The 41,624-nt window shown below is 59.7% G+C and carries 46 protein-coding genes (1 of these 46 running past the window's edge); 12 read left to right on the top strand and 34 right to left on the bottom strand.

Features of this window, described 5'->3' with window-relative positions:
• Positions 1-251: 251 nt before the first annotated feature.
• Complete coding sequence (tyrS, locus tag GE543_RS25650; protein WP_046269553.1) at positions 252-1,463, bottom strand: tyrosine--tRNA ligase; 1,212 nt, start codon at positions 1,461-1,463, stop codon at positions 252-254.
• 201 nt (positions 1,464-1,664) lie between these two features.
• Between tyrS and GE543_RS25640 the strand changes: the two genes are divergently transcribed.
• Together GE543_RS25640 and GE543_RS25635 are read left to right on the top strand one after the other, a co-directional pair.
• The gene (locus GE543_RS25640; protein WP_046237361.1) at positions 1,665-3,092 is read left to right on the top strand and encodes a peptidoglycan DD-metalloendopeptidase family protein; all 1,428 of its coding nucleotides are present in this window, start codon (positions 1,665-1,667) and stop codon (positions 3,090-3,092) included.
• A gap of 3 nt (positions 3,093-3,095) precedes the next feature.
• On the top strand, positions 3,096-4,190 hold the full coding sequence (locus tag GE543_RS25635) for an anhydro-N-acetylmuramic acid kinase (protein WP_103694709.1): 1,095 nt from the start codon (positions 3,096-3,098) through the stop codon (positions 4,188-4,190).
• Between the two features lie 61 nt (positions 4,191-4,251).
• Here GE543_RS25635 and erpA read toward each other — a convergent pair whose 3' ends face one another.
• A complete protein-coding gene (gene erpA / locus GE543_RS25630; protein WP_002551953.1) occupies positions 4,252-4,602 on the bottom strand; it encodes an iron-sulfur cluster insertion protein ErpA in 351 nt (116 codons plus the stop codon).
• Between the two features lie 99 nt (positions 4,603-4,701).
• Positions 4,702-5,736 carry an N-acetyl-gamma-glutamyl-phosphate reductase gene (gene argC, locus GE543_RS25625; protein WP_046237362.1) on the bottom strand — a complete coding sequence of 345 codons (1,035 nt, stop codon included), beginning with the start codon at positions 5,734-5,736 and terminating at the stop codon, positions 4,702-4,704.
• A gap of 133 nt (positions 5,737-5,869) precedes the next feature.
• Here argC and hemJ point away from each other — a divergent pair, with 133 nt between their 5' ends.
• The 5 genes from hemJ to coq7 all read left to right on the top strand — a co-directional run bounded on the left by hemJ (position 5,870) and on the right by coq7 (position 9,353).
• Positions 5,870-6,298: a protoporphyrinogen oxidase HemJ gene (gene hemJ / locus GE543_RS25620; protein ID WP_003316309.1), complete on the top strand. Its 429-nt coding sequence runs from the start codon at positions 5,870-5,872 to the stop codon at positions 6,296-6,298.
• Positions 6,299-6,394: 96 nt separating this feature from the next.
• Positions 6,395-7,309: a DUF805 domain-containing protein gene (locus GE543_RS25615; RefSeq protein WP_100073601.1), complete on the top strand. Its 915-nt coding sequence runs from the start codon at positions 6,395-6,397 to the stop codon at positions 7,307-7,309.
• A gap of 56 nt (positions 7,310-7,365) precedes the next feature.
• The gene (locus tag GE543_RS25610; RefSeq protein ID WP_003316307.1) at positions 7,366-8,142 is read left to right on the top strand and encodes an SDR family oxidoreductase; all 777 of its coding nucleotides are present in this window, start codon (positions 7,366-7,368) and stop codon (positions 8,140-8,142) included.
• 103 nt (positions 8,143-8,245) lie between these two features.
• Entirely contained in the window at positions 8,246-8,584 is a 339-nt protein-coding gene (locus GE543_RS25605; protein WP_003316306.1) for a histidine triad nucleotide-binding protein, read from the top strand.
• A 121-nt stretch (positions 8,585-8,705) separates the two neighbouring features.
• On the top strand, positions 8,706-9,353 hold the full coding sequence (coq7, locus tag GE543_RS25600) for a 2-polyprenyl-3-methyl-6-methoxy-1,4-benzoquinone monooxygenase (protein WP_046237365.1): 648 nt from the start codon (positions 8,706-8,708) through the stop codon (positions 9,351-9,353).
• 69 nt (positions 9,354-9,422) lie between these two features.
• Here coq7 and speD read toward each other — a convergent pair whose 3' ends face one another.
• Both speD and GE543_RS25590 read right to left on the bottom strand, forming a co-directional pair.
• Positions 9,423-10,217 (bottom strand): adenosylmethionine decarboxylase, encoded by a 795-nt coding sequence (gene speD, locus GE543_RS25595; RefSeq protein WP_003411703.1) that lies wholly within the window; start codon positions 10,215-10,217, stop codon positions 9,423-9,425.
• Between the two features lie 242 nt (positions 10,218-10,459).
• Entirely contained in the window at positions 10,460-10,882 is a 423-nt protein-coding gene (locus GE543_RS25590; protein WP_003372688.1) for an OsmC family protein, read from the bottom strand.
• Positions 10,883-11,083: 201 nt separating this feature from the next.
• On the opposite strand from GE543_RS25590, the gene crp reads away from it, so the two are divergent.
• The gene (gene crp, locus GE543_RS25585; RefSeq protein ID WP_153222653.1) at positions 11,084-11,728 is read left to right on the top strand and encodes a cAMP-activated global transcriptional regulator CRP; all 645 of its coding nucleotides are present in this window, start codon (positions 11,084-11,086) and stop codon (positions 11,726-11,728) included.
• A gap of 11 nt (positions 11,729-11,739) precedes the next feature.
• On the opposite strand, the gene GE543_RS25580 is transcribed toward crp, so the two are convergent.
• From GE543_RS25580 to GE543_RS25460, 23 genes are all read right to left on the bottom strand, one after another.
• Positions 11,740-12,435, bottom strand: coding sequence for a biotin/lipoate A/B protein ligase family protein (locus GE543_RS25580; protein WP_371927267.1), 696 nt, complete (start codon positions 12,433-12,435; stop codon positions 11,740-11,742).
• Between the two features lie 34 nt (positions 12,436-12,469).
• Positions 12,470-13,306, bottom strand: coding sequence for an indole-3-glycerol phosphate synthase TrpC (gene trpC / locus GE543_RS25575; protein WP_153222651.1), 837 nt, complete (start codon positions 13,304-13,306; stop codon positions 12,470-12,472).
• Complete coding sequence (gene trpD / locus GE543_RS25570; RefSeq protein ID WP_003316297.1) at positions 13,303-14,352, bottom strand: anthranilate phosphoribosyltransferase; 1,050 nt, start codon at positions 14,350-14,352, stop codon at positions 13,303-13,305. The genes trpC and trpD overlap by 4 nt, the downstream gene beginning before the upstream one ends.
• Before the next feature lie 21 nt (positions 14,353-14,373).
• A complete protein-coding gene (locus tag GE543_RS25565; RefSeq protein WP_004415847.1) occupies positions 14,374-14,973 on the bottom strand; it encodes an aminodeoxychorismate/anthranilate synthase component II in 600 nt (199 codons plus the stop codon).
• Positions 14,974-15,382: 409 nt separating this feature from the next.
• On the bottom strand, positions 15,383-15,895 hold the full coding sequence (locus GE543_RS25555) for a lysis system i-spanin subunit Rz (RefSeq protein ID WP_046269559.1): 513 nt from the start codon (positions 15,893-15,895) through the stop codon (positions 15,383-15,385).
• Entirely contained in the window at positions 15,892-16,437 is a 546-nt protein-coding gene (locus tag GE543_RS25550) for a glycoside hydrolase family 19 protein (RefSeq protein WP_153222650.1), read from the bottom strand. Before GE543_RS25550 ends, GE543_RS25555 begins: the two co-directional genes overlap by 4 nt.
• Positions 16,438-16,548: 111 nt before the next feature.
• Complete coding sequence (locus GE543_RS25545) at positions 16,549-17,094, bottom strand: phage tail protein (RefSeq protein WP_153222649.1); 546 nt, start codon at positions 17,092-17,094, stop codon at positions 16,549-16,551.
• A gap of 10 nt (positions 17,095-17,104) precedes the next feature.
• A complete protein-coding gene (locus GE543_RS25540) occupies positions 17,105-18,979 on the bottom strand; it encodes a phage tail protein (protein WP_371927266.1) in 1,875 nt (624 codons plus the stop codon).
• A 10-nt stretch (positions 18,980-18,989) separates the two neighbouring features.
• Positions 18,990-19,589, bottom strand: a complete 600-nt coding sequence (locus GE543_RS25535) for a YmfQ family protein (protein ID WP_003394883.1) — start codon at positions 19,587-19,589, stop codon at positions 18,990-18,992.
• Positions 19,577-20,617 (bottom strand): baseplate J/gp47 family protein, encoded by a 1,041-nt coding sequence (locus GE543_RS25530; RefSeq protein WP_153222648.1) that lies wholly within the window; start codon positions 20,615-20,617, stop codon positions 19,577-19,579. The genes GE543_RS25535 and GE543_RS25530 overlap by 13 nt, the downstream gene beginning before the upstream one ends.
• Positions 20,607-21,005 (bottom strand): phage GP46 family protein, encoded by a 399-nt coding sequence (locus GE543_RS25525; protein WP_003316288.1) that lies wholly within the window; start codon positions 21,003-21,005, stop codon positions 20,607-20,609. Before GE543_RS25525 ends, GE543_RS25530 begins: the two co-directional genes overlap by 11 nt.
• On the bottom strand, positions 21,002-21,514 hold the full coding sequence (locus tag GE543_RS25520; protein ID WP_003341098.1) for a phage baseplate assembly protein V: 513 nt from the start codon (positions 21,512-21,514) through the stop codon (positions 21,002-21,004). Before GE543_RS25520 ends, GE543_RS25525 begins: the two co-directional genes overlap by 4 nt.
• Positions 21,511-22,638, bottom strand: coding sequence for a phage baseplate assembly protein (locus tag GE543_RS25515; protein ID WP_046237373.1), 1,128 nt, complete (start codon positions 22,636-22,638; stop codon positions 21,511-21,513). Before GE543_RS25515 ends, GE543_RS25520 begins: the two co-directional genes overlap by 4 nt.
• A gap of 3 nt (positions 22,639-22,641) precedes the next feature.
• Positions 22,642-24,066 carry a DNA circularization protein gene (locus GE543_RS25510; RefSeq protein ID WP_153222647.1) on the bottom strand — a complete coding sequence of 475 codons (1,425 nt, stop codon included), beginning with the start codon at positions 24,064-24,066 and terminating at the stop codon, positions 22,642-22,644.
• Positions 24,063-26,222 carry a phage tail tape measure protein gene (locus GE543_RS25505; protein ID WP_153222646.1) on the bottom strand — a complete coding sequence of 720 codons (2,160 nt, stop codon included), beginning with the start codon at positions 26,220-26,222 and terminating at the stop codon, positions 24,063-24,065. Before GE543_RS25505 ends, GE543_RS25510 begins: the two co-directional genes overlap by 4 nt.
• A gap of 130 nt (positions 26,223-26,352) precedes the next feature.
• The gene (locus tag GE543_RS25500; RefSeq protein ID WP_003316280.1) at positions 26,353-26,649 is read right to left on the bottom strand and encodes a phage tail assembly protein; all 297 of its coding nucleotides are present in this window, start codon (positions 26,647-26,649) and stop codon (positions 26,353-26,355) included.
• Positions 26,646-26,993 carry a phage tail tube protein gene (locus GE543_RS25495; RefSeq protein ID WP_011269114.1) on the bottom strand — a complete coding sequence of 116 codons (348 nt, stop codon included), beginning with the start codon at positions 26,991-26,993 and terminating at the stop codon, positions 26,646-26,648. Before GE543_RS25495 ends, GE543_RS25500 begins: the two co-directional genes overlap by 4 nt.
• Before the next feature lie 60 nt (positions 26,994-27,053).
• On the bottom strand, positions 27,054-28,550 hold the full coding sequence (locus GE543_RS25490; protein ID WP_103697330.1) for a phage tail sheath subtilisin-like domain-containing protein: 1,497 nt from the start codon (positions 28,548-28,550) through the stop codon (positions 27,054-27,056).
• 18 nt (positions 28,551-28,568) lie between these two features.
• The gene (locus tag GE543_RS25485) at positions 28,569-28,757 is read right to left on the bottom strand and encodes a DUF2635 domain-containing protein (protein WP_002551914.1); all 189 of its coding nucleotides are present in this window, start codon (positions 28,755-28,757) and stop codon (positions 28,569-28,571) included.
• Positions 28,754-29,344 carry a hypothetical protein gene (locus GE543_RS25480; protein ID WP_044309483.1) on the bottom strand — a complete coding sequence of 197 codons (591 nt, stop codon included), beginning with the start codon at positions 29,342-29,344 and terminating at the stop codon, positions 28,754-28,756. Before GE543_RS25480 ends, GE543_RS25485 begins: the two co-directional genes overlap by 4 nt.
• Before the next feature lie 46 nt (positions 29,345-29,390).
• Positions 29,391-29,729, bottom strand: a complete 339-nt coding sequence (locus tag GE543_RS25475) for a hypothetical protein (protein WP_153222645.1) — start codon at positions 29,727-29,729, stop codon at positions 29,391-29,393.
• Entirely contained in the window at positions 29,710-30,099 is a 390-nt protein-coding gene (locus GE543_RS25470; protein WP_003411734.1) for a hypothetical protein, read from the bottom strand. The genes GE543_RS25475 and GE543_RS25470 overlap by 20 nt, the downstream gene beginning before the upstream one ends.
• 359 nt (positions 30,100-30,458) lie before the next feature.
• Positions 30,459-30,902, bottom strand: coding sequence for a hypothetical protein (locus tag GE543_RS25460; protein ID WP_153222658.1), 444 nt, complete (start codon positions 30,900-30,902; stop codon positions 30,459-30,461).
• 189 nt (positions 30,903-31,091) lie between these two features.
• Between GE543_RS25460 and GE543_RS25455 the strand changes: the two genes are divergently transcribed.
• The 4 genes from GE543_RS25455 (at position 31,092) to estP (ending at position 34,497) form a co-directional block, all read left to right on the top strand.
• Positions 31,092-31,703, top strand: a complete 612-nt coding sequence (locus GE543_RS25455) for a LexA family transcriptional regulator (RefSeq protein WP_010419550.1) — start codon at positions 31,092-31,094, stop codon at positions 31,701-31,703.
• 153 nt (positions 31,704-31,856) lie between these two features.
• Positions 31,857-32,105 carry a DUF1654 domain-containing protein gene (locus GE543_RS25450; RefSeq protein ID WP_002551908.1) on the top strand — a complete coding sequence of 83 codons (249 nt, stop codon included), beginning with the start codon at positions 31,857-31,859 and terminating at the stop codon, positions 32,103-32,105.
• A 121-nt stretch (positions 32,106-32,226) separates the two neighbouring features.
• Positions 32,227-32,469 carry a pyocin activator PrtN family protein gene (locus tag GE543_RS25445; protein WP_003316268.1) on the top strand — a complete coding sequence of 81 codons (243 nt, stop codon included), beginning with the start codon at positions 32,227-32,229 and terminating at the stop codon, positions 32,467-32,469.
• A gap of 105 nt (positions 32,470-32,574) precedes the next feature.
• Positions 32,575-34,497, top strand: coding sequence for an esterase EstP (gene estP, locus GE543_RS25440; RefSeq protein WP_153222644.1), 1,923 nt, complete (start codon positions 32,575-32,577; stop codon positions 34,495-34,497).
• A 728-nt stretch (positions 34,498-35,225) separates the two neighbouring features.
• Here the strand turns inward: estP and trpE are convergent.
• From trpE to GE543_RS25405, 6 genes are all read right to left on the bottom strand, one after another.
• Positions 35,226-36,707: an anthranilate synthase component I gene (gene trpE / locus GE543_RS25430; RefSeq protein ID WP_103689569.1), complete on the bottom strand. Its 1,482-nt coding sequence runs from the start codon at positions 36,705-36,707 to the stop codon at positions 35,226-35,228.
• A 70-nt stretch (positions 36,708-36,777) separates the two neighbouring features.
• Positions 36,778-37,596, bottom strand: coding sequence for a phosphoglycolate phosphatase (locus GE543_RS25425; protein WP_153222643.1), 819 nt, complete (start codon positions 37,594-37,596; stop codon positions 36,778-36,780).
• Positions 37,593-38,267 carry a ribulose-phosphate 3-epimerase gene (gene rpe / locus GE543_RS25420; protein WP_153222642.1) on the bottom strand — a complete coding sequence of 225 codons (675 nt, stop codon included), beginning with the start codon at positions 38,265-38,267 and terminating at the stop codon, positions 37,593-37,595. Before rpe ends, GE543_RS25425 begins: the two co-directional genes overlap by 4 nt.
• Before the next feature lie 210 nt (positions 38,268-38,477).
• Positions 38,478-39,299, bottom strand: coding sequence for an ABC transporter permease (locus GE543_RS25415; RefSeq protein ID WP_003394916.1), 822 nt, complete (start codon positions 39,297-39,299; stop codon positions 38,478-38,480).
• Positions 39,300-39,310: 11 nt separating this feature from the next.
• Positions 39,311-40,558, bottom strand: coding sequence for an ABC transporter permease (locus GE543_RS25410; protein ID WP_003419732.1), 1,248 nt, complete (start codon positions 40,556-40,558; stop codon positions 39,311-39,313).
• Between the two features lie 77 nt (positions 40,559-40,635).
• Positions 40,636-41,624 carry the 3' portion of a polyamine ABC transporter substrate-binding protein gene (locus GE543_RS25405; protein ID WP_003394920.1) on the bottom strand. Its footprint extends 46 nt past the window's final position, so the window shows 989 of its 1,035 coding nt (coding positions 47-1,035); the start codon falls outside the window, past its right edge; the stop codon is at positions 40,636-40,638.

Below are 41,624 nucleotides of genomic sequence, written 5' to 3'. Positions count from 1 at the left end.
CTTTGCAACTTCAACCACTTGCACTGCGATCAACTCTTGAGTTGCTCATCAGCGGGAGGCGAATTCTACAGCGTTACAACCGCGTGTCAAACTCTTTTTCCTCACCGTTGTCGATCAATCCAGACCCGACCTTCTTCCTCGCTGACTCTTCACTCCAGAACCTTGCAACCTATTGATCTACAAGGCTTTTTCGTTTCCGTCTGCGCCGGAAGTGGGGCGAATTATAGACACCTCACAGAGCGCGTCAACCGTTAATTTGAACTTTCTTCGGAAACCAGCGTAACGCGCCCAAAAGCCTTCTTGCCGGCCTGGCAAACATGGGTCGCACCCAGCTTGAATACAAAGCTGCGATCCACGACCTCACCATCTATACGCACACCGCCAGAAGCCAGCAGATCACGAGCGACTGCAGCGTTCTTTACCAGGCCTGCTTTATTAAGGACCGCAGAGATCGGCATGTCCTCGGCAGCAGCCACCGATATCTCCGGCAGATCATCCGGCAGCTCGCCTTCCTTCATACGGTTACCCGCAGAACGATGCGCATTGGCTGCAGCCTCCTCGCCATGGAAACGAGCGACCAGCTCTTCGGCCAGCTTGATCTTGATGTCGCGAGGGTTGGCACCCGCTTCGCAGTCAGCCTTCAGGCCGTTGATCTCTTCCATCGAGCGGAAGCTCAACAGCTCGAAGTAGCGCCACATCAGGGAATCAGGAATCGACACCAGCTTGCTATACATAATGCCTGGTGCTTCTTGAATGCCGACGTAGTTGCCCAGCGACTTGGACATCTTCTTCACGCCATCCAGGCCTTCCAGCAACGGCATGGTCAGAATGCACTGCGGCTCCTGCCCATAAGCGCGCTGAAGCTCGCGTCCCATCAGCAGATTGAATTTCTGATCGGTGCCACCCAGCTCGACGTCGGCCTTCAAGGCCACGGAGTCATAGCCCTGCACCAGCGGATAAAGGAATTCGTGAATGGCAATGGACTGATTGCTTTTATAGCGCTTGTCGAAATCGTCACGCTCGAGCATCCGCGCGACCGTGTACTGCGAAGACAGGCGAATGAAGTCAGCCGGACTCAGCTGGTCCATCCAGGTCGAGTTGAACGCGACTTCGGTCTTGGCCGGATCGAGAATCTTGAAGACCTGAGACTTGTAGGTTTCGGCGTAGTCGAGCACCTGCTCACGGGTGAGCGGCGGACGCGTGGCGCTTTTGCCGCTCGGGTCGCCGATCATGCCGGTGAAATCACCGATCAGGAAGATGATCTGATGCCCCAGATCCTGGAACTGCCGCAGCTTGTTAATAAGCACGGTGTGGCCAAGGTGCAGATCGGGTGCTGTCGGGTCGAAACCGGCCTTGATACGCAGTGGCTGGCCACGCTTCAGCTTCTCGACCAGCTCGGCCTCGACCAGGAGTTCATCTGCACCGCGCTTGATCAGCGCCAGCTGCTCTTCAACCGACTTCATTTCAGCCCCCAATTCAAAGGGAACCAACCTTACAAGATCAGAGCCCAATTACAAGTTTTGCCCAGCGTTTGCCTGCGAATCAGTGACTGATACGCGGGAAGGGTTGCTTCGAGCAGGTTTTGGTTATATTTTATACAGTTATTTCATCTTCATCATGTCATTCATCTTTTCCATTTCACCTTTTTCAAAGTCAAATTACCTATGAAAGACACACCGCCTAAAGCGCCCCCGCTTTATCCGAAGAGTCACCTGCTCGCTGCAAGCGGCATCGCCGCATTGTTGAGCCTGGCTCTCCTGGTTTTTCCATCCAGCGATGTCGAAGCCAAACGAACGAACATTCCGCTTGATCTGGAGGCACCGGATCAGGACGTACAAGATCAAGACGCTCAACAAGCCACTCAAGCCACACCTGAAACCACCGAATCGCCATTTGCCCAGATCGACAATGCCGACGATCAGGCTCAAGACACCGCCAGTGCACAGCCTCAGGCAGAAAAACCCGCGCCAGCCGCTGCGAAAGATCCTGCCCACAGGGAGGTCACCGTCAGCAAGGGCGACACGCTGTCGACCCTGTTTGAAAAGGTCGGGCTGCCAGCAGCTACCGTTCATGAAGTACTGGCCAGCGACAAGCAAGCCAAGCAGTTCAGCAAGCTGCAGAATGGACAGACGCTGCAGTTCGAGCTGACGCCGGATGGCCAGCTCAAGCAATTGCATACCAAGCTCAGCGAAGTCGAGTCCATCAGCCTGTCGAAGACAGCAACTGGCGGTTACGCATTCAATCGTGAGATCAGTAAGCCCAACGTGCGTAACGCCTACGTACACGGCGTGATCAACAGCTCCCTGTCGCAGTCCGCGCAGCGTGCCGGCCTGACTCATAGCATGACGATGGACATGGCCAATATCTTCGGCTACGACATCGACTTCGCGCAGGACATCCGCAAGGGTGACGAATTCGATGTGGTATACGAACAGAAAGTGGTCAACGGCAAGAGCGTAGGTACAGGGAATATCCTGTCCGCCCGCTTCACTAACCGGGGCAAGACCTACACCGCCGTTCGCTATACCAACAAGCAGGGCAATACCAATTACTACACGGCTGACGGCAATAGCATGCGCAAGGCGTTCATCCGTACCCCGGTAGACTTCGCCCGCATCAGCTCGATGTTCTCGATGGGCCGCAAGCACCCGATCCTCAACAAGATCCGCGCCCACAAAGGCGTCGACTACGCAGCGCCACGCGGTACGCCGATCAAGGCAACCGGCGATGGCAAGGTGCTGCTCGCCGGCCGCCGTGGCGGATACGGCAATACCGTCATCATTCAGCACGGTGACACCTACCGCACGCTCTATGGCCACATGCAGGGCTTCGCCAAAGGCATACAGACCGGCGGCACTGTCAAGCAAGGTCAGGTTATCGGCTATATTGGAACTACCGGCCTGTCCACAGGCCCGCACTTGCACTACGAATTTCAGGTCAATGGCGTTCACGTAGACCCACTGGGCCAGAAGCTTCCGATGGCGGACCCGATCGCCAAATCCGAAAAACAGCGGTTCATGCAGCAAAGCCAGCCGTTGATGGCACGCATGGATCAGGAAAAAGCCACCACGCTGGCCTCGAATAAAAGGTAATCCATGGACTTCTTCTATATAGGTGTGATGTCTGGCAGCAGTCTCGATGGGATTGATATCGCCCTTTTGAAGCAGGATGACCGATCAAGGCTTCTGGCCACTCACTACATCCCCATGCCGGAAGACCTGTATGCCGAGCTGCTGGGGCTCTGCTCCAGCGGTGTGGATGAGCTTGCACGTGCTGCAATTGCGGAGCAAAAGTGGTGCAGGCTGGTCGCACAGGGCGTGCAGACCTTGCTGGAAGATCAAAACATGGTGCCCGCTCAGATTCGCGCCATCGGCAGCCACGGCCAGACTATTCGTCATGAGCCTGCGCGCGGCTACAGCATTCAGATCGGCAACCCTGCGCTGCTGGCAGAGCTGACTGAAATTACCGTGGTCAGCGACTTCCGCCGCCGCGATATCGCAGCAGGCGGCCAGGGCGCACCTCTGGTGCCAGCTTTCCACGAAGCGCTGTTCGACGACAACAAGGATCATCGCGCCGTGTTGAACATCGGCGGGTTCAGCAACCTGAGCCTGATCGAGTCCGATCGCCCGGTGGAAGGCTTCGACTGCGGACCCGGTAACGTCCTGCTCGATGCATGGATACAGTCACAGCGCCACGAGAGCTACGACAAGGATGGCGCGTGGTCGGCAAGCGGCAAGGTTGATTCTGCGCTGCTCAAGAAACTGCTCAGCGATCAGTTTTTCCTGACCAAGGGCCCCAAGAGTACAGGCCGGGAAGTATTCAACCTGGGCTGGGTTCACCACCATCTGTTCCAGTTGCCAACGCTGGCTCCAGAAGATGTACAGGCCACTCTGCTGGAACTGACAGCGTTGACGATCACCGAATCCCTGCAATCGGCTCAAGCGATTACCCGGGAGCTTCTGGTCTGTGGTGGCGGTGCGCATAACAAGGCGCTGATGAAACGCCTTGCAGAGCTGTTGCCCGGCACAGAGGTCAGCAGCACCGAGAAGTTCGGCGTAGACCCTGACTGGGTTGAGGCGATGGCGTTTGCCTGGCTGGCTCATTGCTGCCTCGAAGGCGTTCCGGCCAACCGTCCGACGGTGACCGGCGCCAAGGGCAGACGCGTTCTGGGCGCGATCTACCCCGCCTGACACCTGCTGCAATGCAAAACGCCGCTCAATGAGCGGCGTTTTTGTTTACAGCAAGCTTCGATCAGATCGAGAACGAGGAGCCACAGCCACAGGTTGTGGAGGCATTCGGGTTCTTGATCACGAATCGCGACCCTTCAAGCCCTTCCTGATAATCGACTTCTGCGCCGGCCAGATACTGAAAGCTCATCGGATCGACAACCAGGCTTACGCCCTCGCGCTCGACGATGGTGTCATCGTCTGCCACATCTTCATCGAAAGTAAAACCGTACTGAAAACCTGAGCAACCGCCACCTGTAACGAATACACGCAGTTTGAGACGATCATTGCCCTCTTCGTCGACCAGGGTTTTCACCTTGTGCGCTGCATTTGGAGTGAACTCCAAAGCGGTAGGCGTGAAGGATTCGACACTCATGTCTGATATCTCCCGGCGTTAGCCGTCGTAATGCGTAATGACGGCATTATCCGCTTCTCCTAGAAAATCGGTCAACTATTTGCTGGACGGCGACACTGCCTACGGCATCATGCCCGCATGAGACAACCCGGAGCGCTCATCAAGGCCGAACAGGATGTTCATGTTCTGCACCGCCTGACCCGACGCACCTTTGACCAGATTGTCGATCACCGAAAGCACGACGACCAGATCGCCGCCCTGCGGACGATGCACTGCGATGCGACACACGTTGGCGCCACGCACACTGCGGGTTTCGGGATGGCTGCCCGCTGGCATCACATCCACGAATGGCTCGTCGGCGTAGCGCTTCTCGAACAGTGCCTGCAGATCCACCGAGCGATCAGTGACCGTTGCATAGAGCGTGGAGTGAATGCCGCGAATCATCGGCACCAGGTGTGGCACGAACGTCAGGCCGATGTCGCCACCGGCAGCGCGACGCAGCCCCTGGGTGATTTCAGGCAGGTGACGGTGACCCTTCACGGCGTAGGCCTTGAAGCTTTCATTGGCTTCCGAGTACAGCGAACCGATATTCAGACCACGGCCCGCACCGCTCACGCCAGATTTGCAGTCGGCAATCAGACGAGTGTTATCGGCAATACCGGCTTCAAGCAGCGGCAGGAAACCCAACTGGGTAGCGGTCGGATAGCAACCCGGTACGGCGATGAGTCGCGCGTTCTTGATCTGTTCGCGGTTGACTTCCGGCAGCCCGTACACCGCGTCTTCCAACAGTTGCGGAGCGCCATGAGGCTGGCCGTACCACTTGGCCCATTCGACCGGATCCTGCAGACGGAAGTCGGCAGACAGGTCGATCACTTTGGTGCCTGCCGCGAGCAATTCGCCAGCCAGGGCATGAGCGACACCGTGGGGCGTGGCGAAGAACACCACATCGCAGGCGCCCAGGGTTTTCACGTCAGGCACGCTGAACGCGAGGCCGTCGTAGTGCCCGCGCAGGTTCGGATACATGTCGGCGACTGGCATGCCGGCCTCCGAGCGCGAGGTAATGACCACTACTTCTGCCTGCGGATGCTGTGCCAACAGACGCAGCAACTCGACCCCGGTGTAACCCGTGCCGCCGACGATACCGACCTTGACCATAACCTGCCCTCAACGAAACAACTGGAAAGCGGTCGATAATAGGAGCCTATCGCCTCTGCGACAACCGACAACGTGACGTATGGGCGCACAAGACACTACTATTCGGCCACCGTGAACCTGGGAATAATCAAAAATGCTCTATCTATGGATAAAGGCGCTTCATGTCATCTCGATGGTCTGCTGGTTTGCAGCCCTGTTCTATCTGCCAAGACTGTTCGTCTATCACTCGATGAGTGAGGACACGGTCAGCCGCGAGCGTTTCATCGTCATGGAGCGCAAGCTGTACCGTGGCATCATGACCCCGGCAATGATCGCAACGCTGGTCTTCGGCGGCTGGCTGATCAGCTTCGACCCCAGCGGTTATTTCAGTCAGGGCTGGATGCACGCCAAGCTCGCACTGGTTGTCCTGCTGATCGGCTATCACCACGTCTGCGGCGCACAGATGAAACGCTTTGCCCGTGGTGAAAATGGCCGCAGCCATGTGTTTTATCGCTGGTTCAATGAAATCCCGGTACTGATCCTGATCGCCATCGTCATTCTGGTTATCGTCAAACCCTTCTGATTCCAGGAGTAACCCGGCCTCATCAGTAACGCGACAGGGCGCTCTGTCTCAGACAGGCGCCCGGCACTGTTCTTCACTAAGACAAGGAAGCCCCGTATGGCCGATTCACACTTCAAGATTGTATTTGAAGGGCAGGTGCGTGAAGGCGTCGAGCTCGACACCGCAAAGGCCAACCTGGCGGGGCTGTTCAAAAGCGAACCGTCTGCAGTGCAGAAGCTGTTCAGCGGCCAACCCGTCGCGCTCAAGCGCGGGATCACTTACCAGGATGCGGAACGCTACCTGAAGGCGCTGAACGATGCGGGCGTCGAAGCACGTATCGAACCGGACATTGAAATCAGCCTGAGTCTGGATGAGGTGGTCAGCCAGCCCTCCCCCAAACCCGCGCATCTGGAAATATCGCCCTACGCACCGCCCAAGGCACAGGTTGGCGCCGATCAGCCCGGTCATTCAACGCTGAAGGTGCTGAGTATCAACGGGCGTATCGGGCGCTTGCGCTATCTGGCGTGGAGCATGGTCCTGAGCGCCGCAACGCTGGTGCTGGTAGGTGTGTGCCTGCTGGTCATGAACGGTTCGCTGGTCGCCGGCGGCCTGCTGATGGCGGTGGTGCTCGTCGTGTTCGCGGTCATCGGCGCGCAGATCGGCGTTCAGCGGCTGCACGATCTCGGTTGGTCGGGCTGGCTTCTGCTGCTGACCATGGTGCCGTTCGTAGGCAGCGTCTTCCCGTTTCTGATGGTCCTGCTGCCCGGAACAAAAGGCCCCAACGCTTTCGGCCCGCCGTCGCCACCGAACTCCAGAGGTGTGAAGACCCTGGCCATTCTGTGGGTGTTACTCATCCCCATTGTCCTGATCGGGCTCACTGCTGGCGGCGGAGGCATGCTGCGCGATGAGCTGGAATTGCAGACCGATGAATACGAGCAATCCCTCCCCTATGACGACGAAGAAAGCCATGACAGTGCCTTGACCGCGCCAGCGGATGTCAACATAGAGCCCGAAGAACAAAGCGACAAGTAATAGACTGCTCACGGTTCGGCTGACTGCCGGTCGCAACACGCTCAATGGAGAAATGCATGACCCGTTACGCCCTGATCACCGGCGCGTCCAGCGGCATAGGCCTGGCGATGGCCGAAGCGCTGGCACGTCGCGGTCGCAACCTGATCCTGGTCGCCCGCCAGCGCGACCTGCTGGAAACAATTGCACTGGAGTTGACTCAGCGTTTTGGCGTGGAAGTGCTGTTTCGAGCCTGCGATCTGGGCGAGCCACTGAGGCTCTCGGGCTTTCTGCTGGAGCTGGAAGACGGTGCCCACCAGATTGATCTGCTGGTCAACGCTGCGGGCATCGGCACCTGCGGACCTTTTCTGGCTCAGGACTGGAGCGCCGAGCAGGACCTGATCGATCTGAACATTCTGGCCCTGACGCGCCTGTGCCACACGGTCGGCAATCTGATGGCCATTCAGGGCGGCGGCCAGATACTCAACATCGCCTCGGTGGCGGCGTTCCAGCCCGGGCCATGGATGAGCACCTACTACGCAAGCAAGGCGTATGTGCTGCATTTTTCCGAAGGGCTGCGCGAGGAAGTGAAGAAAGCCGGGGTGAAGGTCTCGGTGCTGTGCCCCGGCCCGACAAAGACGGCTTTTTTCCGCACCGCGCAATTGCAGGTCAATGTGGATAACCTGATGAGTCCCGAAGAAGTGGCGCTGTATACCGTTCGCGCACTGGCAAAAAACCGTGCGGTGATCACTCCAGGTTTCAGTAACCGGTTGTGGACGCTCAGCCCGCGCCTGGTTTCACGCTGGCTGGCTCGTCAGATCAGCGGCTACATCAACAAGAAATACTGCCCGCGCTGACCGACAAACGGCTGGGCGAGCCGCGTCTTGCTCAGTACACTCGGACGCGCTGAAGCACAGCGATACCCTGTGACGACCATCAACCGACAAGGAGCAAACGGCTGTGGACACTTTGTTTACCAAGATCATCAATCGGGAAATCCCGGCGAAGATCATCTATGAAGATGATCAGGTACTGGCCTTTCACGACATCGCCCCACAGGCACCCGTGCATTTTCTGGTTATCCCGAAAAAGCCTATCCGCACCCTGAACGATCTGACCGAGGAAGACAAAGGCCTGGCCGGACATATCCTGTTCACGGCGCAGCGTCTGGCCCTCGAGCTGGGCTGCGAAGAAGGCTTCCGCGTGGTGATGAACTGCAATGAGCTGGGCGGTCAGACCGTCTACCACATTCACATGCACGTACTCGGTCAGCGTCAGATGAACTGGCCACCGGGCTGAGCCAGCGTTTTCGGGCTTCCCGGCCGACCAGCGCGTATGAGCAGCGCTGGTCGGATGATACAAGCCCTGCCCGCTCCGGCCGATTGGGGTAAACTGCCCGCATGATCTTCCGGAGGTGCCCATGGCTACCGAACGTCAATATTCCCCCCTCGACCGTCTGTTACTGCAAGCCGACAGCGCGATGCGCACCTTGCTGCCGTCCAGCGCGCACTCGCAGCGCCCTTCCCCCGCCGTTGTTCAGCCTGAACACAAGATGAGCGAAGTCGACACGCGCCACGTCGCGGGTCTGATGCGCATCAACCATACCGGCGAAGTCTGCGCCCAGGCGCTTTATCAGGGCCAGGCGCTGACGGCAAAGCTGCCCAAGGTGCGCAAGGCGATGGAGCATGCGGCTGAAGAAGAAATCGATCATCTGGTCTGGTGCGAACAGCGCATTCATCAGCTTGGCAGCCATACCAGTGTGCTGAACCCGCTGTTCTACAGCCTGTCGTTCGGGATGGGCGCAATAGCCGGTGTTATCAGCGACCGGGTCAGCCTGGGTTTCGTCGCGGCGACCGAAGATCAGGTCTGCAAGCACCTGGCTGAACACCTGGAGCAACTGCCGACCGAAGACGGCAAGTCCCGGGCTATCCTGCAACAGATGCTCAGTGATGAAGAACACCACGCTGAGTCCGCACTGAAGGCAGGCGGTTTTCGCTTCCCGGCACCGGTCAAGTTCGGCATGAGTGTGCTGGCCAAGGTCATGACCAAGTCGACTTATCGCATCTGACAATGCGTATACAACGCCCATAAAAAAGGCGCCTGCATCAGGCGCCTTTTTAATGTCCGGAATCCGGGTTTATACGGCTACGTTGCGGCCGTAGAAGATTTCCAGCATTTCGTGTTTGACCTTGGCGGTCACTTGCTCGCGCTGCTCGGGGGACAAGTTGCTGGTGGCGTCGCCAAACAGGTAGTTGTCCAGTTCGAACTGCTTGAGCAGCATCTTGGTGTGGAACAGGTTTTCCTGATACACGTTCACGTCGGTCATCTGGTAACCGTTGCGCGTGTCTTCGGACAGGTAGTTCTGGATCGAGTTGATCTCGTGGTCGATGAAGTGCTTCTTGCCTTCCACGTCACGGGTAAAGCCGCGCACGCGATAATCGACGGTCACGATATCCGAATCGAATTTATGGATCAGGTAGTTCAACGCCTTGAGCGGTGAAATAACGCCACAGGTCGACACATCGATATCCACGCGGAACGTGGCAATACCGTCAACCGGATGAATTTCCGGGTAGGTGTGGACCGTGATATGGCTCTTGTCCAGGTGTGCCAGGATGGTTTCCGGCAGTGGACCTGGCGACTCTTCGATCTGGCTTTCGGTAGGCGTCACCGGCTGCTCAGAGATCAGAATGGTCACACTGGCACCTTGTGGATCGTAATCCTGACGCGCAATATTCAGGATGTTGGCCCCAATGATATCGACAACATCGGTCAGAATCCGCGTCAGGCGTTCTGCGTCGTACTCATTGTTGATGTACTCGACGTACGCCTGCTGGTCCTGCGGAGTTTCCGCATAGCAGATGTCATAAATGTTGAAGCTCAAGGTCTTTGTCAGGTTATTGAACCCGTGGAGCTTGAGTTTGCTTTTCACCGTTAAAAACTCTCTATATGGGTGCGGCGCCAGCCGCGTGATCAAGCATGCCCGTCAGGTGAGCCCGGCTCATCTGCGTAGGACGGTTAACACCTCTTCGCGTTGGCGATTTTGGTTGTCTGTTCGGACCGGCAGCAGAAAACCAATACATGCTGCGCCCGTAAAAAGTGGCGCATTATGCAGACGTCCGAAGCCGTCTGCCAGAGTGTGCGCCGTTTTTATGATCGTTGGATGTCTGGCGTTCAGCCCAGTTCGACAATTTCATAATCGTGAGTGATCTTCACACCCGCGTTGCCGAGCATGATCGAGGCCGAGCAATACTTCTCTGCGGACAGTTCGATCGCCCGCTTGACCTGTGCCTCTTTCAAACCTCGTCCCTTGACGACGAAGTGCAGATGGATTTTGGTGAACACTTTCGGGTCTTCATCGGCACGTTCGGCATCCAGAAACGCCTCGCAGCTTTCCACGGGTTGGCGCGACTTTTTCAAAATGCTCACAACGTCGAAGTTGCTGCAGCCACCCAGACCGATCAAGACCATTTCCATCGGGCGTACGCCCAGATTGCGACCACCGCTTTCCGGCGGACCATCCATTACCACCACATGACCACTACCGGATTCGCCGAGGAACATGGCTTCGCCAGCCCATTGGATGCGTGCCTTCATCGCCAAGACTCCACTGTAAAAAAGGGGTCGCCAGCTTATCACAGGGCCAAAAGCTGCCCGGAAGAAATGCCTTTTGTAGGAAATGCGTAGGAATATTCGCAAATAGCTTCCTACACGTCTGGAAAAGCTGGCGAGAATAAAGGCGCAGCCGATACCTATAGGTATGCCATTTGGCCATACACCTTATTTCGGAAGTCTCGCATGGTCGCAATAACCTTTACGCCCAAAGCAAACAGTCTGGACAAGCTGCTGTCCCATGCAGAACGCCGCCGCTGCCCCGCGAAAACCAACATCATCAATGCTGGTGAGCGCTCCGAGTCGTTGTTTCTGATCCTCAAAGGTTCAGTCACGGTTGTGATCGAGGATGACGAGCGCCGGGAGATGATCGTCGCCTACCTCAACAGCGGGGATTTCTTCGGCGAACTGGGGCTGTTCGAGCAACCGGGCAAGGAGTCCGTGCGCAGCGCCTGGGTGCGGGCCAAGACCGAATGCGAAGTAGCCGAGATTTCCTATGACTCGTTCCGCGAACTGACCAGGCAAGAGCCGGAAATTCTGTATGCGCTCGGCAGCCAGATGGCCGAGCGCCTGCGCAATACAACGCGCAAGGTCGGTGATCTGGCGTTTCTCGATGTCACCGGGCGAGTGGCTCGCACGTTGCTCGAGCTGTGCAAGCAGCCGGATGCAATGACTCACCCGGACGGCATGCAGATCAAGATTACCCGCCAGGAAATCGGACGCATCGTCGGCTGTTCGAGGGAAATGGTCGGACGTGTGCTCAAGGCCCTTGAAGAACAGAGCCTGGTCAACGTCAAAGGAAAGACCATGGTGGTCTACGGGACACGCTGAGCCCCTGCTATTCAGAGCCCGGCGAGCAGCTTCCGGTAAGCCTGCGCCAGACGCTCCAGGACATCAGCGCCAGAAAACGCCTCGTACAGGGCAATGTGGCTTTCGGCCTGAACACGCGGCTCAAGCTCGCACAACTCATTGAAGCGATTTACCGCAGCCGCCATCTGAACGCGCTCGTTTTCCAGCAGCAAGGCACCGTGCGCCAGCACTACAGGACGCGTTCCGCCCTGACTCTGACGCCAGCGCTGAGCCGTTCCAACCATCTTGCGACCATCGAGATTGACGTTGAAGCGGCCGTCGCAGAATGCACCCGCCACCTCGCCCAGCGAAGCCTGCCCGCCCAACCCGGTCAACAGATCGAGAATCGGCTGACACAATCGCAGGTAGGCGGTTTCTATGCGGTCACGATCAACGTCAGTGGGCGGTTGCGCGTAGACCAGCGCGATATTCAGCGTGGCAGACGACTGCGGCACTGGCTCGCCGCCGGTTTCACGCAATAGGACAGGCCACGCATTGTCCGACAGGGTCTCGCTGGCCTCGGCAAAACCGGGTAACCGACTCATCCGCCGAGGCATGACCAGCGCCCGATCGTTAGGCCGCCAGAACAGCAGCCCGTGATCCGCCGCCCCGGAGCATACCGACGCGAGAAGATCCTGCTCGGCCTGCAGGCCTTGTTCGACACAAATGTCGATGATCGAGTCTTGCACGTCGGACCTCGTAAGGGTGTTCAGCTCAATGCGCTCAGTCGCTGGACGACGTGCTTACGGCCATCTTGCGCTCAGGGAAGAACAACCGCTGCAGCTCGGCACCAGGGTGCTCGGCACGCATGAAGGCCTCCCCCACCAGAAACGAATAGACATCGCTGATTTCCATCAGCTCGACATCCGCACGATTGAGAATGCCGCTTTCGGTAACGACCAGGCGATCACGCGGAATACGCGGCAGCAAGTCCAGCGTGGTTTCCAGGCTCACTTCAAAGGTATGAAGGTTGCGATTGTTGATGCCCACCAGCGGTGTATCGAGCGTCTTGAGTGCGCGCTCCAGCTCGTCGCCGTCGTGCACCTCGACCAGCACATCCAGCTTCAGGCCCTTGGCAACGGCAGCCAGTTCAGCCATTTGCACGTCATCCAGTGCCGACACGATCAGCAGAATGCAGTCAGCGCCCAGAGCACGTGCTTCGACCACCTGATAGGGGTCGATCATGAAATCCTTGCGGATCACCGGCAGGTTGCACGCCGCGCGGGCCTCCTGCAGATAGGCATCGGCGCCCTGAAAGAAGTCCACGTCGGTCAGCACCGACAGACAGGTCGCGCCACCGGCCTGATAACTTCTGGCGATCTCGCCCGGCAGGAAGTGTTCGCGGATGACACCCTTGCTCGGCGAGGCCTTCTTGATCTCGGCGATAACGGCAGGCTGCTTTGCCTTGGCCTGAGTGATCAATGCCTTGGCAAAGCCACGTGGCGCGTCGGCCCGGGCTGCCTGTTGTTCAAGCTCGGCCAGGCTCACAATCGCACGACGAGCCGCGACTTCCTCGGCCTTTCGGGCAAGGATCTTTTCCAGTACGGTTGGCACACTCATGCTTCGTTCTCCTGCTTGAATACCGCCGTGAAGGCACCCAGCTCTTCCAGTTTTTCCCGCGCAAGACCAGTGTGCAGCGCATCGTGCGCCAGGGCCACGCCCTCTTTCAGGCTGGTGGCGTGATCTGCAGCATAAAGCGCGGCGCCGGCGTTGAGCACGATCATTTCCGCAGCTTTCTGACCGTTCTCGGTCTTGCGACGTCCCAACGCATCGCGGATCAGCTCCAGCGAAGCTGCGGGGCTTTCCACGGCAAGGCCGTACAGGCTCTGGCTTTTGATGCCCAGGTCTTCAGGCTGTACCCAGTACTCGGTGACTTCGCCGTTTTTCAGCTCGGCGACGAAGGTCGGTGCGGCCAGACTGAATTCGTCCAGGCCGTCCTGCGAGTGGACCACCAGCACATGCTTGCTGCCCAGACGCAGCAGCACTTCGGCCAGCGGGCGGCACAGCGCCTGGTTGAACACGCCGACGATCTGATGACGGACGCCGGCCGGATTGGTCAGCGGGCCGAGCATATTGAACAGTGTGCGCAGACCCAGCTCGCGACGCGGCCCGGCAGTGTGCTTCATGGCCGTGTGATGAGACTGGGCGAACATGAAGCCAATACCCACGCTGTCGATGCAACGCGCCACCTGAACAGGCGTGAGGTTCAGGTAAACCCCGGCGGCCTCGAGCAGATCGGCACTGCCGCTTTTGCCCGAGACAGCACGATTACCGTGCTTGGCCACGGTGCAACCTGCGGCTGCGATGACGAAAGCAGACGCGGTCGACACGTTGAAGATGTTCGCGCCGTCGCCGCCCGTACCCACGATGTCGACCACGCCATCCAGGGTTTTCAGTTCGACCTTGCCGGCCAGCTCGCGCATCACCGAAACCGCACCGACGATTTCATCGATGGTTTCGCTCTTCATGCGCATGCCCATCAGAAACGCACCGATCTGCGCTTCAGTGCATTGGCCAGTCATGATTTCGCGCATCACATCGCTCATCTCTTCAGTGGTCAGGTCCAGCTGGTTGACCACGCGATTGAGCGCGCTTTTGATATCCATGGGGGTACTCATAAAAAATCCTTAGCCCTGACGATGGCCGCCGCTCTGCTTGAGAAAATTGGCGAACAGCTCGTGGCCCTGCTCGGTCAGGATCGACTCGGGGTGAAACTGCACCCCTTCGACGTTCAGTGTCTTGTGGCGCAGGCCCATGATCTCATCGACCGAACCGTCTTCCAGCGCAGTCCAGGCCGTCACTTCCAGGCAGTCGGGCAGCGTATCCTGCTTGACCACCAGCGAGTGGTAGCGGGTGACCACCAACGGATGATTCAAGCCATCGAACACCCCGCCGTCTTGGTGAATGACCGGGCTGGTTTTGCCATGCATGACCTGACGCGCACGCACCACGTCGCCGCCAAAGGCCTGACCGATGGACTGATGCCCCAGGCACACGCCCAGAATCGGCAGTTTGCCTGCGAAGTGCTTGATCACATCCAGCGAGACGCCGGCTTCATTAGGCGTGCACGGGCCAGGCGAGACCACGATGTGCTCCGGGTTCAGGGCTTCGATCTCGGCGATGCTCAGTTCGTCATTGCGAATGACTTTGACGTCTGCCCCTAGCTCACCGAGGTACTGCACGACGTTGTAGGTAAACGAATCGTAGTTATCGATCATCAGCAGCATTTTGCTATCAACCTTTTGATTTACTGACTTGATTCAGGCCTTCCGGATTCTGCTTCACTCATGCATCCCCACGTCAGCCACAAGGCCGGGGGACGGAGAAAAGCATCAAAAAATCGAAGGCATACAGGTACGGGTCCGGCAGGGCCGGCAAGGAAATAGTCAGGCGCGCCAACGCCAACGGGCGTGAGCCTTGATAACGCGCATCAAAAGCTTGCTGACTGTCGTCACGGAAGGGGTCTCATCGGTACGTTTCAGGACATTAGCGTACCGAATCGGCCGGTGCAATATGAATGTACCGGGCCGCGCCGATTGAAAAGCAGTTAAAGGCTGAAAAGAGGGCCGCGCCTCCTTGTGGAGGCGGGATTGAGGCAGGGGCACGATGGCCGAGGGTGGGGAGCCGAGAGGAACATCAGTGCGCAATCTCGCGCACGTAGGCTTGGCAGGCCTTCAAAGCGATCAATCCCTGATCGCCGTAGTCGGTGATGGCGACAATTCGTCCAGCAGCCGCTGGGTCAAGTTCGCCTCGCGAGCTTCCATGAACCACGCCGCCGGTATCGGTGCCGGCTGGCAAGCCATCACGGTTGGTGGGGCTGTTGGCGAGGAGGACTGACAAGCGCAAATCAGCGGTAGCCAGGCGATCACGCAAACGAGCCTGAGCAGTCTGTGCATCGCTCAACTCCTTGTGGATGGTTGTATCGTTGGTGTGCAAACGGACTTCCAGCGCCCGTCGTTGTGCCTGCTCGGCGTTCTGCCAGTCGACGACCGCGAGCGCCGCCTGCTCGCGCTCGCGCTGCCAAGTCAGCTGTTGCGCGGACAGTTGCAGGCCATAGCGGGCCGCCTGCCATTTCCAGGCGGCCCATGTACCCAGCCCTGACCCCAGCACGAATGCGAGGATCAGGCATCGCATATCCAGCACTTTCACGGCAGCACCTCCAATGCCCGCTGGTAAAGCGCCTGCCGATCCGCCAGGCCGTTGGTACCGCCGTTGATGCGGCGGGTGATCATCAAAAAATCACCCTTGTCTGCCAGCGCATTGAGGTTGGCCCGGTCCCAGAACCATGCCGCCGACATAGCCGCGTGGTCGGGTTGTTCGAGCAGTTGCGGCTGGGCAAGCAAGTCCAGCCCGAGCGCCTCCCCGCACGCCTCGTAGTTGGTCCGCCCCGTCACCTGAATCAGCCCACGGCCCCGATACAGCTGGCCATCGCCATCTGCCTCTGGCGTGTTGCCCAGACGCAGCGCCAACTGGCCCGTGTCGTACTTCGCCAGGTAGCTGTCACTGCCCAGCTCACGCACATAACGAAGCTGTCCGGACTCATGCCCTATCTGAGCGATGAACGCGGCGATACGCAGGCGAGTGTCGATGGCGTAACGGGCCATGGCGATGTTGAGAGCAGGAACGAAAACGCCGGCTTTAGAGCCGGCGTTGGGGAGGATTAGCAGTAGTTGTTGCTGGTTGATAGGCATTGGTCCTCCTATAGGGGTTACAGGACTAACCCGCCCCCTGAGTCGATAAATTTCCCCTGTGTAAAAGCAAGTTGAACGGCGGATAAAACAACGCCCCGTCAGTGCGGGGCGTTATGGCTTGGGCAGTTCGTCTTCACTTACGCCTATTGACAACGGCGGTGCCTCAGACGGCTTAACGTATACAAATGGCGTTGCAGGCGGCACCGGCCAATCGAACGACATTGGATAGCCTGGCAGTGTCTCGAGTTGAGCAAGTTGCACCCGATACAGGCGCAGCGCGTCGAGCTCGGCTTTTACAGCAGGCAGTGATTTACGCTGCTCATCAGTGGCCATATCCAATGTTATGGCATCTTGCAACATATCCAGATCGGCAACCAATTCGTTGATTTTCGCAGTGACCTCGGCCGAGTAAGTACCACGCTGGCACATCACTTGCGCCTGAACCATCTGCTCGGTGGGCTCGAGAATCTCACCAAACTCGCCTGCAACTGCACGGTTGAAAAGGTCTACGCCGTGTGGCTCAGGATCTTGGGCAGAGGCACCAAAAGGCACCTCACCGAAAACATCCTTTGTTTCCTCGAAAATCACCGACAGGACGATAGAGGTATGGGCCAGATCGGACCAGCGAGGGTTTCGTGCACTTATTACTGTGTTCATATAAATACCTTTATCCAACTCGTTGAAAGAGTGTGCGTTCGCCGCCCGAAAAAGCGCCGTGTGCACGCCAGGTGCCTACGCCGATAAGCCCGGAGTTGTTAGAGGCGCCATCGCTACCGTTTGTGGAGCTATAGATCAGGTTGGTACCGGATACCGTGCCTCCTTGATTGACTTGTCCCTGGGAGTTGATGACACGTGCAAATGCATAGGAGCCGATGCCGCCTAGTCCCAGTGCAGCAACCTTTCCAGGCAAATTCTGATCGTTGATCATGTCGCCAAAGTCAGAGCTGTCGACCTGAAGGCGCAAGCTACCGGCACCGTTATAGCCAAGGCGAACCTTGTTAGCGGCCATGTTGGCACCGCCGCCCTGCTCGACGGGTGTGTAGCCAAGACGCGGTTGCAGGTAATAGACCTGACCGTCAGAGGCTCTGCGCATATAGGGCAGATTTACGTCATTACCGGCAAAGCCGAGAACAGATATAGAGTCAGCGGAGGCTCGTTGTGCGTCGCGAGCGTCCGTCTCGGCCTTGGTGTAAGCATCGGTGATGCCGTATGCAGCAAGCGTGGTACCCCAGTTGGCCTTGCCATTAGGATCAAAGTTGGCCGCATACCAAACGCGTCCTAAATCGGTAGCGTCCACGGTCAATTTGAGGCCGTTATCCGACCAGCCTATCTTCACAACGTTATTGAATTGACCTGTGCCTGTACCTTGCTGGACAGGCGTGTAACCCAACCTGGTCTGAAGCCAGCTAATGACAGAGTCAGCAGCCCGCCGCATATAGGGCTGCGTCAGATCTCCATTGGCCAGCCCCACATTAGTGACGCTGTCAGCTGATGCTTTGCTGCTCAACCGCGTATCCACTTCGCTTTTGGCATACACCTCAGCCTTGGTGTAAGCGTCAGTAATCTTATAAGACGCCAGCGTAGTGCCCCAGTCAGCTTTGGTGGCTGGATTAAAGTTGGTCGCGTACCAAAGATTGCCAAGGTCAGTATTATCGACCATCGCCTTGAGGCCGTTATTCGACCAGCCGATCTTCACCTTGTTGTCGAGCTGACCGGTACCTCCTCCTTGTTGTACCGGAGTGAATCCCAGGCTCGGTTGCAGGGCAACCAGAGCGCCATCGGACTCACGGCGCATATAAGGCGCATCAGGCTTGTTATTGGCCAGCCCCACATAGGTAATGGAATCGCGCAGCGGCCGCTGAAGATCGCGCAGGTCGGCCTCAGCCTTGGTGTACGCATCCGAAATACCATTACCGCTAAGTGTTGTCGGGTTACTCCCCTCTTCCACCTGCCCATATTTATTGACCTTGACCCGAGTGTAATCACCCGCGGCCACACCACTGCGTCCCAGCAGACGCTCGAACGCAAGGTCAGTCGTACCCAGCACCGGCACTGTCGTATTGACCAGCTGCCATACAGTGCCCGCGTTTTTCGTGCCGGCCTGCACCGGCACCATATGACCCGGCGTGCATTCGGTGCTTTCGTTCGCATCCTGCGCACGTGCCCAGGCGCCTGCCGCGGCGACATAAATCCAGTTCTGCGACGCAGTGTCCTGATTCTTGACCAGCACCCGATCGCCGGCCACCAGTGTGACGTCATCAATGGTCTGCAAACCGCTCAGCCCAATGGAGACTGTCGTGGCGCAACGCACCGATTTTTTGTAATCGGATGCTGCCAGGCCAAGAATGGCTCGATGCAACTGGGTGACATCCTCCTCGTTGGGCACCAGACCGGCCCCCAGGATCACGTTCAAGATCTCCTGCGTCACCGAGTTGCCCCACTGCGCCGGGATCAGCGAACCAGGGGTGCCGGTCGCCGGGTTTTCATCTACAAACTTGCCGCTTGCCAAGCCTACGCCCGGCACACTCTTGGGATAATCCACATTGTGTTCCTCAGTTGAAGTTTACGAATTCGACGCTGTGCGCCGGTGCTGCTCGACGGATCAAACATTCGATTGCGAGCCCGGGATTCACCCCGAACCGCTCTCCCCAGTAGCTGGCCCCGAAGCGTCGGCCCAGGCGCTGGCGCCCGCCGGTGTTCAGGGTCCACATGAATTGCGCGCTCCAGGTGCCGAAGTGCGCCTGGCCAAAACGCGAACGCCCCATACGGGGCGCTCGGTGTTCGGTCACGGTGGCATCGGGGTAGCCCTGGCTGATGGCAATGTCGATGTAGAACGCCGCGTTCTGCCCTCCTGTCGCCACGAGCCGCTGGCGCACCGACAGGCGCCGGTCTGCGAACAAGGGTTTGAGCCCCAGGCACGGGTCAGGCAGGTTCATCACCCGCTCCCAGTCCGGGACCAGCTCACTGACGGTGGCGGGGTCCATCTCGTTGAGCAGGTCGAACGCGCGGCCATCGATGCGCGCGAACTCGCGGGACAGGCCGGTAATCACCTGCTGCAATTCCGGCACCCGCTCCGGATCCCATGCGGGGCCGGGTGGCAACAGCGCCTGCAGTTGTCCGGCGTAGTGTTCGGCGGTTCTTATGACGACCATTGAATACCCCCGAACGTGAGCAGCTGGTTGGCCGCAGCAGTAACGTTGGCCACGGGTGAAACCAGCACATGATCGGTTTCGCCTGTCGCGCGGCTGATGGCCTCGGCGATGTGCGTGAGCAACAGGGTTTCGCCCAGCCCGCCTTCACGGTTATGCAGGTCCAACAGTTGCGCCTCGACCGCCGCCCGCACGGCGGAGGTATCAGGGGTGAGCCGGATGGTGTAGACCACCGGTTTCTGCACCGGCGCCAGCACATACACATCTGCGGTGACCGGACGCAGCGGCTCGATATACGCAGCGACCGCAGCGAGCTGCCCGGCGTCAGGAATGGGATCGGCTTGGTCGTCACGCATGAAGAACACCGCCACCGTCCCTGGCCCCATGAACCGGCGCACACACCAGGCGCGCGTCACGCCCGGCACTTCCAGCGCCCAGGTCACGTAATCATCCTGATTGCCGCCATGCGGGATGACCCGGTAGGAGCGCACCACACGCGCACGCAACGACTCGATACTTTCCTGCGCTATACCGCCGGAAAGGCCGTCGGCAATGACGGTGAAGGTGCTGTCGATGCCTTCGACCGGTTGCACGGCAGTCATCACCAGACCGGCATCCGCATTACCCAGAACACCGGCATCCACCGCTTCGACCGTGGTCGTGTTATTGCCCGCAACCGTGGTGACGCCTTTGGTGACGCGGTAGAAGCGTCCATCACTGAACTGCAGCACAGTGTCCGCATCCAGCACCGCGCCGGCTGCAGCGGTGAAGCGCACCGTGCCGGTAGCGGCCTGTGCCACTTTGCGCGGCTGCCTCAGGCGCAGGATGGCTTGCCGCTCGAGGGTTTCCTCGTCGGCGGTGTCCGGCAGAATCTGGTCGGCGATCCAGTCCTGATAGCCGTACAGCCCGTAGGCCGCGCCGCTGTGCGCGCGGGACAATACCCTAGCATCGGACTGACGTAGCGCTTCGTCGGCGAGGTCGACCTGGGTTCGGTTGATCAGCGCCGGTAACGTAGGTGTTTCAAACGGCATAAATCACCTGCCACTGTTCAGAAGGGTTGAAACGCACGAGCTGACCGTCCGAGACGACCAGCTCGACGCCCAGGTTCAGGCGGTTGCTCTGAACCTGTTCGGTAAGAATGTTGATGTGCTGGACCTGGCCATCTTCGATCAGCCAGTCGAGCGCTTCCCGGGCATAGAACTCGGCATCGCGCTGGGTCTGGGCAGTCAGCCTGACCCGGCGCAGCAGCCACAGCCTGGAACCGATGCGGTCATTGGCCTGTGCCGGGTAGGTGTCGCCCCACCAGCCATAGCGCTCGGCATCGTCGAACGGGTCGTCCGCTTCGGCACGCCGCCAGGTGAACAGGCTGATGACCACCGAGCGCAGCAAGGACGCCTGCAGAGAGCCTTCGATGATCATCCGGCACCTCCAACGGGCGGCCCGCTCTGGCCATTCCCGCCCTGCACGTTGCCATGCAGATGGCTGATCTGGCTGATGCCAGCGGCAAGCTGGTCGCCCTGAGACACGATCTTTCCGGTCTGGGTGATCTGCGGTGTGTCGAAGTTCACGGCCACCGCTGCCTTGATGTTCAGGGTGTCGGTTTCAATGTCGATGACCTTGCCGCGCTTGAGGTGAATCTTGTCGCCCTCGTCGGTATAGATCGCCACTTCGCCGGACTCCAGACCCTTGAGGCGATAGCGCCGGTCGGCCACCACCAGCAGCAGACCGTGCGACCGGTCGCCACCAATGAACGCGGCAATGCCCTCGGCGCCGGCCAGCGGGTTGCTGGTAAAGCCATAGGGTTCGAAGTGCTCCATGTCGTCCTTGACCTCTCCGGCGGTGAGGCGCATTTGCAGCGCCTGCATTTTGCTGCTGGCCCTGGCGAGCACCACCGTGCCGCGCACCAGCATGCGATTGAGTAAGCTCATGAGGTTGTTTCCTCGTCGATGGGCAGCAGCCAGGAGTAAGCATCCTGATTGACCTGCACCTTGCTGCGCTTGTTGGGGTCACCTGGCTCGGCCTGGAAACCTTCAGGCGGACCGACCACCAGTGTGGTGATCGTGCCTTGGTCACTCAGCGAGTAGGTCACGGCTGAAATCAGCATGTTGCGGCTCGTAAAACCGATGACCGGATCGATCACCCGGACCATGGTGTTGTGCCGCCAGAGCGCCCCGTTGGACTGCCGCCAGCCCTGGACCTTGTAGGTGGTGAGCAGCGCCTTGCCGGCCCGCTGACCGCGCTCCCAATTGGCGCGACTCAGGGCGAGCTTGGGGGTGATCGGCGCATCCTCATGAACGACCAGTACGCGAAGACGCTTTTTATGCGCGGGATCGTCATGCCGGTCATCCGTGACTTCTGCCGAGACCTCCGACGACTCCTTGCCGAACGTCTGGTCATTACCAGTCTGTTGACCGATGACCCGGTACTCGGAAAAAAGCCCGGAAAAGTCCCGCGCGATGACGGCGCTCAACACATTCTTGCCGAGTTCGAGCGCGTCTGCGCTCTGCCCGCGACTACCCGGCCTGGCCAGCACCACATTGCCGTATTCGTCATCGGTGGAAAAAATCCGGAACAGGGTCAGCAACCGGTCAATGGACTTGAACACGGTTTCGGCAGGCTCGATGGTGTGATCGGCCATCTTCGAGGTTTCCGGTATTTCGCTGATCACCGACAAACCATAGGGAGCAGCCAGCGCCTCAACGATCTTCAACACCCCCACCTCCTTCCACTGACTCGGCCTGTTGATGGCCGAGCAGTCGATGAGGTCGGCGGTTTTCGAGCGTCCGGAAATCTTTAGCGTGATTTGCTTGCCGTCATAGCTGATCGGCGCGGCAAATACCCAGCCGGTCAGAATCAACTCGCCGCCGATACGCACCTCGCACGCTGCGCCGGGCGTGATCGGATGCGAAATCTCAGTGCCCGGCCACTGCCAGGTAATGCTCACGTCAAAGCTGCGCGCCTGACGCTCGATCCCGGCAGAGATTTCCACCGACTTCCAGCCGGCATAGTCGTGCTGGTCAACGGTCAGGGTGACAATGTTAGGGTCAATCATGGGTCACTCCTGAGCGATCTTCAGCGTGCCGGGCGGCACGAAGCCCGGATGGGCCAGTCGATTGCGCTGCACCATTTCCAGCGCCCGGCTGGCGTCACCGAATCGGCGATAGGCCAGCACCAGCGCGGGCAAAGGCTCGGAGACCTTCATGTCCACCAGACGTACGCCGGAGGCCGCCACCGCGTTAAGGTGCCTGATCAACGCCTGACGCAATGTGTTGAGCGCCAGGTAATGTTCGGGGTCGGCTTTCAACGACGCTTCCCAGATCGCCGAACTCAGCGTGTCACGCAGTTCGATGACGTCATCGGCAACCGGCACATCGACGCGTTGCAGCGCTTGCGTCACTTGCTGATCCAGCGACGGCACTACCGTGAGCGGCGTGACGGTCGTCGCAACCGGCATGCTCGCGACGATTTTCGCCACCTTGACCAACAAGGCATCCTGAACCAGATTGGCCGCGGCCTGAGCCGTCACGCCGGTATCCAGCCCGCTGCTCTGGCTGACCAGATTGATGCCGGACACCGCCTCCGCCTGTTGCGTGGCCTCGGAAATCACCGAGCGGTAATCGACCGTTTCAACAGAGGACACGCCGCCATTGCTGCCGGACCTTGCTGCCGTGCTGCTCGCAGCGGTGCCGTTACTGCCACTTGCGGAACCGCTGCCTGAGCCGCCCCCTGTCGAGCTGCCGGAACCTGACCCGGCACTTGTCCCGGTACTCGCCCCGCCAATACTGCTGGTGCCGTTCGCTCTTCTGGCTCGACGACTGTCCCCGTCGAAACTGGCGAAGAACGTGGTAAACAGCGTGCTGACCGTCAACGGCGCATTGACCAGCGAATGCACCAGCGCGGTGACATCCGAATAGATCGTCATGAACGGTGTGAACTGCCGCTGAATGGTCGCGAACACACCCGACAGGGTGCTGCGCAGCGCCTGAATATTGATACGCACCGCGTCCACTGTGGCCATCACCGAGCGGTAGCGCCTGAGCGCCGAGTCCAGCAGGCTCTCGGACGCGCCCAGCAACTGCCGTCGCGTATTGAGGGTCGACACGGGAAACTTGAGCGGGTTGGCCGGATAGAATTTCAGGTCCAGCCGGACGAGCCCGCCTTCGCTCAGGTTGTGTGTGACGCCACATTCGCCGACCTGGACCTGCACGCGACCCAGCCACGGATGTACCAGCTCGCCGGCACCTTCCTGCTCCAGTGCCTGTAGCAGTCTGTCTCGCTGTTCGAAACAGTCGGGACCGACAATGAACCCCGTCAGCGTATGCACTTTCGACTGTTTGCCCAGCGACTCGAAATAAGGCTCGTCGCGTTGTGGAAACTCATGCAACTGCCCCTTGCGGCCTGCCGGGACGACGGCTTTTTCAATGAAAAAACCGACGCCCCGGAAAGACGCTGGCAGCAGGCTGTCACGCCATGTACTCATGATCCGGCTCCTGCGCCGAGGGTTCGATAACCGACGTTTGGCGATATCGTCAAACCCGGCTGGTTGGTTTGCACTTGCCCGGCACGCATGCCCGGCGGCGCGTTTTCAAAGCGAATGTTGAGCTCGCCTTCAAGTCGCGGGCCGGCCCCGGCTGCGCCCTGTTGCAACAACAGGCTGCCGGGGGCCAGCGGGGTGGGTACGCCGAGCAATTGGCTGGTCGAGGGCACGCCAGTGGCCTGATTGAGCAACTGCTGATTCGTGCGAACGTTCTCGACGGCACCGGCCGCCAGAAACGCCCCGGTCCCGCCGCCTGGCCCTGCGTTGCGTATCCGCTGCTCTTCCGCGAACTGATTGGCCTTCTCGGTCGCCCGCTGCAGGACGGTCTTATTCGTGTCGCCACCAAACCAGCTCATGATCGGCTCGATGAATGGCTTGATGTCCGCCCACAGACCTGCGAACCAGGTTTTGATCGGCTGCCAGTTCTCGATGACCATGCCCAGCGGCGAAAAACTGAACAGCGTGGCCAGCACATCGGTAAACGGTTGCGCCTCGGCCTTGATGGTTTCCCACAGGCCGGCCAGGTATTCGGACAGCGGCTGCCAGTTGGCCACGACCATGCCCAGCGGCGACCATGCAAACAGCGTCTGCAGAGAATCAAAAACCGGCGTGGCCAGCGCCCTGATCACGTCCCACAGCGCAGCAAAGAATTCGCTCAGTGGCTGCCAGTTGGCTGCGATCATGCCCAGCGGCGACCAGGCGAAGACCGCCTTGAGCACGTCCCACAGCGCCATCACCGGTCCGCGAATCGCCTCCCAGACCGCCTGAAAATAAGGTGCGACGGTCGACCAGTTGGCGATCAGGAAACCTGCCGCCAGCGCGAGGCCGCGCACGATCAGGCCCAACGGTGACATGCCCATGACCGCAGCCAGCAGCCCGGCGGCACTCGTCGCAGCGAGAACGGCGACTTGCAGTACGCCGAAAGCAATCGCGGCGCCCACGACGCCCTTGATCACCTCTGGATGTTCGGCCGCCAGCGCGGCGACCTGAGAAATCATCGGCCCGATCACGGCCATTGCTTCGTTCATCGCCGGCAGAAACATGCTGCCGATATTGATGCCCAGACGATCGACACGGTTGGTCATCTCTTTGATGGCAGTGGCCGTGGTCTGGGAGTTGTCTGCGAACTCCTTCTCGATGGAGCCGCTGTTTTGCACGCCCTCCCCGACCTTGGCCAGGTTGGACCTGAGCACATCGAGGTGGGCCAGCAGTGGCGTGATCGCGCCCAGCGATTCGGCACCGAACAGCTGCGTGATGACGTCCGACTGTTTGCCGGGATCAACACTGGAAACCGCCGTCAGAACCTTTTCGATGGTCCCGGACGGGTCACTCTGCATGCCTTGGGTCAACTGATTGACGTCGAGCTGCAACGCCTCGAACGCCCCGGCTTTCGCCGCGCCCCCTTCAGTCAACGACTGCATGAACCGCTTCATGCCGCTGGCGGCCACATCGGCCGGCACATCGACGCTGGCCAGGGTCGCGCCCATGGCCGCCAGTTGCCCGGAGGCCATCCCCGCAACCGGCCCGAGCGGGCCCATTGCAGTGACCATGGTGGCGATTTTCTTTTCCAGGTTGTTGCCGCCGAGCACGTTGATCTTCTCGGACAACGCCGCGACCTGCGGCTGAGTCATCTGAAACGATGACCGCCACGAGGCCATCATGTCGCCCGACTCGGCCGCTGTCTGATCGAATGCGACGCCCATTTTCACGGCGTCGCTGGCAAACCCGGTCAGTTCTTCGCGCGGTACATTGGCCTTGGCACCCGCGGCGACAATCGCCGCGATACCGTTGGCGCTTTCCGGCAGTCGCTCACTGAGGTCCAGAATGTCGGAACTCATCTGCTGGAACTGTTGCGGTGTTTCAAAGGTGACCGATCGTTTCACGCCGGCCATGCTAGTTTCGAAACCGATCGCTGCCTTTACCCCGGCAATCAAGGGCTCTGCCAAAGCATTGCCCTTGATCATCTCGCCCACTTCGACGTTCCCAAGACCAGAGCCTTTAAGCCTGGTCTCGAAGCCTTCAACGTTGTTGCGGATGGTTGCCAGCGTTGGAGACAGCTTGTCGACGCCGGTAATCAGCGTCTTGATAGTGTCTGCCATCACTCCCCCTGCAGGATCTGGTTGATGCGTTGCGTCTGCAAGATTGACTCGGTGATGACGTCCAGCTCCCTGGACATCATCAGTTCGGGATCGGTCTTCCAGAAATACGCGAGGTCGTAAACGACGGCGATCAGTCCTTCGAGGTTGCTGATGCCGCTGCCATGAAAAAACTCGCAACCTTCCAGCTCAGCGTGTTGATGTCGCACAGGTCCATCTGATTGACCGACGAGGGCGGGATGCCGGCGCAGACGGCGATGTACTTCGCCGCCACGTCCAGATCCAGGGAGACTTCCTCGTTCTTGTCGATCCTGTACGGCAGGGCCTTGATGGCCCGCGCTTCCTGCGCCGTAGGGCGCCGGAAGGTCAGTTGCGAAAGGGTTTCGCCGTGCGCTTCGATCGGGCTGGCCAGGTCGATGACTTCACTCATTGCCAGCTCCCCTGATTGCCGTCGAATTTCAGCTCGATGGTGCCGTCGTCAGCCTTGCTGCTCGGCTCATCGACCAGGTAAGCGCCGGACAGGACGTAGGTCTTGCCGTTCTTGAACTCACAGGTGATGGTCATGTCCACACCGGTGGTGAGCAGCTTGAGCGGCAGATCTGCGGTATGCACGGCGGTAAATTTCAGCCACGCGGCCTTGTCGACTTCCTTGTAGTAGCCCGGTACGACGGTATCGCGCTTGATGTTCATCAGAGGCGCTTCGCCGCCGCCGCTGATGGTCAATTGGGTGCCATCCACTTTGATGTAGCAGGTACCCGCAACTTTCTGACCCATGTTGTTTATCTCCAGAATGAAAAAACCCGCACGAGGCGGGCTTGAAAGGGTTGGTTAGGCTTATGCCGCTTCGTCGTACTGCAAGCGGAACTGGTTGAGCAGCGCGAACACGCGCAGGCCGTTGATGTAGTCAGGCGGGAACATCACGTTCACGCGGCTTGGGTCATTGCCGTCACGCTCGACAATCAGGTGCTGGGCGAACGTTTCGGCGTTCTCCACATGACCCTCTTCTTCAAGACGTGCGTATTGCGCAATCAACTCGCCACGGATGGTGCTCGGCGTGATGATCGGCTGGCCGGCACCGAAGCGCGTGCCATCGTTGGCCAGCTTGTGGCGGCCGTACTTGCTGGTGATGATGCCTTGCAGACGACGGATGATGAACGCCGACTGGTGCATGGTTTCGCTGTCCAGGTACGAGTTGTCAGCCTGGCCGTAAGCGTTCTTCTGGTAGGTGGTGATCGAACGCTGAATGCGCACGTAACCGCCTTCGTAGTACGCCGTGGCGATGCCGTAACGCAGCAGCGACTCACGCTCGGTCAGGGTGAAACGCTGACTGGCCGGCGCCGGATCGATACCGGGCATGGTGCCGCTCTGAGTCGGACGGCTGGCGTCGGCAGAGATGAACACCGCCGTACGCGCAGCCAGTGCAGCGGCTTGCAGCCAGACCGGTTGCGGCACACCGTTTTCGACACCCTGAAGGGTGATGTGCTGGTCGTTGCGCAGTTGACCTGCGGCCACCAGCGTACCGACCGTGCCGCGCTTGGCGCTGTAAACGTGACCGTACAGTTGACGGGCCCAGCTCCAGCGACCGGTGCTGTCGTCCATTGCCGCTTTCCAGGCATCCAGCGTGGCGGTGTCGGTCCAGGGCATGCAGATGAACTCGAACGGCTCATCGCCCAGCGCAGCCAGTGCCTTGAGCTGATCAGGCGTACCCACGCCACCGGTCATGGCGGTGACTGCCGCCGTCAGGCCGGCAGGAATGACTTCGCCATTGGTCTTGCCCTGGCGATTGAATTCCAGCTGGATGTCATTGCCGCTTGCCCCGCTCCATTTGCAGGAAAGGGTCAGCACACCCGCTTCGACAGCCGCGGTGATCGGCAGGTCAGGCGTGGCATTGATTTTCACCGACAGTGCCGTGGCCGCCTGGGCAGCGGTTGCGCCATTAACGACAGTGGCCTGCACTCGCATGCCGCCGACATACAGGTTCAGCAGACCGGCTTCGGTCGCCGCCCCGGTGAGGGTGACTTTCGCGCTGGCCTTGGCGCCTTCGGTATTGAGCAGCGGCAGGCACCAGACTTCGCCGGTGGGGTCCGCCTTGCGCCAGGTTTCATACATGGCGGCCAGCATGGAGCCCTGACCGCCGATGTTTTTCGCCAGCGCCACGCTCGGCACCAGCACCAGAGAACCCAGTTCGGGGCCGGACACATCGTCGTTGACCTGCGCAACGATCAGTCGACGCATGCTGGCCGACGCGCTGTTGGCGGCCGAGTTGTCCATCTCCGCATAAAACAGCGGAACGCGAACATCGGATGGAATGTTGTTAAAGCTGATAGCCATTGTTTGGCTTCCTCTTGGTTAAGCCGTGAAGGCTTGATGGGTGGTGGTGGATTGCTCGGTTTGAAGGGTGATGTCGCCGTCGTTCTGACGACGCTGCCACCAGGCGTTGAAGGTCACCTGCCGGCCTTCGACGGGCAGCAAATCGCCCGCCTCCGGATCCGGCACAGTGCGGCCCTCGGCCGGTACTACAGTGATGCGTTGAGTCATGGGGTTACCTCTGCTGTGAACTTCGCTTCGATACGGCCATCAGGGCCGGGGGATTTCAGATTCGGATCTGCGGGGTCAACGCAGTCCATCTCGAGGGTGGCGCCGGTAAACCCGGGCAAACCATCCAGATATGCTTCGTGCCAGGTCTCGGCAGGCTGATCGGAGGTATTGCGGCCCAGTTGAAACTGCGCTGCAAAGCCGAATCGATACGTCACCCGGTCGCCGCTGATCTGCACCAGCGCGCCACCGGTGTACTGCATCGCGTCGTAATCGTGATCCGGGTTCCAGCCCACCAGTGCACGCCACAGTTCGGCGCGCAGGGCATGCAGTTGCTCACTGGCTTCCTGCCCGCGCTTGTCACCGCCATCGAGCACCACCACGACATCGATCGTGTCGGTGATGTTCTGGCGAATGACGTTCTGCAAATCGTTGGCGGTGGACTGATCGCCAGTGGCAATCACGTACGCCGACGGGTGAGCGAGCTGATCGCCGAGGGCGACCGCAGCCCAGTCGATACCGGCACTGATTCGCCCGGCAAAGCTGGGGCAGGTCGCCTGCAAATGGGCAACTATCGGGGTTATCTTCATGAGGGGTTCCGCGTGTGTTGAAGGTTGATTGCGGCGTGGGAAACGCCTACTGGTTAGCCTTGCACAACGCCTCATCAGCCTTGTCTGCAGCACGGCTGGCCGCGTGAGCGGCCTGATTGGCAATCGATGCAGCACTCTCGACCCTGTCCGCCGCCTGGGTAGTGGTTTCGGCCAGCCTGTCCAGGCGCCGGTCGCGCTTACCCAGCGCTGCGTCGTAGGCATTGCGAACCTCGGCCAGCTGCTGCGTATGCTCGGCATTCGCCGACCACTGCCCGGCCTGAAAACCGAGCATCAGGCAGCCAGCGATCAGCAGCACGGAAATCAGCCAGACCTCCAGGCGCCGCCACCAATGGCGAGCGATGAAATCAATTGCGCATCTGTGCATCGTTTGCACCTCCGAGTTGAGATCGCAGCCGGGCTATTTCGGCGCTTTGCGTGGTGACCTTGTCGGTGAGTTGAACGATGTGGCTGGTGAGGGCTTCGATCTTGCCCTCCATCCGGCCAACCGCTGCGGCGAGCTCGTTGCGCTCCTTGGCGAACTGATCAGCCCGCGCTTCAGCTTCCTTGCGCGCCTGGCGCTCGGAGTCGAGCAGCTCATTGAGGCGACGAACCGTGCCGATGTCCGCGTTGTCCATCGCCCGGTCTGTTGCATCTCGGGAAAGAAACTTGCGCAACCATAAAAAGCCGCCAAGCAGAATTGTGCCCGTGCCGCCCAGCCAGGTAGCTGTGCCTGGGCCTAGGTCGGTTGGGTCCATGGGTACTCCGGAAATAAAAAAGGCCGCACTGAGGCGGCCGGGCTGAACACATTTAACAATGCTGCGTCGGCCAGGCTTGCGACGACACCTGATCTGGACGTTGACCGGATCTTAAAAAACAAACCCCGCCAAGGCGGGGTTCGAGGTGGGTCGCGAGTGACCGGTTGTGGCTGTTGATCAGCCTGTTTCCGGCTGCTGCCCTGAGGCGCAAATCGCATATCGTGGGACCTTTTTACCCCCCTCCGGAAAGCCTGGGAAGGGGCAGTTTCGGGGTGGGTCGAGTTTGACCGGAGTTCAGCACGAGTTCGGCCACAGCTGTGCAATCGACCCGGATAAACGGCGTGAAACCGTGTCTTCATTCACCCTTGTGCAGCCTTGTCGACGACGGCGTTGCTGCTTCTGTAAGCGCTGCGCTCGGCGAGAATCACCAGCACTTGCTGGTGAAGCTTGTTGATCCAGTTGCGATAGGTGCGGTCTGCGCCCTCATTAATGCCCACCAGGCGCATCTGCTCGCGCACCGGCAACGACTCGACATAACGCAATGTCGCCAGCTGGGCCAGTTCGGGCCCGCGGCTCTTTGCCGGGCTGCGCGACAGCTGCGCAATGGCCGCCTCCACTTCGCTGCTTATATAGTCCAGGCCGCTGCCATTACCCACCAGCGCGCGCGAGCCGGGTGTGCGACGCGGAATGTACGCGCCCCATTCCATGATCCCGGCCATCGGGCTGCTCAGTCCGCCGCCCAGGCCAATGCGCATGCGCTGTTCACCCCAATGCTGCATCACGGCTTCTATTTTCTCGATCATCGTGTCTCTCCTGTAGGACCTTTCCGAAACGCTGCGCAGCGTCTTTCGCTGCACAGAACCAAGGCCTTACAATACATTTTGTATTTTTATGACACAACGAAGCATTACATTATGTATATTGCTCAACACCCTACAGCCTGTATGATTCGACGCATGAACAGAAAATGGTATGAAGTCGCAAGACAGGTCATGGAAACCCAGGAAATCAGCCAGGAAGAGATGGCTGAGCGGATGGGCGTGACGCCCGGCGCGGTAGGGCATTGGCTGAATGGCAAGCGTGAGCCGAAGATCGAGGTCATCAATCGATTTCTGACCGAGCTCGGCCTGCCGATTCTCACCACCTCCATCCCGACCAGCGAACCCGGCATGCACAACGTGGAGCACACGGTGCAGCCTTCGCGTTTCTATCGCTATCCGGTCATCAGCTGGGTAGAGGCCGGTGGCTGGAGTGAAGCCGTCGAGCCCTACCCTGCCGGCTATTCGGACACCTTCGAGATCAGCGACTACAAAGCCAAGGGCAGAGCCTTCTGGCTGGTGGTCCGTGGCGATTCGATGACCGCACCCGCAGGCCAGAGCATTCCCGAAGGCATGTTGATTCTGGTCGACACCGGAATCGAGCCCACTGCCGGCAAGCTGGTCATCGCCAAGCTGCCGGAAAGCAACGAGGCCACGTTCAAAAAACTGGTCGAAGACGCCGGACGCTACTTTCTCAAGCCGCTGAACCCCGCCTATCCGACACTTGCGGTGACCGAGGAGTGCAAGCTGATCGGTGTCATCAGGCAGATGACCATGCGTCTCTGAATCCCCGCACGCCCCGCCCAAGCCCCGATAATCGGGGCTTTTTCATGTCATCTGTTTCAACCCTGGCATGTGTCCGTGTAGGAAACATTTGTAGCTTGCGTGAGAAACACCCCTCAATTACTGTATGCACATACAGTAAAAAGGAGTTCACTCATGCTCAAGCAGTTCCCCGACACCTCGCAACATGACGCTTACCTGGCCTTGGCACAGCGCATTCAGGACGCTATCACCAGTGACAAGGCGCAGATCGAGCATCAGGTCCTGCTGATCAGGGAGCCTGGCGAGTCGGTGGCTCACTGGGAGCGCATCATGGATCAGATCAGCGAGGCCGAAGGCATCAGCGTGACCCGCAACCCGGAAAACGGCACTGCTCGAGTGTCCTGGTACATCGATTCCCTGTGAGACGAAAGATACAAATTGTATTTAAAATACAAACTGTATTGTCACGAAGCGCTACATATCGTATTGTTTGTCTGCACCCCATCTCGGGAGTACTCACATGCAAACCACAGGGAGTCATGGAATGAACGAAATACTGGATCAACTTCGCAAAGAATTCGCCACGCCGTGCCCTTCGCTGAGCGCCGTCAGAGAGCGTTATTTTTCGCACCTGTCGAACGACAGGAATCTGCTGCGCAAGATCAACGCAGGACGCATCGACTTGAAGGTCAGCCGTACAGGCGGCAGTCGCCAGGGTCATCCCTTCGTGTACCTGCACGACCTGGCCAACTACCTGAGCGCCATCGTGACCAACAGGGCCGCCTGAGGTCAAAAAAGCACCGCCGCAGCGCGATAATGTTCATCGAACTTTGCAGTCATGAAAAATCTTGCTACGTTTCTGGTACAAAACAAAAACAATCGGGATCCGTTCATGACCAAGACATCAAGGCGTTGGCCCTTCGCGGCCTGCCTGTTATCGCTTGCCTGCGGCACCGCTGCCGCTGCGCCCTATTCGACCATGGTGGTGTTCGGTGACAGTCTGGCCGATGCCGGGCAGTTTCCCGACACCGCCGGGCCCAGGGGTTCGACGCTCAGGTTCACCAATCGTGTCGGCCCCACTTATCAGGACGGCAGCGGCGAAGCGTTCAACCTGAACTCGTCGACACTGATCGGCAGGATGCTCGGTGTGCCGGCAGGAGATCTGGCGGCCTCGACGTCGCCGGTCAATGCTGCGCTGGGCGCACCCGATGGCAATAACTGGGCTGTCGGCGGCTATCGGACTGACCAGATTCTTGATTCGATCAACTCGCAATCCACCGTCGTCGACCCGAACACGGGCACGCTACTGCGCAGCCGGACCGGTTATCTGCCGGCCAACAGTTTTCGCGCCGACCCCAACGCTCTTTATTACCTGACCGGAGGCGGCAACGACTTCCTGCAGGGTCGTGTGTTGAGTGCCAGAAGCGCGGCGCAAGCTGCCAATCAACTGGCTGACAGCGCGCAAGCCCTGCAACAGGCCGGTGCGCGCTACATCATGGTCTGGTTGCTGCCGGATATCGGTAAAACGCCAGCCTTGAGCGGTTCGCCGCTGGCCTCGGCAACGTCCGCACTCAGCGCGGGCTTCAATCAGCAACTGGTCAGCCGACTGGCACAGATCAATGCCCAGATCATTCCGCTGAATGTTCCGTTGCTGATCAATGAAATCCTCGCTCAACCGGCACGCTTCGGGTTCGATCCCAACGAGAATCTGGTGACTACCTGTTTCAGCGGCGACAGCTGCCGGGAAAGCACCACCAACGGCAGGTCCAGTGCGACGCCGAATCCGAGCCGGCTGTTCTTCAATGATCGCGTGCACCCGACCGAGGCCGGACAGAGGTTGCTGGCCGACTACGCGTACTCGCTGCTTTCGGCACCCTGGGAAATCTCTCTGCTGCCGGAAATGGCCAATGGCACGCTGCGTATGCATCAGGATGAAATTCGCGCCCAGTGGCTCAGCGACTGGGGCAACTGGCAAGGTGTCGGGCAGTGGCAGAGCATGCTTTCCGCAGGCGGTCAGAAAATGGACTTCGACGCGCAGGACAGCTCGGCTGATGCTGACGGAAGAGGCTATAACCTGACCATCGGCGGCAGCTATCGGTTTGCCGAATACTGGCGTACAGGGGTTGTTGCCGGTGCGTACCGCCAGAGTCTTGAGGCAGGGCCACGGGACTCTGACTACAAACTCAATAGCTACATCGCCACTGCGTTCCTGCAGTATCAGGCCAACCACTGGTGGGGTGATCTGGCGGTGTCGGGCGGCAAGCTGGATTACGAAAATGCCGAGCGCAAGTTCGCGCTGGGCGTCAGCGAAGGTCAGGAAAAAGGTGATACCGACGGCGAAATGTGGGCTGTCAGTGGTCGAGTCGGTTTCGACATCGCAGGCCCGACCAGCCGCTGGCATCTGTCGCCTTTCGTCAGCGCCGATTACGCGCACATCGATGTCGACGGCTACTCGGAAAAGGGCGACCGTTCAACGGCGCTGACCTTCAGTGACCAGACGCGCAAATCGCGGCGTGCAGGCGTGGGTGTGCAGGGCAAATTCCAGGTGACACCGAGCACGCAGGCATGGGGCGAAGTGGCCCATGAAAGGGAGTTCGAGACCGATCAGCAGGACGTGACCATGGCGCTCAACAGTGTCCAGTCAGTCGGTTTCACGCTAGAAGGCTACACGCCGCAACGCGATTTGAACCGGGCCACGCTGGGTGTCAGCCAGAAGCTGACTCAAGACCTGACACTGCGCGGCAATTACAACTGGCGCAAGAACGACGACGTAACCCAGCAAGGGGTGAATGTCGCGTTGAGTCTGAGTTTCTAGACTGCCCGCTGGACAGGCTCACTATCGTGCGACGCTCCGCGTCGCATGCCGTTCTGGACGCTCCGCGCCCTGTCCTGAGAGCTGCGGCGCGGCGCAGATCTGTGACGCGGAGCGTCACCCACGGCATTCCCACGCTGGAGCGTGAGGAACGATAGCTCTCCAACTACCGTTCATTACCAGAGCAGCAAGCCTCACTATCGTGCGACGCTCCGCGTCGCATGCCGTTCTGGACGCTCCGCGTCCTGTCCTGAGAACTGCGGCGCGGCGAAGATCTGTGACGCGGAGCGTCACCCACGGCATTCCCACGCTGGAGCGTGAGGAACGATAGCTCTCCAACTACCGTTCATTACCAGAGCAGCAAGCCTGACTATCGTGCGACGCTCCGCGTCGCATGCCGTTCTGGACGCTCCGCGTCCTGTCCTGACTCTGCGGCGCGGCGCAAATCTGTGACGCGGAGCGTCACCCACGGCATTCCCACGCTGGAGCGTGAGGAACGATAGCTCTCCAACTACCGTTCATTACCAGAGCAGCAAGCCTGACTATCGTGCGGCGCTCCGCGTCGCATGTCGTTCTGGACGCTCCGCGTCCTGTCCTGACTCTGCGGCGCGGCGCAAATCTGTGACGCGGAGCGTCACCCACGGCATTCCCACGCTGGAGCGTGAGGAACGATAATCTCAAGTATCGTGCGATGCTCTGCGTCCGCTTTGAGACGCAGGGCAGCAAGCCTCTCAGTCCTCGGCAGTTTGCGAGGCCAGGGCTACGGCGCGGAACATGGCGCGGCGTTTGTTCAGGGTTTCTTCCCATTCGAGCACTGGCACGGAGTCGGCGACAATGCCGCCACCGGCCTGCACATGCAGTTCACCGTTCTTGATCACCGCCGTGCGGATCGCAATCGCCGTGTCCATGTTGCCGTTCCAGGCCATGTACCCCACCGCGCCGCCGTAGACGCCGCGCTTGACCGGTTCCAGCTCGTCGATGATTTCCATGGCGCGGATCTTCGGCGCACCGGACAAAGTGCCCGCCGGCAGAATCGCGCGCAGCGCGTCCATCGCCGTAAGCCCGCTTTTCAACTGGCCTGTGACGTTGGACACAATGTGCATCACGTTGGAATAACGCTCGATGACCATTTTCTCGGTCAGTTTGACCGTGCCAATCTCGGATACCCGACCGGTATCGTTGCGGCCAAGGTCGATGAGCATCAGGTGTTCGGCGATTTCCTTGTGATCGGAGAGCAGGTCTTCTTCCAGCGCGCGATCCGCCTCTTCGGTGGCGCCGCGAGGACGAGTACCGGCGATCGGACGCACAGTAATCAGATTGTCCTCGACCCGCACCAGCACTTCTGGCGAACTGCCGACGACATGGAAGTCGCCGAAGTTGAAGAAATACATGTAAGGCGTGGGGTTGAAGCAGCGCAGCGCCCGATACAGATCGATCGGCGCGGCGCTGAAATCGATGGACATGCGCTGTGACGGGACCACCTGCATCACGTCGCCGGCGAGGATGTACTGCTTGATCGTATCGACTGCCGCCTCGTAATCGTCCTGGGTAAAGCTGGAACGAAACACCGGGTCGGCCGCCGGAGGCCGGTCCAGATCAAGGCCACGGCGCGGCGTGATCGGCTGACGCAGCTTGTGCATCAGGTCATCGAGCTGCGCCACGCCACTTGCGTAGGCGTCCTGCTGCGCTGGATCGATCAGCACGATGGCGTGCATCTTGCCCGCCAGGTTGTCGAACACCACGACCGCGTCAGACACCATCAACAGGATATCCGGCACGCCCAGCGGGTCAGGGTTCGGGCAGTTGGCCAGACGCTTCTCGACATAGCGCACACAGTCATAGCCAAAGTAGCCCACCAGCCCGCCGTTGAAGCGTGGCAGCCCGGCGATGGTCGGCACGTTGTAGCGCGCCTTGAAGGTCTCGACGAAGTCCAGCGGGTCTTCGACATCCAGGCTTTCGATCTCGACGCCATCATGGGTCACGCTGACGTGATGGCCATGCACGCGCATCACGGTGCGGCATGGCAGGCCGATGATCGAATAACGCCCCCACTTCTCGCCGCCCTGAACCGACTCCAGCAAGTAGGAGTTAGGCTGATCGGCAAGCTTGAGGTAGATCGACAGCGGTGTGTCGAAGTCGGCCAGGGTTTCGCGGGCAAGCGGGATGCGGTTGTAGCCTTCAGCGGCCAAACGCAGGAATTCTTCACGGTTCATGAGCAACCTCGTGGTTTGAGGACAAAACGGTCAGGTAGGCAAACGTGCCGGCAGGCCGGCCAGAATCAGGTCAGGCGCGCCAACGCCAGCGGGCCAGGGCCTTGATGACTTTCATCCAGAGTTTGCGAGTGACCACCACGATGGATTCTCTTGAGGAGGGACGTTTGATGTCGGGCAACAGTATCTCAGCGTCCATGTCCAGGCAACCGGGAATCAGTCTGCGCAGATCATCAATCACCATCGCCGGGTTTTCCTCGGCAATCGGCCGCCCATGGTTGTAGCCATAGCTCAACGCGACGCAGGCCACACCGGCAGCCTTGGCCGCCTGCACATCACTGCGCGAGTCGCCGACGAACAGCGATTGCGAGGCTGGCGCACCGGTCATTTTCATCACGAAAAAAAGTGCAGCAGGATCGGGCTTTTTCTGCGGCATGGTGTCACCGCCGATGATCCAGCGAAAGAAACGTCCCAGCTTCATCTCGTCCAGCAGCGGCGCGACAAAGCGCTCCGGCTTGTTGGTGATGAGGGCCATTTCGACACCCATTTTCTGCAGCCACTTGAGGGTTTCACGCACGCCGGGATAGACCACGGTGAACTCATGCTTTTGCGCATAAGCGCGCATGAAGATTTCCAGGCCCTGCTCGGCCAGGGCGTCATCGACTCCACTGTGGTCGAGGTTGTTGGCCAGCGCACGGCGTACCAGCACCGGCGCACCGTTGCCCACCCAGGACCGCACCGATTCCAGCCCGGCGATCGGGCGCCCCAGCTCAGCGAGCATGGTGTCCACCGCCACGGCCAGATCGGGCACCGAGTCCACCAGAGTGCCGTCCAGGTCGAACATGATCAGCTTGGGAAGTTTGCCTGCAAACAGCTGCTCGAAGCCGCTCATGCGCGGGATGACGCCAGTTCTGTGCGCATCTCGTCGATCACTTCGCGGTAGTCCGGCGCATTGAAAATGGCTGAACCGGCAACGAAGGTATCAGCACCTGCCGCTGCGATTTCGCGGATATTGTTGACGTTCACGCCGCCGTCGATTTCCAGGCGGATGTCGCGTCCGGAAGCATCGATCAGGGCGCGCGCTTCACGCAGCTTGTTGAGCGTGCCGGGGATGAACTTCTGCCCGCCAAAACCTGGGTTGACGCTCATGAGCAGGATCATATCGACCTTGTCCATGACGTATTCGAGCAGGTTCAAGGGCGTAGCCGGGTTGAACACCAGGCCCGCCTTGCAGCCACCCTCGCGGATCAGCTGCAGCGAACGGTCGATGTGCTGGGTCGCTTCCGGGTGAAAGGTGATGTAGGTGGCACCGGCCTCGATGAAGTCGCCGATGATGCGATCCACCGGGCTGACCATCAGGTGCACGTCAATCGGTGCAGTGACGCCATATTTGCGCAGCGCGCTGCACACCATCGGACCAATGGTCAGGTTCGGGACGTAGTGATTGTCCATGACATCGAAGTGGACAAAGTCGGCGCCGCTGGACAGCACGTTGTCGACTTCCTCACCCAGACGGGCGAAGTCAGCGGAAAGAATCGATGGGGCAATAACGAAGGGCTGCATGACGCACCTGTTTGAGCAGAATCACGGTGCGCGGATTGTACGCCAAGCTTCGCCCGGAGCGGTAAGCTTCGAGCCTCAAGCCTCAAGCCTCAAGCCTCAAGCCTCAAGCTTCAAGCTTCAAGCTTCAAGCTTCAAGCTTCAAGCATTTTGATTTGCTTCTGCTTTTAGCTTGTAGCTTGCAGCTTGCAGCTTGCAGCTTGCAGCTTGCAGTCACTGCGCCGTTCTGAGTTTTTCGCTGCGCCCGCGCAACCATTCGAGCACCAGCAGCAAGACCACCGAAAAGCCGATCAGCAGGGTCGCAGCGGCGGCGATAGTCGGGCTGAGGTTTTCGCGAATGCCGCTGAACATCTGCCGAGGCAGGGTCGCCTGTTCCGGTCCGGCGAGGAACAGCGTGACCACCACTTCGTCGAACGAGGTCGCGAAGGCGAACAGCGCGCCGGAAATCACCCCCGGCGCAATCAGTGGCAGGGTCACGCGCCGGAACGCGGTCAGCGGCGATGCACCGAGGCTGGCAGCCGCACGCACCAGGTTGTGATTGAAGCCCTGCAAGGTCGCCGACACGGTGATGATCACGAACGGCACGCCCAGCACAGCATGGACCAGAATCAGCGAGGTGTAGCTGTTGCCCAGTCCCAGTGGCGCGAAGAACAGGTAGCTGGCGACACCGACGATCACCACCGGCACCACCATCGGCGAAATCACCAGGGCCATGACCAGCGCCTTGCCAGGGAAGTTGCCGCGGGTCAGGCCGATCGCTGCCAGCGTGCCGAAACCCATCGCCAGCAGGGTCGCGGCCGGGGCGACGATCATGCTGTTCTTCAGCGCGCGCATCCACTCGGCGGAGTTGAAGAAGTCCTGATACCACTGCAACGAGAAGCCCTGAAGCGGATAGACCAGAAAGCTGCCGGAGTTGAATGACAGCGGCACGATGACCAGTACCGGGAGCACCAGAAACAGCAGCACCAGGGTGCAGATGATGCGCAAGGCGTAATACCAGAGGCGCTCGATCGGCGATGTGTAAGGGTTCAGCATGGTCACGCTCCTCAGCTCAGACGCAGGCGGCTGGCGCCGACCAGCCAGCTATAAATCAGGTACAGCACGATGGTCGCCAACAGCAGCAGCCCGCCGAGCGCGGTGGCCATGCCCCAGTTGATGCTGGTGTTGGTGTAGAACGCGACGAAATAGCTGACCATCTGATCGTTCGGGCTGCCCAGCAACGCCGGGGTGATGTAGTAGCCGATCGACAGAATGAACACCAGCAGACAGCCGGCCCCGATGCCGGCGTAGGTCTGCGGGAAGTACACCCGCCAGAAGCTCGCAAACGGGTGGCAGCCCAGCGAAATCGCAGCGCGCATGTAGGTCGGGGAAATGTTCTTCATCACGCTGTAGATCGGCAGGATCATGAACGGCAGCATGATGTGCACCATCGAGATGTACACGCCGACGCGGTTGAAGACCAGTTCCAGCGGCTTGTCGATGATGCCCATCGCCAGCAACGCACTGTTGATCAGCCCGCTGGACTGCAACAACACGATCCAGGCCGCCACGCGCACCAGAATCGAGGTCCAGAACGGCAGCAGCACCAGAATCATCAGCAGATTGCTCTGCCGCGCGGGCAGGCTGGCCAGCAGGTAGGCCAGCGGATAAGCCAGCACCAGGCAGATCGCGGTAATCACCAAGCCCATCCAGAACGTGCGGGCGAAGATGTCCAGATAGATCGCCTGGTCCGGGGTCGCCGGGGCGATTTCACCGAGGTCGTCGATTCGATGGTCGACCGCCGCCAGCAGGTAATACGGGGTGATGCTGCTGGTATTGCGGCGCACCGCCTGCCAGTAGGCCGGGTCGCCCCAACGCTCGTCCAGCGCTTCGAGCGCTTCTTTATAAGAGGCCGGCTCAGTCTTGAACGGCAGCGCGCGTGCTGTTTTGCTCAGCAGGCTGCGGTATCCGGCCAGTTCGATGTTCAAACGCTTGGACAGATCGCCCAGCGTGGAATTCTTCCGCGTTTCGGCCAGGTCCAGGCTCATTGCCTTGTAGACCGACTCGGGCGGCAGCCCTTTACCATCCCACTTTTGCACTTCGACCACAGTGGTCGGCAGCGCAGTCACGACTTCCGGGTTGCCGACGCTCTTGTACAGCAGCGCAGCGATGGGCACCAGAAACACCAACAGCAGGAAAATCACCAGCGGAGCGATCAATGCCTGGGCCTTCCAGCGGTTGACCCGCTCGGCGCGAGCGAGACGTTGCTTCAAGTTGGGGCTGGCGCCTTCAGTCAAGGGCACGGCGATGGCCATAGAGAACTCCGGAATCTTTCAACGAGGGGGCGCTCCCCGCTTCAGGGAGCGCCCGGTTCTGACTCAACGCAAACGGATTACTTGGCCGCCCAGGCAGTGAAACGCTGCTCGAGGGATTCGCCGTTGTCGGTCCAGAACGCCACGTCCATCTGCACCTGATCCTTGATGTTCTCAGGCGTGGTCGGCATGTTCTGCAGGGTTTCCTTGTCCAGCAGCTTGACCGCCTGGGTGTTGGCCGGGCCGTAGGCGATGTTCTGCGAGTAGGTCTTCTGCTGCTCGGGGCTCAGCATGTAGGCGATGAACTTCTTCGCGGCATCGGCGTTTTTCGAGCCCTTCGGGATGGCCCAGGCGTCGAAATCGTACACGCCGCCAGTCCACACGACTTTGAGGTTGCTTTCCTTCTGCACGGCGGCGATCCGGCCGTTGTAGGCCGAGCTCATCACCACGTCACCGGAAGCGAGGTACTGCGGCGGCTGTGCGCCGGCTTCCCACCACTGAATGTTCGGCTTGAGCTCATCCAGCTTTTTGAACGCGCGGTCCTGGCCGTCTTTGCTGGCCAATACCTTGTAGACGTCTTTCGGCGCAACGCCGTCGGCCATCAGGGCGAATTCCAGGGTGTACTTGGCGCCTTTGCGCAGGCCGCGCTTGCCCGGGAATTTCTTGGTGTCCCAGAAATCGGCCCAGCCGCTGGGTGCAGTGCTGACCTTGTCAGCGTTGTACGCCAGCACGGTGGACCAGACGAAGAAGCCCGCGCCGCAGGTGGTGATGGCGCCAGGCACGAAGTCAGCGGCATTGCCCAGCTGTTTCGGGTCCAGCTCTTCGAACATGTCTTCGTCGCAACCACGCGCCAGTTCCGGCGATTCGACTTCTACCAGGTCCCAGGAAACGCTCTTGGTGTCGACCATGGTTTTGACCTTGGCCATTTCCCCGTTGTACTCACCGGCGATGATCTTGCCGTTGCCAGCCTTTTCCCAAGGCGCGTAGAAGGCTTTTTCCTGAGCGGCCTTGTTGGCACCGCCAAAGGAGATGACGGTAAGATCGGTGGCAGCCATGGCCTGCGCCGCGC

It is taken from the genome of Pseudomonas sp. SZ57, assembly GCF_009495975.1.
Lineage (GTDB): Bacteria > Pseudomonadota > Gammaproteobacteria > Pseudomonadales > Pseudomonadaceae > Aquipseudomonas > Aquipseudomonas syringae.
The sequence above is the reverse complement of the archived record's forward strand: the minus strand, read 5'-3'. Positions and strand labels throughout refer to the sequence as shown.

Coding starts and splice junctions, on each gene's coding strand:
- tyrS (WP_046269553.1), bottom strand. CDS start 1,463: ATGAAGTCGGTTGAAGAGCAGCTGGCGCTGATCAAGCGCGGTGCAGAT.
- GE543_RS25640 (WP_046237361.1), top strand. CDS start 1,665: ATGAAAGACACACCGCCTAAAGCGCCCCCGCTTTATCCGAAGAGTCAC.
- GE543_RS25635 (WP_103694709.1), top strand. CDS start 3,096: ATGGACTTCTTCTATATAGGTGTGATGTCTGGCAGCAGTCTCGATGGG.
- erpA (WP_002551953.1), bottom strand. CDS start 4,602: ATGAGTGTCGAATCCTTCACGCCTACCGCTTTGGAGTTCACTCCAAAT.
- argC (WP_046237362.1), bottom strand. CDS start 5,736: ATGGTCAAGGTCGGTATCGTCGGCGGCACGGGTTACACCGGGGTCGAG.
- hemJ (WP_003316309.1), top strand. CDS start 5,870: ATGCTCTATCTATGGATAAAGGCGCTTCATGTCATCTCGATGGTCTGC.
- GE543_RS25615 (WP_100073601.1), top strand. CDS start 6,395: ATGGCCGATTCACACTTCAAGATTGTATTTGAAGGGCAGGTGCGTGAA.
- GE543_RS25610 (WP_003316307.1), top strand. CDS start 7,366: ATGACCCGTTACGCCCTGATCACCGGCGCGTCCAGCGGCATAGGCCTG.
- coq7 (WP_046237365.1), top strand. CDS start 8,706: ATGGCTACCGAACGTCAATATTCCCCCCTCGACCGTCTGTTACTGCAA.
- GE543_RS25590 (WP_003372688.1), bottom strand. CDS start 10,882: ATGAAGGCACGCATCCAATGGGCTGGCGAAGCCATGTTCCTCGGCGAA.
- crp (WP_153222653.1), top strand. CDS start 11,084: ATGGTCGCAATAACCTTTACGCCCAAAGCAAACAGTCTGGACAAGCTG.
- trpC (WP_153222651.1), bottom strand. CDS start 13,306: ATGAGTGTGCCAACCGTACTGGAAAAGATCCTTGCCCGAAAGGCCGAG.
- trpD (WP_003316297.1), bottom strand. CDS start 14,352: ATGGATATCAAAAGCGCGCTCAATCGCGTGGTCAACCAGCTGGACCTG.
- GE543_RS25565 (WP_004415847.1), bottom strand. CDS start 14,973: ATGCTGCTGATGATCGATAACTACGATTCGTTTACCTACAACGTCGTG.
- GE543_RS25550 (WP_153222650.1), bottom strand. CDS start 16,437: ATGCCTATCAACCAGCAACAACTACTGCTAATCCTCCCCAACGCCGGC.
- GE543_RS25545 (WP_153222649.1), bottom strand. CDS start 17,094: ATGAACACAGTAATAAGTGCACGAAACCCTCGCTGGTCCGATCTGGCC.
- GE543_RS25535 (WP_003394883.1), bottom strand. CDS start 19,589: ATGGTCGTCATAAGAACCGCCGAACACTACGCCGGACAACTGCAGGCG.
- GE543_RS25530 (WP_153222648.1), bottom strand. CDS start 20,617: ATGCCGTTTGAAACACCTACGTTACCGGCGCTGATCAACCGAACCCAG.
- GE543_RS25525 (WP_003316288.1), bottom strand. CDS start 21,005: ATGATCATCGAAGGCTCTCTGCAGGCGTCCTTGCTGCGCTCGGTGGTC.
- GE543_RS25520 (WP_003341098.1), bottom strand. CDS start 21,514: ATGAGCTTACTCAATCGCATGCTGGTGCGCGGCACGGTGGTGCTCGCC.
- GE543_RS25515 (WP_046237373.1), bottom strand. CDS start 22,638: ATGATTGACCCTAACATTGTCACCCTGACCGTTGACCAGCACGACTAT.
- GE543_RS25510 (WP_153222647.1), bottom strand. CDS start 24,066: ATGAGTACATGGCGTGACAGCCTGCTGCCAGCGTCTTTCCGGGGCGTC.
- GE543_RS25505 (WP_153222646.1), bottom strand. CDS start 26,222: ATGGCAGACACTATCAAGACGCTGATTACCGGCGTCGACAAGCTGTCT.
- GE543_RS25500 (WP_003316280.1), bottom strand. CDS start 26,649: ATGAGTGAAGTCATCGACCTGGCCAGCCCGATCGAAGCGCACGGCGAA.
- GE543_RS25495 (WP_011269114.1), bottom strand. CDS start 26,993: ATGGGTCAGAAAGTTGCGGGTACCTGCTACATCAAAGTGGATGGCACC.
- GE543_RS25490 (WP_103697330.1), bottom strand. CDS start 28,550: ATGGCTATCAGCTTTAACAACATTCCATCCGATGTTCGCGTTCCGCTG.
- GE543_RS25485 (WP_002551914.1), bottom strand. CDS start 28,757: ATGACTCAACGCATCACTGTAGTACCGGCCGAGGGCCGCACTGTGCCG.
- GE543_RS25480 (WP_044309483.1), bottom strand. CDS start 29,344: ATGAAGATAACCCCGATAGTTGCCCATTTGCAGGCGACCTGCCCCAGC.
- GE543_RS25475 (WP_153222645.1), bottom strand. CDS start 29,729: ATGCACAGATGCGCAATTGATTTCATCGCTCGCCATTGGTGGCGGCGC.
- GE543_RS25470 (WP_003411734.1), bottom strand. CDS start 30,099: ATGGACCCAACCGACCTAGGCCCAGGCACAGCTACCTGGCTGGGCGGC.
- GE543_RS25460 (WP_153222658.1), bottom strand. CDS start 30,902: ATGATCGAGAAAATAGAAGCCGTGATGCAGCATTGGGGTGAACAGCGC.
- GE543_RS25455 (WP_010419550.1), top strand. CDS start 31,092: ATGGAAACCCAGGAAATCAGCCAGGAAGAGATGGCTGAGCGGATGGGC.
- GE543_RS25450 (WP_002551908.1), top strand. CDS start 31,857: ATGCTCAAGCAGTTCCCCGACACCTCGCAACATGACGCTTACCTGGCC.
- GE543_RS25445 (WP_003316268.1), top strand. CDS start 32,227: ATGAACGAAATACTGGATCAACTTCGCAAAGAATTCGCCACGCCGTGC.
- estP (WP_153222644.1), top strand. CDS start 32,575: ATGACCAAGACATCAAGGCGTTGGCCCTTCGCGGCCTGCCTGTTATCG.
- trpE (WP_103689569.1), bottom strand. CDS start 36,707: ATGAACCGTGAAGAATTCCTGCGTTTGGCCGCTGAAGGCTACAACCGC.
- GE543_RS25425 (WP_153222643.1), bottom strand. CDS start 37,596: ATGAGCGGCTTCGAGCAGCTGTTTGCAGGCAAACTTCCCAAGCTGATC.
- rpe (WP_153222642.1), bottom strand. CDS start 38,267: ATGCAGCCCTTCGTTATTGCCCCATCGATTCTTTCCGCTGACTTCGCC.
- GE543_RS25415 (WP_003394916.1), bottom strand. CDS start 39,299: ATGCTGAACCCTTACACATCGCCGATCGAGCGCCTCTGGTATTACGCC.
- GE543_RS25410 (WP_003419732.1), bottom strand. CDS start 40,558: ATGGCCATCGCCGTGCCCTTGACTGAAGGCGCCAGCCCCAACTTGAAG.